51 protein-coding genes and 1 tRNA gene (1 of these 52 running past the window's edge) are annotated in these 57,671 nt (G+C 58.3%); 20 read left to right on the top strand and 32 right to left on the bottom strand.

Annotated features, from left to right (window positions below):
- The 5 genes from ACP7AL_RS25055 to ACP7AL_RS25035 all read right to left on the bottom strand — a co-directional run.
- On the bottom strand, positions 1-47 hold the 5' portion of the coding sequence (locus tag ACP7AL_RS25055; RefSeq protein ID WP_425995305.1) for a hypothetical protein. Its footprint begins 187 nt before the window's first position; the window shows 47 of its 234 coding nt (coding positions 1-47); it begins with the start codon at positions 45-47; the stop codon falls past the left edge of the window.
- Between the two features lie 51 nt (positions 48-98).
- Positions 99-1,358 carry a diguanylate cyclase gene (locus ACP7AL_RS25050; protein ID WP_425995303.1) on the bottom strand — a complete coding sequence of 420 codons (1,260 nt, stop codon included), beginning with the start codon at positions 1,356-1,358 and terminating at the stop codon, positions 99-101.
- Between the two features lie 217 nt (positions 1,359-1,575).
- The gene (rpsI, locus tag ACP7AL_RS25045; RefSeq protein ID WP_006020797.1) at positions 1,576-2,052 is read right to left on the bottom strand and encodes a 30S ribosomal protein S9; all 477 of its coding nucleotides are present in this window, start codon (positions 2,050-2,052) and stop codon (positions 1,576-1,578) included.
- Positions 2,052-2,516, bottom strand: a complete 465-nt coding sequence (rplM, locus tag ACP7AL_RS25040) for a 50S ribosomal protein L13 (RefSeq protein ID WP_006020798.1) — start codon at positions 2,514-2,516, stop codon at positions 2,052-2,054. The genes rpsI and rplM overlap by 1 nt, the downstream gene beginning before the upstream one ends.
- A gap of 152 nt (positions 2,517-2,668) precedes the next feature.
- Positions 2,669-3,097 (bottom strand): PaaI family thioesterase, encoded by a 429-nt coding sequence (locus tag ACP7AL_RS25035; protein WP_006020799.1) that lies wholly within the window; start codon positions 3,095-3,097, stop codon positions 2,669-2,671.
- Between the two features lie 112 nt (positions 3,098-3,209).
- On the opposite strand from ACP7AL_RS25035, the gene ACP7AL_RS25030 reads away from it, so the two are divergent.
- The 3 genes from ACP7AL_RS25030 (at position 3,210) to ACP7AL_RS25020 (ending at position 6,169) form a co-directional block, all read left to right on the top strand.
- Positions 3,210-4,034: an enoyl-CoA hydratase gene (locus ACP7AL_RS25030; RefSeq protein WP_425995300.1), complete on the top strand. Its 825-nt coding sequence runs from the start codon at positions 3,210-3,212 to the stop codon at positions 4,032-4,034.
- A gap of 111 nt (positions 4,035-4,145) precedes the next feature.
- Positions 4,146-4,730 (top strand): CoA-binding protein, encoded by a 585-nt coding sequence (locus ACP7AL_RS25025; protein WP_041712072.1) that lies wholly within the window; start codon positions 4,146-4,148, stop codon positions 4,728-4,730.
- Between the two features lie 158 nt (positions 4,731-4,888).
- Complete coding sequence (locus ACP7AL_RS25020) at positions 4,889-6,169, top strand: O-acetylhomoserine aminocarboxypropyltransferase (RefSeq protein ID WP_425995299.1); 1,281 nt, start codon at positions 4,889-4,891, stop codon at positions 6,167-6,169.
- 91 nt (positions 6,170-6,260) lie between these two features.
- Here the strand turns inward: ACP7AL_RS25020 and ACP7AL_RS25015 are convergent, their stop codons facing one another.
- Both ACP7AL_RS25015 and ACP7AL_RS25010 read right to left on the bottom strand, forming a co-directional pair.
- Complete coding sequence (locus tag ACP7AL_RS25015) at positions 6,261-7,079, bottom strand: FTR1 family iron permease (RefSeq protein ID WP_425995297.1); 819 nt, start codon at positions 7,077-7,079, stop codon at positions 6,261-6,263.
- A gap of 168 nt (positions 7,080-7,247) precedes the next feature.
- Positions 7,248-8,309, bottom strand: coding sequence for a COX15/CtaA family protein (locus ACP7AL_RS25010; RefSeq protein ID WP_425995295.1), 1,062 nt, complete (start codon positions 8,307-8,309; stop codon positions 7,248-7,250).
- A 143-nt stretch (positions 8,310-8,452) separates the two neighbouring features.
- On the opposite strand from ACP7AL_RS25010, the gene ACP7AL_RS25005 reads away from it, so the two are divergent.
- Complete coding sequence (locus ACP7AL_RS25005) at positions 8,453-8,665, top strand: DUF2842 domain-containing protein (RefSeq protein WP_006020805.1); 213 nt, start codon at positions 8,453-8,455, stop codon at positions 8,663-8,665.
- On the opposite strand, the gene ACP7AL_RS25000 is transcribed toward ACP7AL_RS25005, so the two are convergent.
- Positions 8,656-9,702, bottom strand: a complete 1,047-nt coding sequence (locus ACP7AL_RS25000) for a polysaccharide deacetylase family protein (protein WP_425995293.1) — start codon at positions 9,700-9,702, stop codon at positions 8,656-8,658. The two genes, ACP7AL_RS25005 and ACP7AL_RS25000, sit on opposite strands and share 10 nt — an antisense overlap.
- A gap of 302 nt (positions 9,703-10,004) precedes the next feature.
- Between ACP7AL_RS25000 and ACP7AL_RS24995 the strand changes: the two genes are divergently transcribed.
- Positions 10,005-11,201: a GNAT family N-acetyltransferase gene (locus ACP7AL_RS24995; protein WP_425995291.1), complete on the top strand. Its 1,197-nt coding sequence runs from the start codon at positions 10,005-10,007 to the stop codon at positions 11,199-11,201.
- A 19-nt stretch (positions 11,202-11,220) separates the two neighbouring features.
- Here ACP7AL_RS24995 and ACP7AL_RS24990 read toward each other — a convergent pair whose 3' ends face one another.
- Positions 11,221-13,365 carry a GumC family protein gene (locus ACP7AL_RS24990; protein ID WP_425995289.1) on the bottom strand — a complete coding sequence of 715 codons (2,145 nt, stop codon included), beginning with the start codon at positions 13,363-13,365 and terminating at the stop codon, positions 11,221-11,223.
- Between the two features lie 195 nt (positions 13,366-13,560).
- Here ACP7AL_RS24990 and ACP7AL_RS24985 point away from each other — a divergent pair, with 195 nt between their 5' ends.
- The 5 genes from ACP7AL_RS24985 (at position 13,561) to ACP7AL_RS24965 (ending at position 19,146) form a co-directional block, all read left to right on the top strand.
- Complete coding sequence (locus ACP7AL_RS24985; protein ID WP_425995287.1) at positions 13,561-14,211, top strand: polysaccharide biosynthesis/export family protein; 651 nt, start codon at positions 13,561-13,563, stop codon at positions 14,209-14,211.
- Between the two features lie 2 nt (positions 14,212-14,213).
- A complete protein-coding gene (locus ACP7AL_RS24980; protein WP_425995285.1) occupies positions 14,214-15,347 on the top strand; it encodes a glycosyltransferase family 4 protein in 1,134 nt (377 codons plus the stop codon).
- Between the two features lie 117 nt (positions 15,348-15,464).
- Complete coding sequence (locus ACP7AL_RS24975; protein ID WP_425995283.1) at positions 15,465-17,021, top strand: undecaprenyl-phosphate glucose phosphotransferase; 1,557 nt, start codon at positions 15,465-15,467, stop codon at positions 17,019-17,021.
- A 38-nt stretch (positions 17,022-17,059) separates the two neighbouring features.
- Positions 17,060-18,307, top strand: coding sequence for an O-antigen ligase family protein (locus ACP7AL_RS24970; RefSeq protein WP_425995281.1), 1,248 nt, complete (start codon positions 17,060-17,062; stop codon positions 18,305-18,307).
- A gap of 131 nt (positions 18,308-18,438) precedes the next feature.
- Positions 18,439-19,146, top strand: coding sequence for a DUF1236 domain-containing protein (locus ACP7AL_RS24965; RefSeq protein ID WP_425995279.1), 708 nt, complete (start codon positions 18,439-18,441; stop codon positions 19,144-19,146).
- 73 nt (positions 19,147-19,219) lie between these two features.
- Here the strand turns inward: ACP7AL_RS24965 and ACP7AL_RS24960 are convergent, their stop codons facing one another.
- The 6 genes from ACP7AL_RS24960 to ACP7AL_RS24935 all read right to left on the bottom strand — a co-directional run bounded on the left by ACP7AL_RS24960 (position 19,220) and on the right by ACP7AL_RS24935 (position 26,196).
- Positions 19,220-19,975 (bottom strand): hypothetical protein, encoded by a 756-nt coding sequence (locus ACP7AL_RS24960; protein WP_425995277.1) that lies wholly within the window; start codon positions 19,973-19,975, stop codon positions 19,220-19,222.
- Positions 19,976-20,165: 190 nt separating this feature from the next.
- Complete coding sequence (locus tag ACP7AL_RS24955) at positions 20,166-21,350, bottom strand: acetyl-CoA C-acyltransferase (protein ID WP_006020817.1); 1,185 nt, start codon at positions 21,348-21,350, stop codon at positions 20,166-20,168.
- Between the two features lie 139 nt (positions 21,351-21,489).
- On the bottom strand, positions 21,490-22,620 hold the full coding sequence (locus ACP7AL_RS24950; RefSeq protein ID WP_425995275.1) for an acyl-CoA dehydrogenase family protein: 1,131 nt from the start codon (positions 22,618-22,620) through the stop codon (positions 21,490-21,492).
- A 21-nt stretch (positions 22,621-22,641) separates the two neighbouring features.
- Positions 22,642-23,823 carry an acyl-CoA dehydrogenase family protein gene (locus ACP7AL_RS24945; protein ID WP_425995273.1) on the bottom strand — a complete coding sequence of 394 codons (1,182 nt, stop codon included), beginning with the start codon at positions 23,821-23,823 and terminating at the stop codon, positions 22,642-22,644.
- A gap of 12 nt (positions 23,824-23,835) precedes the next feature.
- Positions 23,836-24,579 carry an SDR family NAD(P)-dependent oxidoreductase gene (locus ACP7AL_RS24940; protein WP_425995271.1) on the bottom strand — a complete coding sequence of 248 codons (744 nt, stop codon included), beginning with the start codon at positions 24,577-24,579 and terminating at the stop codon, positions 23,836-23,838.
- A 60-nt stretch (positions 24,580-24,639) separates the two neighbouring features.
- On the bottom strand, positions 24,640-26,196 hold the full coding sequence (locus ACP7AL_RS24935) for a class I adenylate-forming enzyme family protein (RefSeq protein ID WP_425995269.1): 1,557 nt from the start codon (positions 26,194-26,196) through the stop codon (positions 24,640-24,642).
- A gap of 237 nt (positions 26,197-26,433) precedes the next feature.
- On the opposite strand from ACP7AL_RS24935, the gene ACP7AL_RS24930 reads away from it, so the two are divergent.
- The gene (locus tag ACP7AL_RS24930) at positions 26,434-27,177 is read left to right on the top strand and encodes an SDR family NAD(P)-dependent oxidoreductase (RefSeq protein WP_425995267.1); all 744 of its coding nucleotides are present in this window, start codon (positions 26,434-26,436) and stop codon (positions 27,175-27,177) included.
- A 1-nt stretch (position 27,178) separates the two neighbouring features.
- On the top strand, positions 27,179-27,856 hold the full coding sequence (locus ACP7AL_RS24925) for a glutathione S-transferase family protein (protein ID WP_425995265.1): 678 nt from the start codon (positions 27,179-27,181) through the stop codon (positions 27,854-27,856).
- A 44-nt stretch (positions 27,857-27,900) separates the two neighbouring features.
- On the opposite strand, the gene ACP7AL_RS24920 is transcribed toward ACP7AL_RS24925, so the two are convergent.
- Together ACP7AL_RS24920 and ACP7AL_RS24915 are read right to left on the bottom strand one after the other, a co-directional pair.
- Complete coding sequence (locus ACP7AL_RS24920; RefSeq protein ID WP_425995263.1) at positions 27,901-29,100, bottom strand: CaiB/BaiF CoA transferase family protein; 1,200 nt, start codon at positions 29,098-29,100, stop codon at positions 27,901-27,903.
- An 85-nt stretch (positions 29,101-29,185) separates the two neighbouring features.
- Positions 29,186-29,824: a 2-hydroxychromene-2-carboxylate isomerase gene (locus tag ACP7AL_RS24915; RefSeq protein WP_425995261.1), complete on the bottom strand. Its 639-nt coding sequence runs from the start codon at positions 29,822-29,824 to the stop codon at positions 29,186-29,188.
- 242 nt (positions 29,825-30,066) lie between these two features.
- On the opposite strand from ACP7AL_RS24915, the gene ACP7AL_RS24910 reads away from it, so the two are divergent.
- Positions 30,067-30,591 carry a winged helix-turn-helix transcriptional regulator gene (locus ACP7AL_RS24910; protein WP_006020826.1) on the top strand — a complete coding sequence of 175 codons (525 nt, stop codon included), beginning with the start codon at positions 30,067-30,069 and terminating at the stop codon, positions 30,589-30,591.
- A gap of 73 nt (positions 30,592-30,664) precedes the next feature.
- Here the strand turns inward: ACP7AL_RS24910 and ACP7AL_RS24905 are convergent, their stop codons facing one another.
- The 4 genes from ACP7AL_RS24905 to ACP7AL_RS24890 all read right to left on the bottom strand — a co-directional run bounded on the left by ACP7AL_RS24905 (position 30,665) and on the right by ACP7AL_RS24890 (position 36,820).
- Positions 30,665-32,284, bottom strand: a complete 1,620-nt coding sequence (locus ACP7AL_RS24905; RefSeq protein WP_425995323.1) for a long-chain-fatty-acid--CoA ligase — start codon at positions 32,282-32,284, stop codon at positions 30,665-30,667.
- A 100-nt stretch (positions 32,285-32,384) separates the two neighbouring features.
- Positions 32,385-33,584, bottom strand: a complete 1,200-nt coding sequence (locus tag ACP7AL_RS24900; protein ID WP_006020828.1) for an ABC transporter substrate-binding protein — start codon at positions 33,582-33,584, stop codon at positions 32,385-32,387.
- 304 nt (positions 33,585-33,888) lie between these two features.
- The gene (locus ACP7AL_RS24895; protein ID WP_425995258.1) at positions 33,889-35,205 is read right to left on the bottom strand and encodes an ArnT family glycosyltransferase; all 1,317 of its coding nucleotides are present in this window, start codon (positions 35,203-35,205) and stop codon (positions 33,889-33,891) included.
- Between the two features lie 106 nt (positions 35,206-35,311).
- Entirely contained in the window at positions 35,312-36,820 is a 1,509-nt protein-coding gene (locus tag ACP7AL_RS24890; protein ID WP_425995256.1) for a glycosyltransferase family 39 protein, read from the bottom strand.
- Between the two features lie 196 nt (positions 36,821-37,016).
- Between ACP7AL_RS24890 and ACP7AL_RS24885 the strand changes: the two genes are divergently transcribed.
- Entirely contained in the window at positions 37,017-38,507 is a 1,491-nt protein-coding gene (locus tag ACP7AL_RS24885) for a glycosyltransferase family 39 protein (RefSeq protein WP_425995254.1), read from the top strand.
- Positions 38,508-38,517: 10 nt separating this feature from the next.
- Here the strand turns inward: ACP7AL_RS24885 and ACP7AL_RS24880 are convergent, their stop codons facing one another.
- Complete coding sequence (locus ACP7AL_RS24880) at positions 38,518-39,810, bottom strand: glycosyltransferase family 4 protein (RefSeq protein WP_425995252.1); 1,293 nt, start codon at positions 39,808-39,810, stop codon at positions 38,518-38,520.
- An 11-nt stretch (positions 39,811-39,821) separates the two neighbouring features.
- Complete coding sequence (locus ACP7AL_RS24875) at positions 39,822-40,823, bottom strand: glycosyltransferase family 4 protein (RefSeq protein ID WP_425995250.1); 1,002 nt, start codon at positions 40,821-40,823, stop codon at positions 39,822-39,824.
- Between the two features lie 645 nt (positions 40,824-41,468).
- Here ACP7AL_RS24875 and ACP7AL_RS24870 point away from each other — a divergent pair.
- Positions 41,469-42,221 (top strand): FkbM family methyltransferase, encoded by a 753-nt coding sequence (locus ACP7AL_RS24870; RefSeq protein WP_425995248.1) that lies wholly within the window; start codon positions 41,469-41,471, stop codon positions 42,219-42,221.
- Between the two features lie 13 nt (positions 42,222-42,234).
- Here the strand turns inward: ACP7AL_RS24870 and ACP7AL_RS24865 are convergent, their stop codons facing one another.
- The 6 genes from ACP7AL_RS24865 to lptF form a co-directional block, all read right to left on the bottom strand.
- Entirely contained in the window at positions 42,235-43,017 is a 783-nt protein-coding gene (locus ACP7AL_RS24865; RefSeq protein ID WP_425995246.1) for an ABC transporter ATP-binding protein, read from the bottom strand.
- 3 nt (positions 43,018-43,020) lie between these two features.
- Complete coding sequence (locus tag ACP7AL_RS24860) at positions 43,021-43,794, bottom strand: ABC transporter permease (protein ID WP_425995321.1); 774 nt, start codon at positions 43,792-43,794, stop codon at positions 43,021-43,023.
- Between the two features lie 74 nt (positions 43,795-43,868).
- Positions 43,869-44,999 carry a glycosyltransferase gene (locus tag ACP7AL_RS24855; protein WP_425995244.1) on the bottom strand — a complete coding sequence of 377 codons (1,131 nt, stop codon included), beginning with the start codon at positions 44,997-44,999 and terminating at the stop codon, positions 43,869-43,871.
- The gene (locus tag ACP7AL_RS24850; RefSeq protein ID WP_425995242.1) at positions 44,999-46,048 is read right to left on the bottom strand and encodes a GDP-mannose 4,6-dehydratase; all 1,050 of its coding nucleotides are present in this window, start codon (positions 46,046-46,048) and stop codon (positions 44,999-45,001) included. The genes ACP7AL_RS24855 and ACP7AL_RS24850 overlap by 1 nt, the downstream gene beginning before the upstream one ends.
- 101 nt (positions 46,049-46,149) lie before the next feature.
- Entirely contained in the window at positions 46,150-47,238 is a 1,089-nt protein-coding gene (gene gmd, locus ACP7AL_RS24845; RefSeq protein WP_006020839.1) for a GDP-mannose 4,6-dehydratase, read from the bottom strand.
- Between the two features lie 84 nt (positions 47,239-47,322).
- Positions 47,323-48,477 carry an LPS export ABC transporter permease LptF gene (gene lptF / locus ACP7AL_RS24840; protein WP_006020840.1) on the bottom strand — a complete coding sequence of 385 codons (1,155 nt, stop codon included), beginning with the start codon at positions 48,475-48,477 and terminating at the stop codon, positions 47,323-47,325.
- Between the two features lie 142 nt (positions 48,478-48,619).
- On the opposite strand from lptF, the gene ACP7AL_RS24835 reads away from it, so the two are divergent.
- Entirely contained in the window at positions 48,620-49,882 is a 1,263-nt protein-coding gene (locus ACP7AL_RS24835; RefSeq protein ID WP_425995240.1) for an O-antigen ligase family protein, read from the top strand.
- 35 nt (positions 49,883-49,917) lie between these two features.
- Here the strand turns inward: ACP7AL_RS24835 and ACP7AL_RS24830 are convergent, their stop codons facing one another.
- Positions 49,918-50,415, bottom strand: a complete 498-nt coding sequence (locus ACP7AL_RS24830) for a hypothetical protein (protein ID WP_425995238.1) — start codon at positions 50,413-50,415, stop codon at positions 49,918-49,920.
- A 246-nt stretch (positions 50,416-50,661) separates the two neighbouring features.
- Between ACP7AL_RS24830 and ACP7AL_RS24825 the strand changes: the two genes are divergently transcribed.
- The gene (locus ACP7AL_RS24825) at positions 50,662-51,741 is read left to right on the top strand and encodes a D-TA family PLP-dependent enzyme (protein ID WP_425995236.1); all 1,080 of its coding nucleotides are present in this window, start codon (positions 50,662-50,664) and stop codon (positions 51,739-51,741) included.
- A gap of 33 nt (positions 51,742-51,774) precedes the next feature.
- Here ACP7AL_RS24825 and rfbB read toward each other — a convergent pair whose 3' ends face one another.
- On the bottom strand, positions 51,775-52,848 hold the full coding sequence (gene rfbB, locus ACP7AL_RS24820) for a dTDP-glucose 4,6-dehydratase (protein ID WP_425995234.1): 1,074 nt from the start codon (positions 52,846-52,848) through the stop codon (positions 51,775-51,777).
- A gap of 167 nt (positions 52,849-53,015) precedes the next feature.
- Positions 53,016-53,300 carry a hypothetical protein gene (locus ACP7AL_RS24815; RefSeq protein WP_425995232.1) on the bottom strand — a complete coding sequence of 95 codons (285 nt, stop codon included), beginning with the start codon at positions 53,298-53,300 and terminating at the stop codon, positions 53,016-53,018.
- 196 nt (positions 53,301-53,496) lie between these two features.
- On the opposite strand from ACP7AL_RS24815, the gene ACP7AL_RS24810 reads away from it, so the two are divergent.
- The 3 genes from ACP7AL_RS24810 to ACP7AL_RS24800 all read left to right on the top strand — a co-directional run bounded on the left by ACP7AL_RS24810 (position 53,497) and on the right by ACP7AL_RS24800 (position 57,552).
- Positions 53,497-53,574, top strand: a tRNA-Pro gene (locus ACP7AL_RS24810).
- A gap of 315 nt (positions 53,575-53,889) precedes the next feature.
- Entirely contained in the window at positions 53,890-54,651 is a 762-nt protein-coding gene (locus tag ACP7AL_RS24805; RefSeq protein ID WP_425995230.1) for a glycosyltransferase domain-containing protein, read from the top strand.
- Positions 54,652-55,275: 624 nt separating this feature from the next.
- A complete protein-coding gene (locus ACP7AL_RS24800; protein WP_425995228.1) occupies positions 55,276-57,552 on the top strand; it encodes a glycosyltransferase in 2,277 nt (758 codons plus the stop codon).
- Positions 57,553-57,671: the final 119 nt, after the last annotated feature.

The raw sequence follows: 57,671 nt of genomic DNA, 5'->3' as shown, positions 1-57,671 counted from the left end.
AGTGCGTTGATGTCGGCTTGTGAATCGTGGCTGCGTACAATGGTCATGCCGCATGGTACGGCGCGCATGGTAAACAGACGGTTAGCATCGCGGTTTCGTCAGGCGTGAGCTTCCGCCGGCGCGCTGATCATCTCCGGTTTGTCCGGCTGCGGCGCGCCGCTGCGGATCTGATTGCGGCGAGCGTTCTCGAGCGACAGCGGCTGCTCCACCGCGGCCTCGACGCGATTACGCCCGGTGCGCTTGGCCTGATAGAGCGCGGTGTCGGCGGAGGCCATCAACACTTCAAGCTCGGTATTGGCCGGGCCACCTGCGACACCGATGCTGACCGTGGTTTCCAGCGGCGCGTCATCGATAGCCACACCGGACGCCTCAAACGCTTCGCGCACGCGCTCCGCGGCGAGCAGCGCTTCATCGATCGAACACGGCAGGAGCGCGGCGAACTCCTCGCCACCGACACGGCCGACGAGATCGCTCATGCGAAGCGAAGCAACGACGATATTGGAAAAGACCTTGAGGACTTCGTCGCCCGCGGCATGGCCGAAGCGATCGTTGACCGACTTGAAATGGTCGATGTCGAAAATCATCACGGTCACAGGGCGGCCTGCCTTGGCTTCCCGCTCGATCATGCGCGATGTTGCCTCACCAAAGCCGCGCCGGTTCAGGAGACCTGTCAGCGGATCGATGGAGGCTGCGGTCTTGTGTGCGCTGACCGTCCGCTCCGACACCAGCATGACGATGATGAACACCGTACCGACCGCGTAGATCACAAGCTCGGCAGCAAAGGCCGCGACCCAGACCTGCGCCATGATCTTTGTGTCGGCGGACCGGTACAGGTCGCCAAGAAGAATCGGCAGCATCAGGACAACGCCGTGCAGCAGCGGGACGAAGATCGCGGGCCAGCGCGCGCGCAGGCTCTTGCGCCGCTCGCGCCACAACTCGCCGGCGGTCAGCGCGGCATAGATTGCAACAACGCCGGCGCCGAGCAGCATCCGGGTTTCGGGATCGATGGGATCGAGCACCACGACTGCCGCGACCCAGAGCGCAGGCCCCGCGATCACGCCGATCCAGTTAGCCGGGCGGCCATGAAAGGCTCGGGCCGCATCCCAGACGAGGCCACAGGCAATGAAGCCCACGGCGTTAACGGCGATCGACAGCTCCCAGCCAAGTTCGGAGCCGCCCACCGTCCACAGCGCGACCGATGCCGCACCGAGGATATAGGCCGCGCCCCACCAGCCAAGGGCCGCGATCTTTTCCTGACGCCAGAAGAACAGCAGCATCGCGCCGAGCAATGCAGCCGCCAGCGTCGCGACGAGATACAGCGTCGAAATGTCCAAAGACAAATGTGTGCCAGCCGGCATGTTCTATGCAGCGCTTTTTAACAACAGATGGAGCTGGAATAGCCCCTCAGCCATCGTTGAGGCTAGCAACCGTGTCTTGGCACTCCGTTTGCGGCGGTCACAAAATTTTCGGGAAAAATCGCTGCAATTCGGCGGCATCTGGAACAGAAAAAGGCGCCCGAAGGCGCCTTTTGAATCTTGTAGATTCCGGGGATTGCGGAAAATTTGAACGAAAAGATTAGCGCTTCGAGAACTGGAAGGACCGGCGGGCCTTCGCCTTGCCGTACTTCTTACGTTCAACGACACGCGAGTCGCGGGTCAGGAAGCCGCCCTTCTTGAGGACGGTGCGCAGATCCGGCTCGAAGTGAGTGAGAGCCTTCGAAATGCCGTGACGCACAGCGCCAGCCTGGCCCGACAGACCACCACCGGCGACGGTGCAGACTACATCGTACTGGCCCTGACGGGCAGCGGCGACGATCGGCTGCTGGATCATCATGCGCAGCACCGGACGAGCAAAGTAAACCTCGACCTCACGGGTGTTGACGACGATCTTGCCGTTGCCTGGCTTGATCCAGACGCGCGCAACGGCGTCCTTGCGCTTGCCGGTCGCATAAGCGCGGCCCTGCTTGTCGACCTTCTTCTCGTACTTCGGAGCTTCGGGCGCTGCGGTCTTCAGCGCCGAGAGCTGATCGAGGGACTGCATGGTGTCGGACATTATGCGGCCCTCATGTTCTTGCGATTCATCGATGCGATATCCACGACCTCAGGCTGCTGTGCTTCGTGGGGATGTTCTGCGCCGGCGTAAACGCGGAGGTTGCCGAGCTGCACACGGCCGAGCGGACCGCGCGGGATCATGCGCTCAATGGCCTTCTCGACGACGCGCTCCGGGAAGCGACCTTCGAGGATCGACTTCGCGGTACGTTCTTTGATGCCGCCGATGAAACCGGTGTGGTTGTAGTAAACCTTGTTGTCACGCTTGCGCCCGGTGAGGACGACGTGAGCCGCGTTGATGATGATGACGTTGTCACCGCAATCGACGTGGGGGGTGTAAGTCGGGAGGTGCTTGCCGCGCAGGCGCATGGCAACCAAGGTCGCGAGGCGACCGACGACCAGACCCTTGGCGTCGATCAGCACCCACTTCTTGTTGACCTCGGCTGGCTTTGCCGAAAACGTCTTCATGTGAGTTGTCCGTGAAATGGAACGTCCGGCGCAATCGCCGGACTGGACGCGGTTCTAGATAACCCGCCCTCAACCGTCAATGCCATTTGATCAGAAATAGCTCAGTAAAAACAATGAACTAAAAATATGGTGCTATATTACCCCTAAAATCATTAAATATTCGGAATGGAGTAGGTCGAGGTGACATGAGCGATCGGATCTGGCGAAGTCCCTGACAACAGGCTCACTTCTCCGACGGCGAGGCGCTTTCCGAGCTTCATCAGCTTCGCGGCAGCGAGCACATCCTGGCCGGGCTGACCTTTCCGCAAGAAATTGATGTTGAGGCTGGTCGTAACGGCGAGGCCAACGGGACCGATGGCGGACAGCAGCACCACGTACATTGCAAAGTCAGCCAGCGCCATCAGCGTCGGACCGGAGACCGTGCCGCCGGGGCGCAGCATCCGCTCGCTGTAGGGCTGCCGCAGCAGGCTCGTTGCACCGTCGGCGCTCTCGATCAGGATTTCGCCGCTGGCGAAGGCCTGCGGAAACTCCCTGTGGAGAAACGCCTCGAGTTCTGCCACCGTCATTTTCGCCTTGCTCATGGAACGTATGTCCTGCCCTGCTCTCGTATGTGACGGTTTTGTATCTTAGGGTGAGCACGATAGCGAGCCTGACGGAACCTAAAAGCGAACCCGGAATCTGAGCCTAAAGACTATGACCGCGCAAACATCACGTGCTCCATTGCAGGCCCCCTCGCCGCTTCTGCGCGAACAGATCGGCAGCATCGCCGTGCTCACGCTCGATTCACCCAAAACACGCAACGCGTTGTCGGAAGGGATGATCGCCGCTCTCCACGAAGCGATCGATTCCATCCGCGACGACAAAAGCGTCCGCGCGGTCGTCATTGCCGCGCAGGGTCCTGCGTATTCGTCCGGTCACGATCTCAAGGAACTCACCGCCCGCCGCAGCGACGCGGACAAGGGCAAGGCCTACTTTTCGCATATGATGAAATCATGCAGCGACATGATGCAGGCCATCATTCGTCTGCCCAAGCCTGTCGTAGCGGCTGTACAGGGCGTTGCGACAGCGGCGGGTTGCCAACTGGTGGCCACCTGCGATCTGGCGGTCGCGTCCGAGCAGGCCACGTTTGGCACGCCCGGAATCGATATCGGCCTGTTCTGTTCGACCCCGATGGTCGCCCTGTCCCGCAATGTGCCGCGCAAACACGCCATGCACATGCTGCTCACCGGCGAGCACGTCTCCGCACAGCGTGCGTATGAGCTTGGGCTGGTGAACAGCGTGGTCCCGGCTGGAACGGAACGCGATGCCGCAATCGATCTCGCGAACAGGATCGCTGTGAAATCCGCCTATACCCTGAAAGTGGGCAAGGAAGCGTTTTACCGGCAAGCCGAGATGAACCTCGCGGACGCGTATACATATGCGGCGCAGGTAATGGCCGAAAACATGATGGCGCGCGACGCGCAGGAAGGCATCGGCGCCTTCATCGAAAAGCGCGACCCCAATTGGGAAGACCGCTGATCCATATTGCTCGTCATTGCGAGCGAAGCGACGCGATCTATCTTTGCGATCGAGAGATGGATTGCTTCGTCGCTCCGCCCCTCGCAATGACGAAAACAGATGGAAGTTAAAGTGAACCACGACGCTTACGACGATAATTATATCCGCGCCATTCTCACTGGCGTGAAATCGATTGCCATGGTCGGCGCCTCACCGGTCAATGTGCGGCCGAGCTATTTCGCCTTCAAATATCTCGTCGAGCGCGGCTATGACATGATCCCGATCAATCCGGGTCAGGTCGGCAAGACGCTCGTCGGCAAGCCCTTCGTCGCGTCGCTGAAGGATATCGATCGTCCCGTCGATATGGTCGATATCTTCCGCAATTCTGATGCCGCCGCGGCGGTGGTCGATGATGCGCTGGCGCTGCCGGTCTTGCCGAAAGTGATCTGGATGCAACTCGGCGTTCGCAACGACGCAGCCGCCAGGAGAGCTGAAGCGGCGGGCGTCAAGGTCGTGATGAACCGCTGTCCGAAGATCGAATACGCCCGGCTAACGTCGGAAATCCAGTGGGTGGGCGTGAACTCGCGCACCATCAGCTCGAAGCGCGCCCCGATTCCAACCAGCAACATGCGGCTGTCATTGAATCGCAGCAGTGTGAGCGGCGGCGCAACCGCGGCCGCCGACCGCGCCGCAAAGGACAAGAACGACCTGCCCTAAATCCGGTGCGCAGCAGAACGATCCTTTCAGTGCGGCGGCAGAAATCGTCGGGTTCATTACCAGTTAAGGCCAGTCGTGGCGACCGGCTTGACGCCGAGCGCATCCACCCGCAGCATAATCTTCTCCATGCCCGTTCGCGGCGCTTAGAAGGACACCCTATGACAGAAAGATTGCCGGGCTTCTCCACGCTCTCCATTCACGCAGGCGCGCAACCGGACCCCACCACGGGCGCACGCGCGACGCCGATCTATCAGACCACATCGTTCGTGTTTAACGACGCCGACCACGCCGCCTCGCTGTTCGGCTTGCAGGCGTTCGGCAACATCTACACCCGCATCGGCAATCCGACGAATGCCGTGCTCGAAGAGCGCGTTGCCGCGCTGGAAGGCGGCACGGCTGCGCTGGCTGTTGCGTCGGGACATGCGGCACAACTGGTGACGTTTCACGCGCTGTTGCAGCCCGGCGATGAATTCATCGCAGCGCGGCGCCTCTACGGCGGCTCGATCAATCAATTCAATCATTCATTCAAGGCCTTCGGCTGGAACGTCGTCTGGGCGGACACCGACGATGTCTCGACCTTCGAGAAGGCGCTGACGCCGAAGACCAAGGCGATCTTCATCGAGTCGATTGCCAACCCCGGCGGCACGGTGACTGACATCGAAGCCATCGCCGCCATCGCACGCAAGGCCGGCGTGCCGCTGATCGTCGACAACACACTCGCGTCGCCCTACCTCATCAAGCCGATCGATCACGGCGCGGACATCGTCCTGCATTCGGCGACGAAGTTCCTTGGTGGCCATGGCAATTCCATTGGCGGCATCATCGTGGACGCCGGCACGTTCGACTGGTCGCGCGATGGCCGCTACCCTGTATTGAGCGAGCCGCGCCCGGAATATCACGGCATCAAGCTGCAGGAGACTTTCGGTAACTTCGCGTTCGCAATCGCCGCGCGCGTGATCGGCTTGCGCGATCTCGGCCCTGCATTGTCTCCGTTCAATGCGTTCCTGCTTCTGACCGGCATCGAAACGCTGAGCCTGCGCGTCCAGCGGCATTGCGATAACGCCAAGGCTGTCGCGGAATGGCTGTCGCCGCATCCCGCGGTGGCATGGGTGAACTATGCGGGCCTTCCCGGCGACCGCTATCATAACCTCGCCCGGAAATATTCGCCGAAAGGCGCAGGCGCGGTGTTCACCTTCGGTCTCAAGGGCGGCTATGACGCAGGCATCAATCTGGTGTCGAACGTCAAACTGTTCTCTCACCTGGCCAATGTCGGCGATACGCGATCGCTGATCATCCACCCGGCTTCGACCACCCACAGCCAGCTCAGCGATGCACAAAAGGCGCAGGCCGGCGCAGGCGTCGATGTGGTGCGGCTTTCGGTCGGCCTCGAGGACAAGGAAGACCTGATTGCCGATCTCGATCAGGCGCTGAAGGCCTAAATCTTAAGGCGGCTTCTGAAATGCAAGAACGCGGCGCCGGGCATGGCGCCGCGTTTTTCAATATGCAGAGAGCAAAAGTGCTTTCAGAAATTCAGGTCTTCACGGCTCCAGACGCTTTGGCCTTGTCCTCACGGCTCAGGCGTGCGTTGCGCTGGACGATTGAAAATGTCGCAAGAGCGAACAGAATGACGAGAAGCTGAGCCGATAGAGCTTCAAGCGTTGCATTCAGCCCGAGTGACTGGAGCCAGCCAAAGCTCTTCAATTCGGTGACGGGCAACAGGCTCTGCTCCTGGAATTCCTGAATCGCTTCGCCGATAAACTTGATGCCCATCGCGAACAGGAATGCCGACGTAATGATGAACAGCGGGCGCAGCGGGATTTTCCGCGCAATCAGATTGATGAAGTAGAACAACACGACGAGACCGGCCGTCGCGGCGGCGAGACCGGCGAAAAGTCCGAGGCTCCAGCCGCCTTCAGTGACGGCGAGCGCATTGATGAAAAGCACGGTTTCGGCGCCTTCACGGAACACCGCGAAAAATGCAAGCGCGCCAACTGCCCAAGCCGTCTCCTGCGCAAGCGCACTATCCGCTTTGTGGGCAAGATAATCCTGCCAGCCGCGCGGGTCCTGCTTCACCATCAGCCAGCCGCTGACGTAGAGCATCAGCGCGGCGGCAAAGAGAATCACGATTGCTTCGAAAACATCGTTATGCTGACCGGAATTGAGGACCGCGAACAGCCATGCCGCGATGATGCTGCAACCGACTGCGGCGAGCGCGCCGCCATAGAGCGCTGTGACGCGGTGGCCGCCGCCGACCTTGCGGAGATAACCCGCAAGCGCTGCGATCACGAGCATGGCCTCGAGGCCCTCACGCAACAGAATGACGGCTGCCTGGACGAATGCGTTGGACATGGAGGCCTTGTAACAAAATCCGCGTTTTGAGGATTTCGTTCTATCGCGGTGCAAATCGAAGTTAAAGCGGGTATGGGCCGCACCAAATCGTGACCCGGGTCCGAAATTGAAGAAATCCCTGAGACTCAGCGCCTTCCGGAATTTCCGCCACTTTAGAATAGTTCGATTTCAACCACCCTCGCCGACCACGAGACGAAGTTTGGCGGGCGTTCGGTCGGGCAGCGCTCGGCCCAGCCGCTCGACGTGAAACAGCGTCATCGTGAGAATGACGATCGCGACAGCCTGATGAGCCAAACCGAGATCGATCGGCACCTGGTTAAGCAGCGTCAGGATGCCGATGGCCACCTGAACAAGCATCGCCGCCACGATCCAGAGTGCGCCGGACACGATAGCGGGACTTGTCCGGGAGCGGACCGCGTCGATCGCATGAGCGATGGCAACGACCACAAGCGTATAAGCGATCATGCGATGGCTGAACTGAACGGTCAGCGTGTTGTCGAAGAAATTTCGCCACCAGGGCTGTTCGAAAAACAGCCGCGCGGATGACGGGATGAATGCGCCATCGATCAGCGGCCAGGTGTTGAACACCCGGCCGGCCCGAAGGCCCGCGACCAGCGCACCGAAATAGAGTTGGAGAAACACCAGCACCAGCAGGATTCTGCCCACGATCTTCACGCGCAGCGGGGCAACCGATGGTACGCCGCCTTGAATATGACGCCGCAGCAGCCAGACGACTGCCGAGAAAATGAAAAGCGCCAGCATGAAGTGAATGGCGAGCCTGTACTGCGAAACGGAAACCCGTTCGGTGAGGCCCGAACTCACCATCCACCATCCGACCGCGCCCTGCAGGCCGCCAAGCACGAAGATGATCCACAGTCTGCGCTGAAGCCCGGGTGACAGAAAACCGCGCCACAGGAACCAGAGGAACGGCAGCAGAAATACCGCGCCGATCAGCCGTCCCAGCAGACGATGTCCCCATTCCCACCAGAAGATGGTCTTGAATTCGGACAGGCTCATACCGCGATTCATTTCGCGATACTGCGGAATGGTCTTGTAGGCTTCGAACTGCCGGCTCCATTCGGCGTCCGTCAGCGGCGGAATGGTGCCGGTGACCGGCTTCCACTCGACAATGGAGAGGCCGGATTCTGTCAACCGCGTCGCGCCGCCGACCATCAGCGTGCAGACAACAAGGGCGGCCACAATAATGAGCCACGCGCGGACGCCGCGCATACCAGCGGTCCCTGCCTGTCGAACGATTGGGATGGGAGCGGTCATGATCCGAAATGCAGCCTTGAATGAATTCGCGCGGTCCTTATAGTCGCCGCACTTTTCCACGCAAGACGCGTGTTTGCAGCCACCAGCACAATTATGTCATGACGATTCGCACGCGAAAACTGATCGGAACTTTCGGCCTTTTGGGGCTCGTGGTTGTGTGGTCGCTGGCCGGCATGGCGATTGCCCAAACCCCTTGGCTTGCGGCATCGAAGCTTGCTCAGGCGATCTTCTACGTGGTGGCCGGCCTCGGCTGGGTCCTGCCCGCAATGCCGCTGATCGCATGGATGTCGCGGCCGGATCCTCAGCCGTAGTTGGTGGCCGGTTCCGGCGAATGCGCCTTCGCCTTTCGTATGGTGATACCCGACAAAATCACGCGTAGCGCGCGGAGCGAATTCCGCCGCCCGTCCCACGCGATCCGTGGCAACGCCATCAGGTCAGACCGGCCGTCGGATCTGATGACCCCGGGCCCGGCGGACACCGCAGTGGTAAACCCCGCCTCCCGCGCCAGCATTATCTCCCGGGGGCCAAAACAATCCTGCCCACCAAACGGGTAGGCAAAATGCAGGCATGGGCCGCCCAGCGCGGTTTCCAATACCGTTCGCCCCATCGACATTTCCCGCGAAGCGCTCGTGCCCTTTGTGCGCGCCAGGTTGGGATAATTGACAGTAGCGCTTCCAATCGTCGCCTGCGGATCGCGCGCCAGTTTGGCGAGGTCTTGCCAGTTCATTGCGATGTCACGCGAGACCTCGTTGATATCGACGCCGTAACGGCCGCACAGGTCGCCGATCGCGATCGCAAGGTCGTCTGGCGATAACGTCATCATCCACGCATGCAAGACTTCGTAAAGCTGATACTTGTCCGCAAAACTGGCTGCGAAGAAATGCCTTTCAATGCGGTTCATCACGAGGCCAATGCGGGCATGGCGCGCGACGACCCGTTCAAGCGCAAGCCACCACGCCTTGCCGATGCCGTCGACAAAGCCCGTCGGAATGTACAGGGCGAACGGTACACGATGGCGAGACAACACCGGGTACGCATGCGTCATGAAATCGCGATGGCCGCCGTCGAACGTCAGGCAGACAAACCGGCGTGCGAGGGCCGCCTGTTGCGCGCGTTCTGCAACCTCGCCGATGGAGACAAAATCAAAGTCCCACTGCTTCAGGGCGGAAATCGCCTTGTCGAGGAATTCGGGGGTGACGTCATGAGATCGCAGCGGCTGGAACGGATCGTCACGCCGCGGCCGGACGTGTTCGAACTTGAGAATGGCTCCCGAGCCGCCTGTTCGCCGTTCGAGAGCGCGCGCCATGCCGCTGAAATAGCCGAGCTCCAGCCCCACATCCGCCAGCATGCTCTTCCGAAACCGCACTTAGCCATCCCTCCGCGCGCTAATATCCTGAATCCGAAGTTCGCCTTATCTTACAGCACCTTCCGGTGCGAACTTCGGATTCAAAGAGGACACTAGCAATTTATAGATTCTCGTGTGGCTTTGGTTCGCAAGCCCGAACGGAACGCGCGGCGAAGGGAGCGCGGACTTGCGACCCCCCACACGATGCCTGCCGCGCGCCCATTCTCATTACTCTTTGTTGACATTTCTTTGAATAAGGTCGCTTAAGCCGAAATCTCAAAATGCCCAGGAATTCAGGTCCTCCGATGACCATGGCTGCAGCACTTCACGGCTCCGACACAAACACGCAGGCGCATTCGGCCTCAAACCGCATCGCGCGCGTCGATGTCGTTCGCACAATGTCGGAGGCCGAGCCTCGCTGGCGGGCCTTCGAGGGGCCCGATTACCTCTCAACGCCTTATCAGCGCTTTGTACTGCTGGACGCGTGGCAACAGACCCTCGGCAAGCATGAAGGCGCATCACCGTTTATCGTGATTGCCAGCGACGCTCATGATCAGCCGCTGCTGTTGCTGCCACTGGTGATCTGCCGCGAGAATGGCGCGAAGGTCGCGCGCTTCATGGGCGGCAAGCACCCGACGTTCAATATGGCGCTATGGCGTCGTGATTTCGCGGAGACTGTGACACGGGCGGAACTCGATGCGCTGGTCTCTGCGATCCGCGGCCAACCCGATGGCGTCGATGTCCTGGCCTTCGCGCAACAGCCGCAACGCTGGCAGAACATCCTCAATCCGCTGGCGCTGCTCGCTGGACAGCCCTCGACCAATGCCTGCCCCATGATGACGATGACTCCCGGTTGCAAGGCCGAAGACCGCATCAGCACATCGACGCGGCGGCGATTGCGCAACAAGGAGCGCAAGCTGCAATCTCTCCCCGGCTATCGCTATTCGGTGGCGGCGACCGACGCCGATATCAACCGCGTCCTGGATGCGTTTTTCATCATCAAGCCGCAGCGCATGGCGCTTTCGAAATTGCCGGATATCTTTTCTGACGAAGCGACCAAGGCCTTTGTCCGCGATGCCTGCCTGGCAAAGCTGCCAAACGGCGACCGCGCCATCGAGCTTCACACGCTCGAGTGCGACAGCGAACTGATCTCGGTCTTTTCCTGCGTCGCTGATGGCGAACGCTTCTCCACCATGTTCAACACCTACACGATTTCAGATAACGCGCGTTACAGCCCGGGCCTGATCCTGCTGCGCTACATGATCGATCACTTCGGCGATCGCGGCTATCGCTCGGTCGATTTCGGCGTAGGATCGGACGAATACAAGCTGACATTCTGCAAGGAAGACGAGCCTCTGCTCGATGCCTTTATTCCCTTGACCGCGCGAGGAAAATTCGCAGCGCTGGGCATGTCGTCGCTGACTCATGCCAAGCGGCTGGTCAAACATAACCCGGCGCTGATGCACATGGCGCAATTGCTGCGCAACGCCATCTCTCGCTAAGCAAGATATTGCGAACGGTTCAGGCCGCCGCGACCCGCTGACCCGGTGCGCCGAGATCCATTGCGTTCAGTGATGTGGTCAGAATGGTCACGCCGCCGAAGCCCGATTCAAGAAGCTGGGTCTTCATCATCTCACGTGCAGCCGCGGTGATCGCAGGATCGGGAATGATAACCGCATGCGCCTGCGCGGCGATGACGGTCGCCGGCAGATCCGACGCGGTGCCCGCATCGAGCACGACATAGTCATAGGCCCGCGACAGAGCATCGATCGCCAGATTGATCCGCGGGAGTTGCAGCAGCTGCCGCTGCGCAGCGTCTCGCCCCGCCCCGACGATATGAACCGCCGACAGGCGATCCTTGGTGATGATGTCGCTGAATGACGCCGAGCCCTGCATCAGTTCTGTCAGCCCCGGCGATGACGGGTCCGTCGAGACAGCCGCCAGTGTCGGAGACGCCATCGCGAGATCGACAAGGACAACCTTGGAGTTTAGCGACAGAAGCCGGGCAAGCGTCAGCGCGACCAGCGTGACACGTTCATCCTGATGGGCACCAATAACGGTGATCTTGCGAGCCGCGCCCCCGCGCAGCATTGCTGCAAGCCGTTCGATTTCCACGATACCGGTAGGCACTTGCGGTGGCGTGTCGCGTGGAGCGGCAACCGGAGCGCGCACGGTCACGCCGGGACGCGGCGCGGTCATGCGCAGCAATTCTCCCGTCGTAATGTAGCCGGCGCTCAGCATCAGCATCGCCAGGGTGGCGATCAACACCGTCGGGAGTTTCTTCGGGAACGCTGGCGTGTTCGACACGATCGCGCGGGAAATGATCCTGCCGTCCGCTGGAGCCGTATCGATATTCTCGCGGGTGGTCGCCTCGCGATACTTGGCGAGATAGGATTCCAGCAGGTCGCGCTGCGCCTTCGCCTCGCGCTCCAATGCACGCAACTGAACGTCCTGGCCATTGGTGGAGGATGCCTGACGCTTCAATTGATCGAGACTGCCGTTGAGCCCGTCAGCTCGGGCGCTCGCGATACGGGCGTCGTTTTCAAGCGAGCGGGATATCTTGCTCGCCTCCTCGCGGATCTGGCGATCGATATCCAGTATCTGCGCCTTCAGCTCCTTGATGCGCGGATGCCCGCCGAGCAGCGTTGACGATTGCTCGGCAAGCTGCGCACGAAGCGTGACGCGTTGCTCGGACAGGCGGCGAACAAGCTCGGAATTCAGGACTTCCGACGCCTCGATCGGCTTGCCGCTCTGAAGCATTTCGCGGATCAGCCGCGACTTCGATTCCGCATCGGACTTCAGCGCCCGCGCGTTGTTGAGTTGCGTGTTCAGCTCGCCAAGCTGCTGATTGGACAGCGTGGTGTTGTTGGTGCCGACGAAGAGATTGGACTTCGAGCGAAACTCCTCGACCTTCGCCTCGGCATCCGCAACCTTCTTGCGCAGGCTCTCGATCTCCACGAGCAACCATTGCGAGGCCGATTTCGCCTGATTTTGCCGTGCAGCCTGTTGAAGCACCAGATAGCCATCGGCGATCGAATTGGTGACACGCGCCGCCAGTTCCGGATTCTGCGACTGGAATTCGATCACCATGACGCGCGACTTGTCGACCGCGTAGGCCGTCAGCCGCTCATAATAAGCCTCGAGGACGCGCTCCTCCGGGGTCATCTTGAAGGGATCCCGGACAATCCCGAACAGGGCCAGCAGCGTTCGCAGCGGCGATACGCCACGCAGAACCGGGTCAAACTCTGGCAACTCGGAGAGTTTGTTCGCCTTGATGACGTCGCGAGCAAGCTCGCGTGACAGCAGCAGTTGGACCTGACTGGTCACCGCTTCCGCATCGAGACTGCCACGCTCCTCGGCGCGATCCCCGTTCGGACGCAAGAAGATGTTCTCCCGGCCGTCGATCAGGATGCGGGCTTCGGATTTATACCGCGGCGTAATGATATTGACGACGAGGAGTGAGAGCACGAACGCCAGCACTGTTGGCCCAATGACCCACATCCGCTTGCGAACCAGCGTGTCCCAGATCGCACGAAGATCGACGTCGCCAAGCTCGGGGGATACGACAGGCACCGCCGGCGCATGGGCTGCGGCTATCGGAACCGCATCAACTTTGGCCCGGAACGGCACCTTGTCCATCCAGTCACGCCAGAACGAAAAACGCATCGAATACTCTCCACCCGGACGCTACTGCACTGGCGCGAATCCAGATCTCCTACGCGCCGATTACAGTCCATTAAGGTTGCTGCGGGGTTAATCGGAGGGTGCGCGCGCCGTTTGGCGGCAAGCCAGTCACCTGAGGTCATATTTTATTAACCATGAAAGTTCTTAATCAGAATCAATACTTATTTGGATTCTCCCATGCAGCGCAGCCGCGCGCGTTTCACCTGCCTCATCCTCGCGCTCGCGGTGTCGGGCTGCATGCGGACGGCTGCACAGGTGGCGGTCATAGACAACGGCAGCCTCGATGCGATTGCCTACGGTCCGGTTCAGCCCGTGCGCGCCGTCAGCGTCGCGACAACCCCTGTCCCTCCCGGCGATAGCGCGCACGATGAGCCTTATCGCCTGAATGCCGGCGACCGGCTGCGCATTGTCGTCTACGGCCAGGAAGGCCTCACCAACACTTACATGGTGGACGCGAGCGGCTCGATCACCATGCCGCTGATCGGCGCGGTGCGCGCGCGAGGCCTGACGCCAGCAGGATTGGCTGCGGCTGTCACGGCCCGGCTGAAGAACGGCTATCTTCGCGAGCCCTATGTTGCAGCGGAGGTCGAAACCTACCGGCCTTTCTTCATCCTCGGCGAAGTGACCGCTCCTGGCCAATATCCCTATGTGCCGAACATGACGGCGGAGAGCGCCGTTGCCATTGCCGGCGGCTTCACCCCCCGCGCGCAGCGAAGCAGCATCAAATTAACCCGAATGGGCGAAGCTGGCACCGTTCAGGCTGCCGTGCCGCCTGGTACGCTTCTGAAACCCGGGGACACCGTCGTAGTCGCCGAACGCTGGTTCTGACGATGCCCGAGACTTCGACTTCTCCGCTGCGAATTCTCCACGCTGTTCGTGCGCCGGTCGGCGGGATTTTCCGTCATATTCTCGATCTTGCTGTAGGACAGGCCGAACGCGGGCATGAGGTCGGCATTCTTGCGGACAGCCTGACCGGCGGCGAGCGGGCGGAAACGGCGCTCAGGGAGATCGCCCCGAAGCTCAAGCTCGGGGTTTATCGCCTCGCCATTCGCCGGGAGCCCCACCCTGTCGATAGCGTGACGGCCCTGCATTTCTTGCGTCTGGCGCGATCCCTGAAGCCTGACGTTCTGCACGGACACGGCGCGAAGGCCGGCGCCTTCGTTCGCCTGAAAGGCAAATCGAAGAAATCGATCCGGGTCTACACCCCGCATGGCGGCTCCCTGCACTATCCACCGGGCACGCTGAAAGGCGGCGCGTATGCGCGGATGGAACGCACCCTGATGAACCGCACCGACCTGTTTCTGTTCGAGAGCGCATTCGCACGCGATACCTATTTGCGCGTGGTCGGCAAGCCTGCCGGTCTGGTTCGCTGCGTTTTCAACGGCGTCACCGCATCCGAGTTCGATCCGGTACCCGTGGCCGAAGACGCGACCGACGTTGTTTATGTCGGCGAGTTTCGTGAGATCAAAGGCGCTGATCTGCTGATCCAGGCGGTGGCGCGACTGCGGGCCGACGGCAAACCGGTCACGCTGACCCTCGCCGGCGACGGTGAAGAGACCGAGGCCCTGAAGGCCCTGGTCAGCCGCCTGAACCTCGGCGACGCTGTGCGGTTCATCGGTCATGTGAGGGCCCGGTTTGGCTTTTCGAAAGGCAGGCTGCTCGTCGTCCCTTCACGCGGCGACTCGATGCCCTACGTTGTTATCGAGGCCGCCGCTGCCGGTATCCCGATGGTCGCGGCCAGCGTCGGTGGCATTCCCGAAATCCTCGGCCCGCACACCAGCGGACTTTTTGTCGCAAACAGCGTCGGCGCCATGGCGGATGCGATCGAAATGGCGCTTGCCGACATGGATGCAACCCGCGAGCGTGCCCGGAATCTCCGCGAGCGCATCTTCGTTCACTTCTCCCAGAAGGCGATGGTCGACGGCGTCATCAGCGGCTATCGCGACGCATTTAACGAACGTTAACCTACCTTTATCGACGATAACTAATTCTTCCGATTTGTTGTCTAGGCATGAGGCTGGGGGACTTTGGTTCCCCTTGGCCTATCGCCACATGACGGTACAACAACGGAAATTTTGGCCGTGGAACCGATCGACGTCAGAACGATGATGAATGCCGCTGCGGCGGGATCAGCCGCCATGGGCGCCGTTGACGGCGCTCCGAGGGTGGAACGCCGCAAGCGTCTGACTCCTGCCGCGCTTGCAGTCGCAAATGAGAAAGTCCGAAAGGCCTACTCGACAGTCGTTATCAGCGGCGTTGTCCGCATCGTGGATTTCCTGCTTCTGACCGCAGTCGGGCTTGCGCTCTATCTCGCGTATGTGCTGCCGGGCACGAGCGGTTTCTCCTGGCAGTACGCCGCGGCGATCATCGGTGTGGCCGCTTGCGCGGTCGTCAGTTTTCAGGCCGCTGAAATCTATGATGTGCAGATCTTCCGTGGTCAGCTTCGCCAGATGACGCGCATGGCGTCGTCATGGGCTTTCGTTTTTCTGCTGTTTATCGGCGCATCCTTCTTCGCCAAGCTCGGCGATACGATCTCCCGCGTCTGGCTTTCGGCATTTTTCTTCGTCGGACTGGCATCGTTGTTTGCTGAGCGAGTTGTTCTGCGCGCGCTGGTCCGCCGCTGGGCGCGCGAAGGCCGTCTTGACCGCCGCACGATCATCGTTGGCTCCGACCAGAACGGCGAAAACCTGATCCGGGCACTCAAAGCGCAGGATGACTCCGATATTCAGATTCTCGGCGTGTTCGACGACCGCAACGACTCCCGCGCACTGGACACCTGTGCCGGCCAACCGAAGCTCGGAAAGATCGACGACATCGTTGAATTTGCCCGCCGCACCCGGATCGATCTGGTGCTGTTTGCGCTGCCGATCTCCGCGGAGACGCGCATTCTCGATATGCTGAAAAAACTGTGGGTGCTGCCGGTCGACATCCGGTTATCGGCACACACCAACAAGCTTCGCTTCCGCCCCCGCTCCTACTCGTATCTCGGCAAGGTTCCGACACTCGATGTGTTCGAGCAGCCGATCACCGACTGGGACATGGTGCTGAAGTCGGCGTTCGACCGCATCGTCGGCGCGATCATCCTCATCCTGCTCGCGCCCGTGATGGCGATCGTCGCCCTCGCCATCAAGCTCGACAGCCCCGGCCCGGTGCTGTTCCTGCAAAAGCGCTATGGCTTCAACAACGAGCGGATTGACGTCTTCAAGTTCCGCTCACTGTTTCACGATCAGGCCGACCCGCTGGCCTCTAAAGTTGTGACCAAGGGTGACAAGCGCGTCACCCGCGTCGGCCGTTTCATTCGCAAGAGCAGCCTCGACGAACTGCCGCAGCTCTTCAATGTCGTTTTCAAGGGCAATCTCTCGCTGGTCGGCCCTCGTCCCCATGCGGTGCAGGGCAAGCTGCAAAGCCGCCTGTTTGATGAAGCCGTCGACGGATACTTTGCGCGCCATCGCGTCAAACCCGGCATCACGGGATGGGCGCAAATCAACGGCTGGCGCGGTGAAGTCGATACCGACGAGAAAATTCAGAAGCGCGTCGAATTCGACCTGTACTACATCGAGAACTGGTCGGTCCTGTTCGATCTCTACATCCTCTTCAAAACACCGTTCGCGCTGATCAAGGGTGAGAACGCCTACTGAGCTGACGCGCAGAACGCGCGGAGAGGATTTCGGTTCGCATGGCTTCACTCGCAGCCGCAGACTACGCCCTTCCCGCGACTGCGACGCCGCCCGGCATCGCGGCGATCCAGCGGGCGTTGATGTGGGCCGTCGGGGCAGGCGGCGCGATCGTCTTTATCGAGCCGAGCCCCTATGAGCTGATGACGCTGGCGTCGGTGGTCTTCTTCTTCGCGACCGGCCTGCGCATGCGTCCGGTGTTTATCCCGCTGCTGATCCTGCTCTTCCTGCTGAATATCGGCTACACCATCTGCTCGATCTACCTGATGGACAAATCCGAGATCCTGAACTGGATCCTGACCTCATGGTACATGGCCATCACGTGCCTGTTCTTCGCGATGGTACTGGCTGAAGATACGGCCACGCGGCTTGAATTTCTCCGGCGCGGTTTGATATTCGGAGCGCTGATTGCGTCCATTGCCGGCATCGCCGGCTACTTCAATCTCGTGGGCTACGACACTTTCACGCTGTACAGCCGCGCACGCGGGACGTTCAAGGACCCGAACGTGCTGGGCGCCTATCTCATCCTGCCCGCGTTGTTCCTGCTACAGACCGTCGTGACACAATCGTTCGGGAAGTCCTTCCGCAGCGCGATTGCGCTCGGGATCGTCAGCCTTGCTGTGTTGCTTGCGTTCTCCCGCGCGTCCTGGGGGCAATTGATAGGCTGCTCGGCCCTCATGCTGATGCTGATGTACGTGACGACGCCGTCACAGGCGCAGCGCACGCGCATCGTAACCGTGGCGATCTCGGCGGCGATCTGTTCGGCATTGCTCCTGATCGCGCTGCTATCGATTGATTCCATCGGCGATCTCTTCAAGGAGCGGGCAAGCCTGAACCAAACCTACGACAGCGGACGGTTCGGACGCTTCGGACGGCACGCGCTCGGCTTCCAGATGGCCCTTGAGCTCCCGTTCGGTATAGGCCCGCTTCAGTTCACAAAGTTCTTTCCTGAAGACACCCACAACTCATTCCTGAATGCCTTCATGTCGGGCGGCTGGATCGCCGGGGTTTGCTTCCCGGCGCTTGTGTTCATCACTGTCATCATGGGATTCAAGCTGATTTTCGTGCGCGTGCCGTGGCAGCGGATGTATCTTGCGGTTTTTTCCGCCTTCTTCGGAACGGTCTGCGAAGCCTTCATCATCGACGTCGATCACTGGCGTCATTTCTGGATGATGCTGGGCGCGATGTGGGCGATGTTTGCAGCGGCCCATGCCTATGGCTACCGCGCCCAGTCCGACACCGTTTCGTAAACTGAAAATATTCCGCAGCCGTTACGGACCAATGTTCCGGATGAACGACTATTCACGCAACATAACATTTTTACACGGAACCGAGCCGAGGGCTTCTCGTTGAGGATTGGGCAGACAACGAGGAGGATAATATGAAGACCAAGCTTTTGATGACGGTCGCGACGGCCGCCCTGATCGGCAGTGCGGGACTGGTTTCGGCGCAGGCTCCGGGCAATGCTCCAAACGCACCTGCCGCGTCGCAGACAGCGCCATCTGCAGGCGCGCCTGCTGACAAGGCCGCGCCATCCAACGAGATGAAGGGCGGCCAGGCCCAGATGCCTCGCGAGGGCGGGAATGCCCAGCGTGCTCAGGACAGCACCAAGGATGGAATGAAGTCGAAGGGCGCTGAAACCGCCCCGGATACGAAGAGCGGCAAGGCTGCGTCCGAAACGAATATGGACAGGTCGAAAGACGGCATGAAGGCCGATCGGAAGAACGCCGCCGAGAAGGACGGAATGAAGGGCGATCAGAAGAATGCCGCCGAAAGGGACGGCATGAAGGGCGATCAGAAGACCGGGGCAACAACCGGTCAGGCTGGCGCCAGCGCAAAGCTCACAACCGAGCAGCGCACGACGATCCGCACCTCGATCACCAAGCAGAACATCAAGCCTGTGACGAACGTGAACTTCTCGATCTCCGTCGGCACGCGTGTTCCGCGAACGGTGAGCTTCCACCCGCTTCCGGCGGAAGTCGTCACGATTTACCCCGATTGGCGTGGATATGAGTTCTTCCTCGTCAATGGCGAGATCGTGGTCGTGAATCCGCGCACGCTCGAAATTGTCGCCGTGCTCGAAGCATAAGCTGAGCACCAGCAAAACGATCAGAGGCCGGTCCGATCGACCGGCCTCTTTCTGCTTGCAGATTGAGAACGATTTAGCGAAGCCGCCCTCGTGCCACGTCATATGTCCAGGAGCGGCGGCCACTGCTGAAGACCACCCGCCTGAACTGCAAGGCTCTCGCCTGCTCCGGAATCTTCGCGGTCTCGACCAGTTGCATGGCCATCTGCCGCGTCATCTGGGACGACACAAACCGGACCGTGCTGTTCCCGCGCCCTGACGCCTCGACCTTCATTCCGTCGTCCCGCATCCGCTGTCCCATCTCATGGGCATAAAGTTCACGGTTGGCGACGGCCGCGATCTGAACTGACGGCTGAAGAATTCCGTATTGGATCATGCGCATGGCATTGGCCATATCCAGCGCCGAGGCATTTGCCGGGTCTGCCGCGGCGGCCATCTGAAGACGCAACTCCATGCTGCGGAAAGCGGACAACGATACCGGCGCCCTGGTCCTGCCGCGCCTGGAGTTTTCATAGCTTGTCTTCAGCGCAGTCGCCTCGGCAAGCAGCGCATCGAGAGCGGCCTTGTTGTCGGCGGCTTTCTGTTCTGCCGGCGACAACGGAGCCGGTACCGGAGCGGGGGTTGCCTCCGCCGGCTGCGCCGGCGCAACGGTAACGGGCTCCGATTGCGCGGGAATCGCGCCTGTCGCCGCGGTGGCTGCGTCCTGCGGCTTGTCGGTCTGGGTTGTTTGTGGGCTGGGCGTCGTCGCTTGCGTGGTTTGACCCAAAACGAGTCCGCCGGAAACCATGGTGAGCGAGATCAGCGATAAAGCAATGCTCTTGCGTCGCAACACGTCCGCACCCAATCGTTCGGGATCGATGCCAAATATTGATCGACACCTTGCAACGCATCAAGCGGAGTTTTGTTCGGGTTGAACGCAAAATATTTGGTCGTTGGACAGCTCTCGAAAAAGAGGCCCGGCGACCTTTCGGAAGCCGGGCCAGTTTAAGACGCAAGTCAGGGAGACCAACGCCGTAGTGTGTTCAGTGCAGGATTTCGAAAAGTCCCGCCGCGCCCATGCCGCCACCGATGCACATGGTCACAACGCCGTACTTGGCCTTGCGGCGGCGGCCTTCGATCAGGATGTGGCCGGTCAGACGCGCACCGGTCATGCCATACGGATGGCCCACGGCGATCGAGCCACCGTTGACATTGAGTTTGTTCGGGTCGATCCCCAGCTTGTCGCGGCAATAGATGACCTGGACGGCATAGGCTTCATTCAGTTCCCAGAGGTCGATGTCATCGATCTTGAGGCCATGACGCTTCAACAGACGCGGGATAGCAACCACGGGGCCAACCCCCATTTCATCTGGCTCGACGCCCGCGGCGACGAAGCCACGGAAAATGCCGAGCGGCTTCAAGCCCTTCTTGGCGGCGAGCTTGTCGCTCATGATCACCGAGGCCGACGCGCCATCCGAGAGCTGGCTGGCATTGCCGGCGCTGATGGTCTTGCCTTCAAAGACCGGCTTGATGCTGGCAATACCTTCGAGGGTCGAGTCCGGACGAGGGCCCTCGTCCTTCGTCAGCGTCACTTCCTTATAGGAAACTTGCTTGGTTTCCTTGTCCACAACCGCCATCTTGGTGGTGATCGGAACGATCTCGTCGTTGAAGCGCCCGCCCTGAATGGCGGCGCCGGTGCGACGCTGAGATTCCAGACCGTACTCATCCTGCTTGTCGCGCGGAATGTTGTAACGCGCTGCGACCACTTCGGCGGTCTCCAGCATCGACATGTACATTTCGGACTTCATCGCCATCAGTTCAGGATCGACGGCATGAAACTTGTTCATGTGGTCGTTCTGCACGAGGCTGATCGATTCAATACCGCCGCCGATCGCGACCTCCACGCCATCGAGCATCACCGAACGAGCGGCGACAGCAATTGCCTGCAAACCGGATGCACACTGGCGATCGATAGTCGTGCCGGCAACCGTGATCGGGAGTCCGGCTCGGATCGCACCCTTGCGCGCGACGTTCATCACCATGGTGCCCTGCTGCATCGCGCAGCCCATCACCACATCCTCGACCTCTCCCGGCTCGATCCCGGCGCGCTTCACCGCCTCTGCCATGACATGACCCGCCATCGTCGGGCCTTCGGTGTTGTTGAGCGCACCGCGATAGGCCTTGCCGATGCCGGTACGGGCTGTGGAAACGATAACTGCATCTACCATCCGATGACCTCCGGAACGTGAGTCCGGTCAATCAGACGGACTCGGGTTTGAATACGGCTTTATATGACAATCATAATTCAATAAGAAGCGTCGCGACCGCTCAGCAGGGCTGCCATGCTGGTCCGTCGGGATGCCGTGGTCAAGCTGCGCGGGCGTAGCGCAGCAGGTGGTACGTCGGGTCGCCGAACTGAATGTTGATCGACAGGATGCGTTTGAAGTAGTGACCGATGTTGAGTTCGTCGCTCATTCCCATGCCGCCATGAAGCTGAATCGCCTGCTCGCCGACAAAGCGCGCAGCTTCACCAATCTTGGACTTCGCACCCGAGGCAAGTTTCGACACACGCTGATCGCCCTCAGCCACGGTCAGGTTCAAATGCTGCGAGAGCGACGTCGCCTCCTGGAGCGCAATGAACATGTCCACCATCCGGTGCTGCAGCACCTGGAACGTGCCCAGCGCCACGCCAAACTGCTTGCGCGTCTTGGTGTATTCCAGCGTCGCACTATTCAGGACATCCATCGCCCCGGTTGCTTCAGCACACAGGGCCGCGATGGCGCGATCCCGGCACGCCTCGAGAACAGCAACACCCTTGCCTTCGGCGCCGAGCAAGCTGCCGGCGGGAACGGTGACATCCTTGAGCGTGATTTCAGCGGCGCGCCGGCCGTCGATCGTCTTAAAGCTTTGCAGATGAAGCCCGGCCGACTGACGGTCCACAATGAACAGGCTGACACCGGCATTATCACGCGGACCGCCCAAGGTTCGCGCCGATACAATCAACTTGTCGGCCCATGGCGCTCCGATCACTGCGGCCTTTGCGCCGTTCAGAACATAAGTATCACCAGTACGCTTCGCGGTCGTCGCGACATTGTTGAGATCGTATCGCGACTTGCTTTCCGTCCAGGCCAGCGCCCAGATCGCTTCGCCTCCCATTATGGCGGGCAGCAATTCTTCACGCTGCGCGTCGGTGCCGACGCTTTCAATCAGGCCACCGGCAAGAACAACCGTCTCGAAGAACGGCTCGACCACGAGATGACGGCCGAATTCATGCATGACGATCATAGTGGAAAGCGGACCGCCGCCGAGTCCGCCGGACGCTTCCGAGAACGGGGCCGCGAGCAGTCCCATCTCCGCGAAAGCACTCCAGTGCTTTCTGCTCCAGCCCTCTTCCGTCGCAACGATCTTGCGGCGCGTCTCGAAATCGTACTGATCGCGTAACAGACGCTGAACGCTGCTGCGCAGGAGTTCCTGTTCTTCCGTAAATTGAATATCCACCGGATGCCTCGTGGGACGCGATTAAAGACCGAGCACCGCTTTCGCGATGATGTTGCGCTGAATTTCGTTTGATCCACCGAAAATGCTGAGCTTGCGCATATTCAGATATTTCTCGGAGACCGTGTGCATGTAGTCCGGTCCGGGTACGAAGATGTTTTCGCTGGCTGGAATTTCCCGAACCGCAAGACCATAATTACCGATGGCGCGATGCGTCAGATCGGTAATTCGCTGCAATATTTCGGTGCCCCGGATCTTGAACAGCGAAGCTGCCGGCCCCGGATCAATACCGCGCGACATCTGCGCCACGACACGCAATTCGGTGGCTTCGAGCGCAAGCAGATCGAGTTCCACACGTGCGATATCCTTGGCAAACTCGCCAGATACCGGATCGTCTTCGGCGATCTCTGCCTTCACGATCTTCTTGAGGCGCTCTATGTAACGCGTGGAACGGCCGATGCCGGCCATGCTCGTGCGCTCGTTGCCGAGCAGAAACTTGGCGTAGGTCCAGCCTTTGTTTTCCTCGCCGACGAGGTTCTCGACCGGAACGCGAACGTTCTCGAGGAACACATCGTTGATTTCATGCGAGCCGTCGATGGTGATGATCGGCCGCACCGTCACGCCCGGCGATTTCATGTCGATCAGCAGAAATGAAATGCCAGATTGCGGCTTGGCTGCCGGGTCGGTCCGCACCAGACAGAAAATCCAGTCCGCGTGCTGGGCAAGCGTGGTCCAGGTCTTGTGACCGTTGACGATATAATGATCGCCGTCACGCACGGCCCTGGTGCGGACAGTGGCCAGATCCGATCCTGAACCCGGCTCCGAATATCCCTGGCACCACCAGTCCTCGCCCGACAGAATCCGCGGCAAAAACTTCTTCTTTTGCGCGTCGTTGCCGTACGTATAGATAACCGGCCCCACCATCGTCACGCTGAACGCCAGCGGCGGCAGCGTCCCGGCGCGCGAGGTTTCCTGCTCCCAGATGAAGCGCTGCGTGATCGACCAGCCGGGTCCGCCGTATTCCTTCGGCCACAGCGGGGCGATCCATCCCTTCTTATGCAGGATCTTATGCCAGAGCATCGACTGCTCCTTGGTCAGATCCGTTTCCGGATTGGGCACACGCATTTCCTGCGGATAGTTCTCCGCGATGAAAGCTCTTACTTCATCCCGGAACGCCGCGTCTTCACTGGAAAGCTTCAGCTCCATCGGAAAGCTCCGTTACCACTTCTCGCCGAACGGGCGGATTTCGGTCTCGAACGTCCAGGCATCGCGCGGCTGCTGATAAAGCTGCCAATAGGTCTCCGCGACCGCAGCCGGACGCATCAGGCGGTTCGGATCGAGATTCGCGATCGCTTCCTTGCCTTCGCGATTGGCGATCAGCTGCCGTACCCATTCGGTGTCGACACTCGAATCGATGATGAGGTGGGCGACATGGATGTTCTTGGGGCCCAATTCGCGCGCGATCGCCTGAGCGACGGCTCGAAGGCCGAACTTGGCGCTGGCGAAGGCCGCAAAACCCGACCCACCGCGCAAGCTTGCGGTTGCGCCGGTGAAGAAGATGGCGCCCTTGCCACGCGGCAACATCACGCGTGCCGCTTCGCGTCCCGCGAGGAAACCTGAGTAGCAGGCCATTTCCCAAACCTTGCGGAAGACCCGTTCGGTGGTCTCGACGATTGGAAAATTGACGTTGGCACCGATGTTGAAGATGCAAACTTCCAGCGGCGCATGCTTGTCGGCGTCGGAAATGAACGAAACCATTTCCTCTTCCTTGCGCGCATCGAGCGAGCGGCCAAACACCGTGCCGCCGGCGTCCCGGATCTCCTTCATCAGCGGCTCAAGCTTCTCGCCCTGACGCCGTCCCACAAAGACCGTGAAACCTTCGGCTGCGAATTTCTTGGCGATCTCGCCGCCGATGAAATCACCGGCGCCAACGACGGCCACGGTTGCGTTTCGCTTCTGCAAGATCATTCTCCTAAAAGTCCGAGTGAGATTTAAGTTTCGAGCTGCGCCGAATGTCGAACGTCACGTTCCCCGCAAGGACTCGGCTAGCTTGTGTTTCAATATCTTTCCAGTAGATGTCGCCGGCAGCGCATCAAGCACAATGATCTGCGACGGACGCTTGTAGGATGTCAGTTGCTTGCTTGCGAAGGCCATCAGTTCGGAAGGCGTCACGTTCGACCCCTTCAGCAGTTGAACGAACGCAACAACTTCTTCGTTGCCATCGGCAGCGCGGCCCACCACTGCGGACTGCACAACAGCATCGTGCGAACTAAGCACCGCTTCCACCTCGGCTGGATAAACATTGAATCCCGAACGAATGATCATTTCCTTGGTGCGCCCGACGATGAACATGCAGTCGCCGTCGAGGTACGCCAGATCGCCGGTATTGAACCATCCATCGCGATCGATGACCTTCTCTGTCAAATCAGGCGCGCGGTAGTATCCGAGCATCACGTTCTTGCCGCGAACATGAAGTTCGCCCACCGCTCCGTTCGTGGCCAGCTTGCCGTCGCGATCGATGATGCGCCCTTCTACGCCCGGCACAATCTGGCCGACCGCACTGTCAGGGCGCGGTGCTTCGATCCGAACGCCGGAAATCCCGGGCGCGCATTCGGTGATGCCGTATCCGTTCAGCAGAGGCAGACCAAGCTCTGCCTCGACACGGGACTTCAAATCTGGATCGAGCGGCGCGCCAGCAACGCCAATATATCGCAGCGAACCCTTGTTCAGCTTCGGGACACCGGAAAGCCTCTTGTACTCAAGCAGGCGCTGATAGGTTGCGGGCACACCATTGAGGATGGTGATCCCCTCTTCTGCGATGGCCCTTGCAAGCGCTGCGGGATCGTACTTGCTGACCAGCCGGACGGTACCGCCTGTCATCAGCGTCATCAGCGTCAGCGAAACACCGACGATATGAGAGATGGGAAGAACGACGTAGAGCTTGTCCCGATTGTCCATCTGCCTGAGCAGCGCTGTGGTCCTGGCGCTAAACAGCAGATTCTCGTGAGTCAGCATGACGCCTTTTGGCGTCCCTGTGGTCCCGGACGTATAGATCAGGACAGCCACCTGCTTGGCCGGACTGGTTTCCACAGGCTCCGGCGTCGTTGCCTCGTTCAACGCACTGACGCCGATATTGTCGAGCGGACCGACCTTCGCGATCTCCGCGCCCACGCGCTGCGCATGGCTCGCAGCCTCGCCGGAGATATCAGCCGTGAAGAACATGCGGCGCGAGCCGCTATGATCGCGAATCTGATCCAACTCGCGTGGCGATAGCCGCGGATTCACAACAATGGCCCAAGCGTTGATCTTGCTGGCAGCCAGCAGAAGCGCCACCAGCGCGATGCTATTCTCGCTGACGATCATCATCCGGTCGCCCGGACGAACGCCCAATGCGGTCAGCGATGCAGCGGTTTGGTCAACATTGCCGGCCAGTTGCCGATAGGACCAGGCTCGGCCATCCTCGATCAGCGCTGGATGATCCGGGGTTTCCGCGACGGCGCGTGCCATCGTGTCGTGTAGCCGCTCTGGCAATCCATCCAGAATGTCGGAAACATCGAATTCGGGTTGAGCACGGGCCAATTTATCCTCCGGCAATATTCTTCGACCGCTTCGGCGGCGGTCTTGACGTGGACCCACGTTAGCGTTCTTTTTTAGAACTAGTCAATCTGAATTGATGCAGCGCCAGAAGGCCACGGTTTGGCGAGCGACTGCCCATAGGCCATAGGTTGCGACGGATTGCGATGATAATCATTTACAACAGCCGGCATGGCCGCTATGAAAGAAAGTACCAAATAAGAACTATATGGGAGAGAAGACTTGGCTCAGGGCAACGGCGTAGTTTTGCTGGTCGGCGCGGGTGACGCCATCGGTGCGGCGGTCGCACGGCGATTCGCCAAGGGCGGATACAAGGTCTGCGTGGCGCGCCGCGAAGCCTTGAAATCTCAATCACTTGTCGACGAGTTGAAGGCTGAAGGATGCGAAGTCCACGCCATCAGCGTGGACGCCCGTCAGGAAGCCGAGGTGCAGGCCATGTTTGCGCGCATCGAAAAGGAAATCGGCCCGATTGAGGTCTGCCTCTACAACGCCGGTTCCAACGTCAACAAGCCGCTTCTGGAAACAACCGAAAAGCTGTTCTTCAAGGCATGGGAACTGGCGTGTTACGGCGGCTTTCTTGTCGGACGCGAAGCCGCCAAATACATGCTGCCCCGCGGCCGCGGCACCATTCTGTTCACCGGCGCGACGGCGAGCGTGCGCGGCGGAAAAGGTTTCGCTGCCTTCTCGTCAGCCAAATTTGGCCTCCGTGCCGTGGCCCAGGCAATGGCGCGCGAACTTGGGCCCAAGAACATCCATGTCGTTCATCTGCTGATCGACGCCGCTGTGGACAGCGAGGCGATCCATCTGCGCATGAAGGCGGCAAAGGGCATCGAAGCGAGCGATATTCCCGCTGACAGCCTGACCAAAACGGACTCCATTGCCGACGCGTACTGGTTCACGCATCATCAGACGCGCGACGGCTGGACCCACGAACTCGATCTGCGCCCCTCTGTGGAGACATGGTGACATGGTGGTCGCTCCGAACCTCACCCTGTGGGGCGTCGGAACCAGCCGAACCGTTCGGCCGCACTGGGCGCTGGCAGAACTGGGGCTGAAGTACGAGACCTACGCCATCGGTCCCCGCACCGGCGAAACCAAGACGGCGGAATACACAAAACTGAACCCGCGCCAGAAAATCCCCCTGCTCCAGGACGGCGATTTCTCAATCGGCGAAAGCGCTGCCATCGTCGCCTATCTTTCAAGGACCTATGGCAGTCCGGACAAGGCGTTAATTCCCGACGACAAGCAGGCCTATGCCAAATGGCTGGAATGGTGCTTCTTCATCGTCACCGAGCTGGATTCCACCAGCCTGTACGTGATGCGACGTCACAGCGCGAATGCACTTGGGCCGATTTACGGGGTCGCGCCCGACGTCGTCGCCAAGGCCGGAGAGTACTTTCGCGAACAGTTGCGTCATGTCGAAGTCGCGCTCGGCGACGGACGGACGTTCTTGATGGGTGAGCAGTTCACCAGCGCAGACATTCTGCTGACGACCTGCCTCGAATGGGCGATCGCTTACGGCGTCGGCATCTGCGACAATGCCCATCCCTACCTCGCGCGCATCCAGCAACGGCCGGGCTACCAGCGCGGCAACGCCGCGAATATTCCGCCGGCTCCCGGCGAACCGGTCAAACGACCAGCTTGATCTCACATGAATCATAAGGCCGATATTCCGTCGGCCTTATTTGTTCAGCCCACGGCCCTGACGGCCTTGCCGGCTATCATTGTGTCGATGGCGCTGTCGCTGTAGCCGAGTTCGCGCAGCACGGCGCGGGAGTGCTCGCCGACGCGCGGCGCCGGACCGCCGATTGCAGCCTTGTTGACCTCGAAGATCGCCGCGGGCTTCGGCTGCCGCACCCGGCCCACCGTCGGCTGGTCGAACTCCTCGATCAGGCCGCGCGCCACCACCTGGTCGTTGCCGATGATCTCATTGCGCCGCAGGATCGGCGCACACGGCACATCGGCCGCATCCAGACGCTCCAGCCATTCGGCCGTGGTGCGCTGGCTGATGTACTCCTGCATCTTGTTGATACGCGCGGTGGCATTGATGAAGCGTGCGCTCGGCGTCGCGAACCGCTCGTCCTTCGCAAGCTCCGGATCGCCCGAGGCCTTGCAGAAGCCCTGCCATTCCGAATCCGAGATGGTGCCGGCGGTGATGTAACCGTCGAGCGTCTGGAACACGAGGTCCGGCCGGTCATTGGGGTCAGCCGCGGCCGCCTCGGAGCCGACCACGGTGTACTGCATCATGCCTTCCGGCCACAGATACGAGATCATGGTGTCGAGCATCGCAACCTGGATGTGATCGCCCTTGCCGGTCTTCTCGCGTGCGTACAGCGCCGACGACACCGCCTGCGCGGTGAACACCGACGTTGTCTTGTCGCAGACGATGGTGCGGATCATCTGCGGCCGGTTGGTCACCGGCTGCGACTGGATGTCGGCAAAGCCGGACAAGGCCTGGACAATCGGATCGTAGACCCGCTTCTTGACATAAGGCCCGCTGTCGCCGACCCCGCTGATGGAAACGTAGATCAGGCGCGGGTACTTCTCGCGCAGTTCCTTCTGCCCGAGGCCGAGGCGTTCCATCGTGCCGGGGCGGAAGTTCTGCACCAGCACGTCCGCCTGCGATGCCAGCTTGGCCAGCACCTCGCGTCCCGCGTCGCTCTTCATATCGATCGACAGCGAACGCTTGCCGCGGTTGCACGACACAAACAGGGCGGAGAACTCTCCGGCCGCATCGATCAGGGTGCGGCTGCGCCGCGTGCCGTCGCCGCCGATCGGCTCGATCTTCAGCACGTCCGCGCCCTGATCCGCCAGGAACATCGTCGCGTAAGGACCCGACACCACCGCCGTCAAATCCAGAACGCGAACTCCACTCAAAGGACCAGGCATATGCTTCTTCCCTGATTTCGTTGGCGCGACAGCCTGCCGGCCTTACCGCTGGATCTGAACCGTTATTTGAGACCTTCAGCCGCGATCAGGCGGATTTGGCCTTCGCCCCGCCGAGTTGCTCGACGATGGACTCTTCCACATCCCGAAGCTGGTCCTTGCCGAAGAACATTTCCTTGCCGACGAAGAAGGTCGGTGAGCCGAACGCGCCGCGGTTCACTGCATCGGTCGTGACCTCGATCAGCCTCTTCTTCACGTCGTCCTGCTGCGCGCGCGCATAGAGCCGGTCGATATCGACACCGGAAGACAGAAATGCGTTCCGGAACACTTCCGGATCGTCCATTTTCTTCGGCTCTTCCCACATGTGATGATAGGCAGCGCGGAAATAGGGTTCGAACATGTTTTCGAACTGCGCCGCAGTGCCGACCCGCATCAGCGTCAATGTATTGACCGGAAAAAACGGATTCTGCTTGAACTTCGTGATGCCGTACTTTTTGAGGAAACGCTGCGTTTCCAGCGCCTGGTATTCCGGCTTGTTCTTGATGCCGCGAAGCGAGTCTGACGGCGACATGTTGTTGGTCGCCTTATAGATCCCCCCCAGAAGCACCGGGACGTATTCAAATTTGACGCCGGTGCGCTTCTCGATGCCCGGAATCGCGTATTCTGCCAGATAGGCATTGGGGCTACCGAAATCGAACTGAAACTCGACCTTCAAGGGACTGGCCACCGCGCTTCTCCTCCTCTGTCACACGTCGTCCGACGTGGCTTTTTCTCTGCATTCGCCCTTGCCCGGAGCGTCGACCCATTCATAGAGTTCTAAAATTGAACTGTCAATTTCGATCAGGCCTCCCGTGCATATTTTACACCCGGGCCAGCCAAAATAGGACTTTTGTCCAACTCAGTGCCTATTTAGAATGGTGCACATGCAGGGTATAAACGATCAGCACTGCGCACGAACCGGAGACGACTATGAGATGGGATGAACTTGAAGAAGAGCCGTGTTCCATGGCCCGCACCATCGGCGTGATCGGTGACCGCTGGAGCCTGCTGATTCTGCGGGAATGCTTCCTGCGGACCCGCCGGTTCGAGGCTTTCCAGTCCGCCCTCGGGATTACCCGGCATCTCCTCGCCGAGCGCCTCAAGAAGCTGGTCCGTCTCGGCGTCCTGCGGCGGGTCGCCTATCAGGAATCGCCCAAGCGGCACGAATACATTCTGACCCAGAAGGGTCTCGACCTTTACCCGATCATGATGGCGATCGTTCATTGGGGCGATATCCACATGGTCGACGAGCGCGGCCGCCCGCTGCTTCACGAACATCAGAAGTGCGGCCACCAGTTCAACCCCGTCATGATCTGCTCGGAATGCCACGAGCCGTTGCTGGCGAAGGAAGTTCACGTCCACCCCGGACCGGGGGCGCGACCGAAGACTATTCCGCCGAAGCCGGCGAAGGTAGCCAAGGCGAAAGCATCACGCGCAAAGGCTCGTGCGGCTTGAACCTCGCAATCTGACAGACAGTCACGTCCACCCATAAAAACAAAGGCGCCAGATATTTCTGGCGCCTTTGGCGTTAAGCACTCTTTTTTGAGGTGTAGTGGCCAGCGAAGCGCTGGCGCAGTTCCATCTTCTGCACCTTGCCGGTCGCGCCGTAGGTCAGCGCATCGACGAAAATGACATCGTCCGGCATCCACCACTTGGCGATCTTCCCTTCCAGAAATGCGATGATCGACTTTGCGGTCGCCGGTTCGGAGGCAGCCGGCACCACGATGAGCAGCGGACGCTCCTCCCATTGCGGATGAGGAATACCGATAACAGCCGCCTCGGCCACGCCGGGACAGCCGATCGCCAGATTTTCGACATCGATCGAGCTGATCCACTCGCCGCCGGATTTGATGACGTCCTTGGCACGATCGGTGAGCTGAATGTAATTGTCATCGTCCATTACGGCGAGGTCGCCGGTATTGAACCATCCGTCTTCCAGCAACGGCTTTTCTTCGCGGTAGTAACCGCTGAGAACCCAGGGACCGCGAACCATCAGGCGGCCGCTCGATTTGCCGTCTCGCGGCATCTCGTTTCCGTTTTCGTCGGCGATCTTCACATCAACACCGAACAGCGGCCGGCCCTGCATGGTTTTGCGGTGAAGCTGCTCCTGCGCGGACAATTTCGCGACCTTCCGCGACGGCTGCGGCGTGGTGCCGGTTGGGCTTGTTTCCGTCATTCCCCAGATGTGATTGACCGAAACGCCGAGACGCTCAAAGCCTTCCATCATGCTGGGTGCCGGAGCGGACCCCGCAACCGCGATCCGCTTCAATGTTCCGGCGCCACGCCCCTGCTCCGTAAAATGCTGGAGAAGTTTGGTGTAAAGCGTCGGGACACCGGCGGTCAGCGTCACGCCTTCGGTCTCGATCAATTCAGCGACGCTTGCGGCATCGAGCTTCGGTCCCGGCAATACCAGCTTGGCGCCCACCATCGGTGGTGCATAGGTGAAGCCCCACGCACCGTTGGCGTGAAACATCGGCGTCATCGGCAAAATGGTGTCTTGCGTTGTGAAGCCGAAGCTGTGTGCTCCGCATTCCGTGATAACATGCAACAGATCAGACCGGTGGGAATAAAGCACACCCTTGGGATTACCCGTGGTTCCTGAGGTATAAAACAGCGACGACGCCGATAGCTCGTCGAACTCCGGCCAGACAAAATTCTCGTCACCGGTTTTGATGAAATCCTCGTAGCATTGCAGGTTTGGAATTGTCGTCGCTTCGGGCATCGACACCCGATCCACCATCAGGACAAACAGCCTGACGGTCTTCAGCTCAGGTGCGAGCTTTTCCACCAGCGGCAGGAACGAACTCTCGAAGAACAGCACTTTATCTTCGGCGTGATTGGCAATGTAGATGATCTGCGCCGGGATCAGTCTTGGATTGATCGCATGCCACACCGCGCCCATGCCGGTCACGCCGTGCTCGAGCTCGAAATGGCGATAGTTGTTCCAGGCCATGGTGGCGACCCGGTCGCTGTATTGAACGCCCCAGCGCTGCAATGCGCTGGCGAGCTGGCGCGTGCGCCGCGCGGCATCGCGATAGGTGTAGCGGTGAATGGGCCCCTCGACCGTCCGCGACACGATTTCCGTGTTGGCATGAAACCGGTCCGCATGCCGCAACAGCGACGATAACAGCAACGGCTGATTTTGCATTAAGCCCTTCACGGCCACTCTCCTTGAATTTCACGCAGCATGTCAGCGAAGAGGCCGGCACCTCCCCCGAAGAGTGCCGGCCTCGGCCTTCTCCCTCAGGTTATTCTGACTTCGCGTCGAGCACGTCGCTGAACTGGTCCCAGTTCTCGCCCGTCCAGCGCTGCAAACGCATCTGGGTGAAGTCCTGATTGACTGTAGCGCTGGTGTTGACCAGAACACCCGGCAACGCGGTTGGAAGAGCAACATCCTTTAGGCTTTTTGCTTGTTTGAGAATGTTCTCGCGAGACAGATCGTTTCCGCACTGCTTGATGATCTGCTCGAGGATCATTCCCTGAGTGTAGCCGAAAATGTAGTTCGTATCGGAGATGTCGACACCGGGCATGTACTTGTCGACGAACGCACGATAGTCCTTCATGCCCTTGTCGTTATCCCACTTCGAATCCGTCGGATCCTTGGTCATCGTTCCGGCGATCACGCCGATCGACTTGTCGAGGCCCGCGGGCTTGAGCGTGGCGCCGACCGAACTCGACGGATAGTTCAGCAGCAAGGTCGGCTTCCATCCGATTTCCGAAGCCTTGCGGATGGCTTGCGCGGCAAACTTGGGCGTCCCCGCAACAAGCAGGGCTTCCGCGCCTGAACTCTTCAGATTGACGATCTGCGAATCCACGGTCGGATCGGCGATTTCATAGGCAGCGGTGACAACGCGCTTGTCGAACTCGTCCTTCATCAACGCCTTGAAGGCATTGACGTAGTCCTTTCCAAGATCATCGTTCTGATAGAGGATCGCGTATTTCTTTCCCGGCAGGGTTTTGTTCAAATACTTCGCGTAGATTTTTCCTTCGGTATCGAAGCTGACAAGACTCGTCGTGGTGATCGGAAAATCCGTCACGTTTGTGAACTTGTTCGAGCCGCTCACGATGCCGAGCGCCGGAACTTTCTTGCCAGTTAAATATTTTGCCGTTGCCGTGTTGCCAGGCGTGCCAAGCTGGCCAAACATGAAGGCGACTTCATCGCTCTCAACCAGCTTGCGGACATGTTCGACCGCCTTCGGAGGGCTATAGGCGTCATCATAAGCGATGTAATTGATTTTCCGGCCGTTGATGCCGCCGCGATCGTTGATCGACTGCACGTAGGCAAGCACGCCCCTGCCGACAAGACCGATCGACGATGCGGGCCCGCTGAATGGGAACACACCACCGACCTTGATTTCGGTCGCCGTAACACCGGGCATTTCGCTGGCGGAAGCAGACGCGGACAATGCCAGTAACAAGGCTGACGCGAGTTTCAATCCCTTGATCATCGTTTCTCCTCCCGTGTGAAAAACGCCTGCGCCTCGCCGCTTGAGCGGGCGGGCTCGTTTCAAGTGCTGCCGTTTTCGGTCGCTGTTATTAAGTAAGATGTTACAGTTCTTTTTTAGAACTAGTCAAGCACCGTCGCGTGCGGTGCGAAAAAAGAAGCGCGCGATAAGAATTACTCTGAATATTGGGCAATTTGAATTGCTGGACCAGGCTAGAGGCGTTCAGGCACGGGCTGGCAAGCCGACCCGCCCGTACAATTCAATTTTTGAACTTTAGATCAAAGCGGCTCGGTGGGCGCCTGCCGCCTCACCGTTCGTCGAGCCTTACGGCTGACAGCCGGGAGCCGGAGTCGGTTTCCACAGCGACGCGCGTGCTGCGGTCGGGATTCAATTGCACCAACAGCGGCACTTGTTCGCGAGGCACGATCAGCCACGCCGGTGCAGCAATCGAACCCAAGTCCGCTGGGTCGACGCAGCGGATCGGCACTGCCCTCATATAGAATAGCTGGTTCGTCGCGAGGTCCGTGCAAAACGCGGGAGCCGGATTGGCGCGGATCGCGCGTTCGATACTCTGACCAGCGATCCTCGAACCACCAAACCTGTCGGCGAACAAGGGCATGACCAGATTCGCGAGCACAATCTGAATAGCGGTCAAACCGCATGCGATCGCCACAGCGATACGCCGCAGCCACGCATACTTTGTTCCTGCAATTGCATCCCACGCAAAGCCGGCAAGCACCGCAATTGCGGGCACGTATGGCATGGCGTAGCGGCTGTTCGAGCCCGGCCAGAACACCACCGCGATGGTGCAAAGGCCGGCATAGAGCGCGAGTGGAAGCGCCACGGGCGGGATACTCCACTCAGTGACCCTTGCACGCCAGAGCAAGGGCGCTAACAGGATCGCCGGCATCGATTCCACAACGAGTCTCAGGAAGACGTCCGTATTTCGAAAGATGTAGTCGGAGAAACTTGGGGCTGAACGCAGCCGCGCGTAGCTGATCCATGTCGCTTCATCGCCGGGCCGGTACATCGCTGCGGCCCAAGCAATCGTCACAGCGGCCGGGATCAGCAAACAAACCAACAACCCGGGAACATCTCGCCATCGACGCGTTAGGACGAGATAGGCCGAAACACCGAGCGCAAAATAACCCACCGGCTGCGGTCCTTTCGCCATGGCAAGGACCGCGAGTAACAACCCGCATCCGATCCAGCGCTGCCAGCCGACGCGACCGGCCTCAACGCCATTCCACCAGACGACGAATGTGGCGAACGAAAACAGCGTCACCAGCGTATCCGGCTCAGCGATCGCGAGTTTCTGCAAAAGCATCGGCGAAAACATGAACAGCACCGCCGCAAGCAGCGATGCGTTCAAGCTCGCGTAGCGACGCGTCAGTGACTGAACCAGCAGCGCCGTCAGCACCACCGCGATCATCGCAGGCAACCGCGCGGAAAATTCGTTGATTTCGCCTGTGATTTTCGCAACTCCGGCGATCAGCCACGGCAGCAGCGACGGCTTCTCGTTCCAGCGAACTCCATAGACCTCGGGCTGAAGCAGGTTGCCGTTCGACAGGATGTCCCGCGCGATCTCGGCATTCGTCCCTTCCTCCCAAATGAACGATCGCACCGACAGGTTCGGAAATGCCGCAATCGCCCATAGGCAGATAATCAAAAGCGGGACGGCTCCTCGCCTTGTCATCAGCGAGCGGAGTTGGGCGGCGACGGTTTGCATCTCAGCGGACCGTGCGGGGCGGAACAATGAGACCGGTAATCCGCGCCGGGACGCCTGCCGAGCCCCACCACTGCGGCTGAACCACGAAATCGAAGCTGATGGCCCCTGGCGCGGCCGGCGCGACCTGATGCTTCAACCAGACCTGACAGGTTTCCTCGTCCGGAAGGCATATCGTCGCCCAGCCCTCCCGCAACGCCGCCTCGGACGGCGTTTGCCAGACATACTGCTGATTGAAAGGAATTGTGAAGGCTGGATGGTCCGGAGAGTAAAAGGCCAGCGCCATCGCCAGTTTGTCGCCGCTGACGGTCTTCAGCGGACTTGACGAGATCTCGCGCCAGCGCTTCATCACCTCGGCCGCCGCGAGGCTATAGTAGTTTCGCCCCTCCCTGAACGGGTGCAGGTTGCGGTAATAGGCATGCGCAGGCGCCAACAGGACCGCGACCACGGTCAGCGCAAGGACGCCCAAGGCCAGCCGCCGCGTCTCGGTCCGATTGATGGGAAATCGCGCAGCACAGACCGCGACGAGAACGAATACAAACAGCCCCGGCGAGGCCCAGACCGGGCTGAGCGAGCTTCCGAGGACCAGGCTTACCGCAGGCGGGGAAATGATCGCGCCGATTGCCACCAAAACCAGTAACAGCAGGCCTGAATCCAGCGGCTTGAACTCCCGGAGATACTCCCCCGCGCGTGTACGGATCATGGCGGCCCAGACCAGCCCCGGCAGGGCCAGGGTGGCAGCGAGCCCCAACAGAAAGCTCAGGCCGGACAGGAAGGCGCGGCCTGCCGGGAGGCCGCCATGGGTCGCCAGCGCGTAGCCAAAAGGACTGATCCCGGAAGTGAACATCCAGTGGACGTGAGGGGCAAGCAGCAGCAGGCCCGCGCCCGCGGAGGTCCACGGGGCCAGCGACGTAAAATAGGCCCTGCGTGCCGGATGACAGATGGCGGCGAAGACGAACCCGAAGACCAGGAACGCGGAATAGTACTTTCCGAGGATCGCGAGAGCACCGGCCAGCCCGGCGGCCACGGCCCACCCCACCTGCCGGGTCTCGAACGACCGCAGGAAGCAATAGATCGCAAGCGGCCAGACGGCGAACAACACCGAGTTCGCATTGAAGCGCTGGGCCTGAAATTGATAGATCGGCAGCAGCATGAGCAGCAGCAGAACAACCGCGCGCTTGTCGCCTTTCGCGAAGCGGCGGGTCGTAAGGTCGATGATCCAGAGCGCCACGGCCGAATTGGTCATCGCCAGAAGGTGAAACGACCAGTCGCGGACCGGAAAAACCACCGTCCATGCGTGGGTCACCCAGCCCATCAAGGGCGGATGCTTGGCGCCGCCCCAATCCAGCGTCCGCCCGATGACCCAGGCTTCGATCACGTCCGGATGCAGATCGGCGTTCAGGTAGGCAATGCCCAGAAACGCAGTCCATAAAAGTACAAACAGCGCGAGGAGAGCCGGAATCCCCCAGCCTTCCTCCATACCCTCGAGCCACGTATCGAGAAACGAGGCCATCGCGGCGTCATCTCACCTGCTGCGGCGGCGTTCAGCCGCGATCCCTAGGCGTATCGGACGATCCCCGTGAGGGTCAATACGCGCAGCACTCCCGCGCCCGCCCCCGCGCTCGCGGGGCCCGACACGCGACCTCGATTGCTATATTTATCTCTGCGAAGACACGCGAATCTACAAGGCATCGAGGCACATCAACGTCATGCCCAGTGAGCATCGTTCAGGCCTGAGGCGCGGTCCTGCGCTTGCCGTTCTTGGGCTTGCGCTTCTGTTGCCGGTGCTGCTCGCCGTCGTCGTCTTTCCGACCGCGATGTACGATACCCGTGAGTTGATCGCCTGGGGCCGGGAGTTTCCAATCGTCACCCCATTCCATCCCCCGATGATGGTCTGGATCGGCGGGGTCGTCGACAGGCTGTTCGGAACCTCCGCCGCGGTCACTATCCTGACCGGACAACTGCTGATCGCGATCGGATTGGTTTACTTCTATCGCACGCTTCGGCTGACCACGACTCGAGACAACGCCCTGCTCTTTACCTTTCTGTACGGTACATCGTCGTACACGATCTTCGCGCCTCTCTCCTTTGCGCTCAACGCCGATATCCTTCAGCTCACCTCCTGGCCTGCGGTCATCTTTCATTTTCTTCGCGCGGTCCAATCCGATCGCATGCGTGACTGGATCGCGTTCGGCTTCTGGTCGGCCGTGGCCTTGCTGACAAAGTACAATGCGGTGGTGCTGTTCTTCGGAATGGCAAGCGCGATTCTTCTTTTGCCATCCTGCCGTCAGGTGCTGAAACGTCCCGGTTTCTACGTCGCGATCGCCACAGGTATGGCGCTGATCCTTCCTCACGTCGTAGCCGTTCTGAGACATAGCGCGGCTTTCGAATATGGCCTCGACCATTTCGACTTTCAGAATCCGCTCTCGCAACGGCTGGCCGGCGTCGCCGAGCTTCTGGCGGGTTATCTGACCTTCGCACTTCCGGGTTATGTAATCGTCGCTATCAGCCTCTGGAAGGGTTTCCTGAAAATCCGCGTTCCGGCGTCTGACCCGCTACCGGTGTCCCGCTTTCTGCTCCTTACGGCTGCGTCTGCACACATCGCCCTCATGGTCCTGGTGATGATCGCCGGACTCAACTTTCTGGCGCGATTTGCTGCGCCCTACATCGTGCTGGCCTTCCTCGCCGTCGCACCTTTTATGAACTGGAGCGAATGTTGCAAAAGCTGGGTGGAGCACACAGTGGTGCCTTCCATCGCCGGACTTTACCTCGTCGCCGGCATCGGCGTTGCCGTGGTCTTTACGGCATTCGCAAGCCATAGCGCGATGCAGGAGCCCACCGCAGAAGCAGCGCGGCTGATCCTCAGGGATTGGGATAGTAAATATAGCTGCGGACCCGCCTACTTCATTGGCGGCCGGCAAGCCACTTACGGCGTCGGTATCGAGGCCGGGCGCAACGTGACCAGCCTCGCCTATCGGGAAATCGCCGGAGCGACCTGGTACAATGACGACAAGCTCCGCGGGGGCGGCGCCGTCGTGATGGATACCGATCCCGAGTTCAAAGAGCGAATGGCAAGATTCCTGCCTGGAAAGGCCTACTCGGCCGAGAGCAAAGTCTCGATTCCGCTCAAACGAACATGGACTGGAAAGCAGTTCGTGTTTCCATACCGCTTCATTCCACCCCAGGGCTGTTCGCGCTGATCGAGTAGCATCAGTTCAAAATACGCCGATAGGCATCGATGACCAAGCTGGCGCTCCGCCGCCAGTCAAACTCGTGTGCGCGAGCGATCCGTGCGGCCCGGCCCGTGGGATCTGTATGATCGGTCGTGTTGATCGAAGCCTTGAGCAAGTCAGTCCAGCCGTCCACATCGAGGGCTCCAACTCGCTTACCTATGCTTCCGGAAATTTCATCCATCGCCGTATCCGCGCTATGCGCCACGGGCGCCCCACATGCCAGTCCCTCTACAACCGGCATTCCGAACCCCTCATAGAGCGATGGCGCCAACAGCAACCGCGCACCCTCGTATAGATTTCGCAGTTGCGGATCGGTCATGTCATGAACAAATCGAACCGATCCATTCCTGACCATTGCCTCTGTCGGCTCGGGCAGATCGAGTTTGCCCCAGCCTCTTCCACCCGCCAGTACAAGCGGGAATCGCGCTCGCTCCGGCGACGTCAATTGCGAATAGGCCTGGATCACAGTTCGAATGTTTTTACGCGGCTCATGAGTCCCCACGACGAGGAAGAACTCCCCGTATGTCAGACCGAGCAAGTCGAGCCCCGGCTGCGTTCTCACTTCACCGAGCGGTGCAAATAGCGGCGCCGCGGCCGGCGGCGCAACGAGTATCTGCGCGAGGGGATAGGCGAACAGCTCAGCAATTTCCCGCCTGCTGAAGTTCGAGATGGTTTGCACCAGGGGCGCGCGTTCGATCGTCTGCCGCAGCGGTTCAAGCCATCTGACACGATCGGCCGGATGAAACTCCGGATGCCGAAACGTCGAGAGGTCATAGATCACGGGAAGTATGGGCACCCCCGGATCGGTCAGAGGGCGAAAGTTGAACGCATGAAACAAGTCAAGGGATTGCTTTTGCACCGACCAGGCAAATCTGCCCTTGCGTATTTCGCGATAAACTGCGGCAGCTTTGCGTGAGCCTGGCAATCCCGCGACGTCGTCAAGCAGACGCCTCCTCACACGGGTCAGTGAACTTGCGCTTGATGTCTCGCCATCATCGCGCTTACGTTCGGAGAACGCAATTTTTTCCGCTTCAGCAAGGTCAAATCTGCGCCAGTCGAAATCTCGAAACCCCGCAAAACGCAGGTTTGGCTCGAGCTCAAGTACGCTACGAACGATGTTGAATGTGTAGTTCGCCACGCCCGTCATCGAGCGATTCAGAATACTGGATTCGAATCCTACAAGCATCTGCGCGACAGAACTTTCTTGATGACTGAGCATCCACTCAGACGACGAATGTGTAGTGGCTACAAACCCGTCGAACTCGGACACATGGCGAGGCACTATCCGACGGCCGACTGCCTATCCAAGCCACCGATCCGATCCACAATCCCAGAAATATGCGCCGCCGTCATGGCCCATGTATGAGGCACGTAGTTCGTCCGTATCCGCTCCTCACACTGCCTGATGTAATCCGGATCTGTCACGGCCCTGTAAACGAGCTTGTAACAGCCGGCAAAATCGAAGGGATCAAAGTAGTCGACAAGATCTCCACCCGCCTCCGGCAGCGACGTTCTGTTGCCGGCAATGCAGTATCGTCCGAGAGACAGGCTTTCCGAAATAGGAAGCCCCCAGCCCTCATAGATCGAAGGGTAGATAGTGAAGGCGCAATGCCGATAGTACCACGCAAGCTCTTCATCGGCGACGTCGTGTAGATGGACGATGAGTCTGTTGACTAGCCGATCGTTACGGATCTGATGCAAGAAGTCGGACACATGCAGATGGATTGTGCCGACCAGCACAAGTTGAGGACAATCCGGTCCAAGCTCTTCAGTCAGGCGACGCCAGACTTGATACAGCAAACTATGGTTTTTTCTTACATCTATCGTCGCGACGCAAATCACGAACTTCCGCTCTGGAACGTAGCGCGGCAGGGGCAAGGAGGCACTCGCCGTAGCTGGTGTTACGAATTTCGGATTATCTCCAAGATGAATGACTTCAACAGGCCGAACGGGAAGTTTATCGGCCGCGATGAATTTGGAAATTTCCTCTTTTTGAAACTTCGATATGGTGAGGACCACGTCCGCATTCTGAATCTGCTGACGAACCCAAAGCGTTATCATTTGAGAATGGCCCGGCAACACCCAGTGCGGGAAAAGTGTCGGGATCAGATCGTAAAGCATGTTGATACACTTTGCCCCGCTCGCACGATTATTCGCCGCTATGACGTCGCCATAGTGCGGGAATCCCCATGTAGCTGACAGCGAGAGGCAAACATCGCCCGGCTGAAACAGAATCGTTTTCGGGAGAACCGCTCCTAGCGCAGCCGGCACCATCGATGCCATTGATCGCTCTCTGCCGAGAACATTTCTCCAAATCAGATCTAAAAGTCTTCGGGTGCTCCGCCGGAAGTCTTTGACAATCTCAACTGCTTCGGGACCGGCCCATCGGCCTTTCTGACGCTGGATGCCTGACCTCAGGCGTCGCACAGCCGGCCTCAGAAACCAAAGCCTGGGTCTCAGATACTGCTTCACCCGAGCAAGACCTCCGCGCATGCTAAGCGAGGGTATGGCTGCAGAGGCCGCAGGCTCCGCCAGATTGCCAGATACCCTGCCAGCCTCGGTTCGGGCGCCAATATAGCGACGAACAACGGCTGGAAGCGCGTGAGCGTCTATTTTACGAAGGACTTTCGCGGCCGGATCGTACGCGAATAGCTGAACATCTCCCCGCACCGCCATCAATTCCGATAATACGCTGGCAGATGTGCGCTGAATTCCAGTCAAATGACCCAGACCCCAATGATAGAGATCCGTCACGTCAATCCAAAGGGTCATCGAACGAACTCAAACATTTCTGGAAAATTCAATGCCAAATGATAGCATAGGGCCATTCATAACGTCCAACGAGGCCTAGTGACCAGTCCCGCCTTAGTCACGCCGGGCTACGTCAGGACGCCACCTCTCCAACCAAGCCGGCAGCGAGGATGCGCGATGCCCGAACCGATGATCTCTTACGCCCAGAATGCCGAGGATGTGATCCTCAACCGGGCGTTTTCCAGGCAGCGGATTGGATTCTACATAGATGTCGGCGCATGGGATCCGGACTTCGATTCCGTAACCAAGCATTTCTATCTGAACGGCTGGCGCGGGATAAATATCGAACCAACGGATCTATATCATGCACGCTTGATGGAAAGGCGCCCTGCGGACATCAACTTGAAGGTTGCAGTTGGGCCTACAGGTGGAAGAGCTCAATTCCTGCAGCATGGCGACTCGGGACTTTCCGGTCTCGTCGACACCACTGAAAGACTGGCTTCATTCAATGCCATTTCAGATTTCGATACGAAGCAGATCGAAGTCGAAGTCATGCCGCTCTCGGAAATTACAAGCCGATACGCCGCGCCAACCGTTGATTTTCTCAAAATCGATGTTGAGGGGGGCGAGCGTGGCGTTATCGAGAGCGCCGAATGGCGTGCTTTCCGTCCACGCGTGGTAATCGTCGAATCTATAAAGCCTCTTACAAATGAACCATCATGGTTCGACTGGGAGGGATTGCTGTTCGACGCCGGCTACTGCTTCGCGCTGTTTGACGGTCTAAACCGGTACTACTATCGCGCAGAAGAACCGGCTTTGAGACTCGATTTGTCGACGCCTGCCAATGTCCTTGATGCCTACGTCACTGCATCTTTCAAAAGCCTTCAGGATCGGATCCACGAGCTGGAATCGAGACTGGTCAGGAGCTAGCGAGCTTGATCACTTATCGCTGGGCGGTCAGATACGCAGCGACGATATCTTCAACCGGCCCGAAAGCCTTAAGACTTCCGCGATCCATCCAAAGCCCCTTGTTGCACCAGCGACAACAGACTTCAAGATTGTGGGACGCCAGCACGAGAACGCTGGCCTTCCGGACGAAAGTATCTATGCGCGCCCGCGCCTTCGCCATGAAATGAGCATCACCCGCTAAAATCCATTCATCCATGAGCAGGACTTCCGGTTCGTAGCAGGTCGCGACCGCAAAAGTAAGGCGCAACATCATTCCGGAAGAGTAAGTTCGCACGGGCATATCAAGGTAATCGCCAAGTTCCGTAAAGTCGACGATCTGCGGTAGTAGAGACTCTATCTGTTTAGACGAAAGACCCAGCAAAAGTCCGCGCAACCGAATGTTGTCGTAGCCGCTCAAGTCGCTATCTATGCCTAGAGATATGTCGAACATTGGCGAAATACGCCCGTTAATTCGCACCGTTCCGGCAACCGGTTCATAGATTCCAGCCATCACTCGCAACAGCGTCGTCTTGCCCGCGCCATTCGCACCAATCAAGGCCAGCCTGTCTCCGCGATCCAACGAAAATGAAATGTCGCGCAATGCATCGACGGTGATGCGATCGTTAGCGTCTCGAGCAATGCGACCCGCTGAACTTCGCGACAATATCGCCTTCTTCAGTGAGCGCGACCCGCCATGATAAATAGGAAAAGACACATTCACGTTGTCGAGGCGAAGAATGGTGTCTCGCTCCGTACCAATACCGTCCGACTGCAACATAACTTACACCCAGTATGAAATACGAGCACGAAAACGGACGAAGAATGAGGCCGCGAACATCAAATTTAACGCCGTAATCGAAGCGCTGGCAGCATAATTTTCAGTAGACGGAAGCTGACCCAGCAGGGGCGCCCGCACAATTTCGACAAGATGAAAGAACGGATTGAACGTCATCAAAGCTTGATGGTCTCCAAGCAATTCAGGCTTCCAAATGATGGGCGTAATAAAAAATGCAATCTGGATAAAGCTCGCGACAACTTGCGGAATATCACGGAAACGCGCAGACATCATGCCGAGGCAGATGCTAGCGAGGGCACCGTTCACCGTCATCAGCAAAAACCCTGGGATCGCCAAGAGCGCAACGGTCCCCGGCCAGATATGAAAATATAAGAGAACGCCGAAATAAATTACGAAGTTGTGCGCAAAAACAATGACCTTACTCCACATGAAGCGCAGCACGTAGACAGAGTATGGCAAGCGAATTTGCTTGATGTAGGATTCAGCACCTGTGAAAAGCGTGCCCGCGTCTAAAAGGATGGTACTGATGTAACCCCAGATCAACAATCCCACGCAGAGAAACGGCATAAAGTCGTGTAAATCGGACTTGAAAATTTTTGAATAAACGAGACCCAGCGCGACTACCATGATCGCCATGCTTGCCGTCAACCAAAGCGGGCCCAGCAGCGAGCGCCGATAACGCTGCAAAATATCATTCCAGCCCAGCTTTCCCCAAAGTGTCCACAATGATAGACCATCTATGACATCCTGCAACGCCATCTCCGCCGAACCTCGCTTCTGCCGTTGCTGTGCCGTCAAAACTCACCCAATCGCTAGTAACAGTCTGCTATCGCTCACCGTACCGGACGGCGGCGTTGATAGACGTCCTTATAGACCTCCTGCATGCGCGAGAGGAACAGGGTCCGACTGAATTCGCTTCGAACGCGTTCTTTCGCCGCTTGCCCCAATTGGGCAGCAAAGTCAGGCTGGTCCAGCAATCGACGTAGGGCCTCAGCCAACGCAACTGGCTCACTTGGTGGTACGGTAAGCCCCTCCTTACCGTCACGCGCGACATATGGGACGGCTGTTGCAAGAGCCGTATTGACGATCGGCTTGCCTGCGGACATCGCCTCCAGTTGCACGAGCCCAAAAGCTTCGGCTTCCGTGACAGAAGGAAATGCAAGCACCCTGGCTGCGTGGATGTACTGTTTGACCTCGTGCGGCTGCAGCGCCCCCAGAAACTTCACACGACCAGCAACACCAAGCTCTTCAGCCAATCTGATAAGATCGGCCTTGAGCGCTCCCTCGCCGATAATGACGGCGTCAGCATCAACGTTCTGCATGGCGCGAAGAAAAATCTCGTGGCCTTTGTAACTCACAAGCCGGCCGACAGCGAGCACGAGTTTCGGATGTTTTTTTTGAATGCCGTCAGCAGCCAGTTGTTCTGCCTGACTGAGCTCGCCCCAATAAGCGTCGTCACACCCATAAGGTACGACAGCGCATTTCGCCTCAAATTCTTTGAGAAACGGAGAATTCTCGATGATGACGCGATTGGACACAACAATCTTGTCAGCTCGCTTAAGCGAATTCCGGATGAGTGGCCCTAAAACCCTCATCAGCCATGGCCGACCGATGATCTCCGCATGCCAATGCACAATCAGGATTGAATCCTTCGGTATCAGAAGAACCGCCAGATCCGTCAGCGGAAATGGTGCGTGGTGAACGACGATGTCCGAGGATTTCACCCGTTCGAGGAACTTGAACGGATAGGTCGGCGCCAGCGGCGTCGACATAACCATTCCGACCGACGAAACCGCCTCGACGTTCACGCCCTGGAATTCGTAGTTGCATCCAATGCCGCGCTCACAGGCGACAAGTATCCTGGTCTCGAAGCCCTTCGGAAGCGCCGCCAGCATTGCTATGACCGACGGAATGCCGCCGTAGACAATGGGCAAATAAACTTTGTAAGCGTGAAGAATTCGCATCAGCATTCAGCGCTGTAGTAGTCACTGCCCGGATTCCGATTCAACGACATGCTATTCTTGATGAAAGCAATTTGCGCGTTCACCATCATCGAAACCAGTGATTGAAAATCGACCTTTGGCCGCCAGTTCAATACGGTCTGGATCTTCGTCGCGTCGGCGCGCGTATAGCGGCTATCGATCTTTCGCATCAACCCGGCATCGAAAACGACGTGGTCGGTCCATTTCCGGCCGACCAGCCTGAATGCCTGATTGCAAAAATCTTCTATCGAATGATCTTCGCCCGTGCCAATGACATAATCATCCGCGACGGAATGCCGAACGATCAACCGCATGGCTTCCACATAGTCACCAGCAAAACCGAAGTCTCTCCGCACGCTCAGATCGCCGAGGGCTATCTTTCCGTCCTGCAGGATCGGCAGCCCCCGCTCATCGGCTTCTGAAGTTTCGTTCAATCCGAGCGATACAGCGGCCGCAGCAAAAGCGATTTTTTGTGACACAAAGGAAAGCGGACGCCTTGGACTTTCATGATTGAAAAGAATGCCGCACGAAACATGCAGGCCGTATTTCGCCCGATACGCACCTATGATGCGGTGAGCATAGAGCTTCGCGGCGCCGTAAGGCGATTTTGGAATGCACAATGTTTGCTCGTTCTGAGCATGACCCGGGGCGTCGCCAAAAATTTCGGACGACGACGCCTGGAACAGGCGGCAGTCCGGCTTGTGCTTGAGCAGGAGCTCGCAAATATCCTGCGGGACCAGAGCATTGAGATCGGCTGTCTCCCCGGGCGCATCCCAGCTCTGTATAGGGCGTGAAATAGCGGCGAGATTATAAATCTCGTCCGGCATTATGTTGGAGATCAAGCCGCCGAGAAAGTCGCGGTCCGTGAGGTCGCCAGCATGCCACTTCGCGCCATCCAGGTGCGCATTTGAATGCACCTCACGGCGCGACTGAGCGTGCACAACACACCCATGCTGGCGTAGCAGGTTGATGAGGTAATAGCCGTCCTGCCCCGACGCTCCAGTAACTAAAACCTTACGCTTCAATACCACCCTCTATTCCGTTCAATCATCGCCGCGCCGCCCCAATCAGCTAATAAAACTATCAACAAACCGCGGTCTGTGACGATTCGGCGGCGCTCAAATTCCTGAAATCATTCGTTATAATTGAAATGCTTAAAACCATGCTGCTTCACGAGTTCGTCCCGTTGTGCAGTCTGCATATCCTCTCTCATCATCTCCGTGACCAGTTCAACGAACGATGTCGTCGGTGACCAACCGAGCTTCTCGTATGCCTTTGTCGGATCGCCCAAAAGAGTCTCTACTTCTGTGGGACGGAAATAGCGCGGATCGACTTCGACGATACATCGTCCCGTGGAAACATCGTACCCTTTTTCATCAACACCCTCACCTTCCCAGCGAATGGCGATGTCGACTTCCCTTGCGGCGACTTCCAGAAATTCGCGAACCGAATGCTGTTCGCCGGTCGCAATGACATAATCTTCAGCGACATCCTGCTGCAGCATCCGCCATTGCATCTCAACATAGTCACGCGCGTGCCCCCAATCGCGCCGGGCATTCAGGTTACCTAGATAGACCTTCTCCTGAAGACCGAGCTTGATGCGGGCCAACGCACGCGTGATTTTTCGCGTGACGAAGGTTTCTCCGCGAATTGGCGACTCATGATTGAAGAGAATCCCGTTGCAAGCGAACAGGCCGTATGCCTCCCGATAGTTCACGGTGATCCAGTACGCGTACAATTTCGCAACCGCATAAGGCGACCGGGGGTAAAAGGGCGTCGTTTCCTTTTGAGGTACTTCCTGAACGAGTCCGTACAGTTCTGAAGTTGAGGCCTGATAAAATCGCGTCTTCTTCTCGAGTCCGAGAATGCGGATCGCTTCGAGAATTCGCAGCGGACCGAGCGCATCCGAGTTAGCCGTGTATTCAGGCTCCTCGAACGACACCGCGACATGGCTCTGTGCGGCGAGATTGTAGATCTCATCCGGCTGGACTTCCTGCACGATCCGGATGAGGCTCGACGAATCCGTCAGATCGCCGTGATGAAGCGTGAGGTCATAACCCTTGTCATGCGGATCGTGATAAAGATGGTCAATGCGATCGGTGTTGAAAAGCGATGTACGCCGTTTGATCCCGTGGACAGAATATCCCTTGGATAACAGTAGCTCCGCCAGGTATGCGCCGTCCTGGCCGGTGATCCCTGTAATAAGCGCAGTTTTTTTCATCTAGTTTGCAGACCTTCATTTTCGCCGAAGCGTCACTTGTAACATCATCCGCGGCTAAATCATCCGGATTTGGCTTCCGTAATGTTACTGCGGCTTGAGTGACACTCCACGGCTGAACAAATTATCAATACGTCGCAACAGGTTCGCCGGCGCATCGATAATCACACCCCGCATGATCATCCATAAACTTCCTGCGCTTACGATCGCCAGCAGCAGGTATTGAGCGGGAATCGCGAACGGTTTGGACGTAGATGCCGTCGAAAGACCGAACCCAGCGATCCGCACGACGAGTATGCCAACAATAAGAACCGCGATGGCGAAGTTACGATTTTGACGCGTGGTACGTGGTGCACCAAGGATGGCGAATGCCATCAAAATGAAGACAAAGGGATAGATCGGCGCAAAAATACGGTCGTGCAATTCGGCCCTGAATTCACCGGGGACGCGCTTGAAGATCGGATCGTCAGGCGGCGGCGACATCAGATCTCCGATCGACCTCTCGCGCGGACCGTAGGTGACGCTCTGAACGACATTCGAGAACTGCGACAGATCGAAAGCATAGCTATTGAATGCAACCAGCGCCGGATCCTTCTTGCCGGTTTCGAAGCGTTGGAGATTTCCGTCCTGAAGGATCAGGAACGAGCCGCGTTCGTTCTTCTGAACCGTGCCGCGATCCGCAAGAATATCGATGCGCTCTGCCGGATTGCGCTGATCGTCGATAAATATCCCGACGAGGAGTCCTCCCGGTTGCCGGCCCTGAATTCGGATCGTCAGCGGGCCGAGTTTCTGAAATTCACCGGGACGCAGAATGTTGGTGAGCACGTCAGCGCCAATTTCGGTCTGCCATCGCCGCAGAGCGCGCAAGCACTCCGGCGCAAAATAAATCGAGAGAAAGGCGACGAGCAGACTGACCACACAGGTCGCATACATAAACGGGCGGAGAAACCTGCCTGGCGAGAGCCCGGCCGCGTTCATCACGATGATTTCGGAATCAGTCGCGAGCCTGTTGAGTGTGTGCATCACCGCGATCAGCAAAGCGATCGGCGCAATGATCATCGCCAGCAGCGGAATGGCCAACCCCGTGACACCGAGAAAGACCAATATCGACTGGCCCTGCCCTGTCATCAAATCGATGCCGCGCAACGCCTGCGTGATCCAGATGACCCCCGTCAACGAGACGAGAATCAACAGGAACGCCACCAACGTCGTTCGCACGATATAGCCGTCGATTGCGCTCATCCAGCTTCCGGGTACAGTCCGATTCGAAAGCGGCCGCAGCCACTCGATGGGTTATCATCTTGACCTATATCGCATATTTTCCGCTGTCCGCACCTAAAAACAGCGCCGCCGAGGGCTAATGTACGCTGCAATAAAGCGAGAATTGGCCGATGTCTGGCTCGGCTTCTTCGTTTGGACCGGCCCCAATCGTTCAGCCGCACAGGCCGCACGGCAAAAAGGCACGGAAAACTTCGCAATTATTGCAGCCGCCGGATTGCCCTGGTCGACATCCCTTGCATCGTCCTGCGGGCTGGCCTTTCTGCTGGGCTTTCTCAGCACCGTAAGACCTGGTGCATTCGTTCAGTCATTGAAACACCCCGCGAGCTCGGCGGCATTGGCCCTGTGCCTTATGGCCGTGCTTGGCGTTTTTTGGGCGGACGGCATTTCCTGGGCTGAGAGGTTTCGCGGGCTGACGCCCGTGGCGAAACTCCTGGGAATTCCGATCCTGATCTATTACTTCAGTCAATCCGATCGTGGCTGCTACGTCCTCTATGCGTTTGTCGCGTCCTGCGTCATTTTGATGCTGTACTCCTGGGTTGTTCTGTACTGGCCGGGTCTGTCCATCCACTACAAGTCCGACCAGCCGGGCGTCCCCGTGAAAAACTATATCGACCAGAGCCAGGGCTTTGCGTTTTGCGCGTTTGCCCTCGCTGCTGTGGCCTTTGATGGCTCGCGGCGACATCGGCGGGCACTCGCAATTTCGGCTGCGATAATCGCTGCCGCGTTGCTGGCCAATCTTGCCTTCGTCAACGTCTCGCGGACCGCGCTGGTGTATTGTCCCGTCCTCGCGGTGTTTTTTGCCTACCGCTATCTTGGTCGCACACATTTCTGGATCGCATGCCTCGCCCTCGTTGTGACGATTGCCGGCCTCTGGATTAGCTCTTCGAACCTGCAGCACAAAGTTTCCGCAGCATTCAGCGAATATCGCGCGGCTCAAAAGGAGGCAGGAACCACGTCTGTGGGGCAGCGGCTGGAGCTATGGAATAAGTCGATCGAACTCTTCAAAACGGCTCCCGTGATCGGCCACGGGACCGGATCAGCCAAACCCTTGCTGACCCGCGATATTCCAAAGCAGGCCGACTCAACCGCGAATACGAGCGGCAACCCTCACAATCAAACGCTGCTGTTTGCGATTCAGTGGGGACTGCTTGGCGTATTGGCGCTTTACGCAATGTGGGGAGTTCATCTGCTGACGTTTCGCGGCGAAGGCGTCGTCGCATGGATCGGCTTGGTGGCTGTTGTGCAGAACATCCTGAGTTCGCTCTTCAATTCGCATCTGAGCGATTTTTATCAGGGCTGGCTCTATGTCCTTGCCGTCGGGATTGCGGCGGGAACGATAACGAGAACAGCAGCTCCTCAACAGTGAGCTGCTGTTCTCGGCCTGAATCGTTCGTGATCGATTTAAGTGCGCGTCAGCGTGATGTTGGCGCCCTTGAATTCCCCTCCGGTCGAGCGAATGACGACGGATTGAGAGTTGCCGCGCGTGGTCAACAAGAGGTCTGCAGAAAACGTACCGGCACTTACCACGACCTGAAAGCGTCCCCCGGATGTCGTCCCCTGCACATCGCCACTGACGTTACGGGTCGCCTCACTCCATGTCCCGGTCAACTTGCCGCCATCGGCGACGACATTGCTGGTGAGTTCGATCTTGTAGCTGTCACTTGCACAACGCAATGTCTGCTGGAGGGCATTGCCGTCGTTTCTGACCGCGTAGGTCGCCCGGCACCGGATATTCTCCTTTGCCCCGCCTTCGAGGGAGATAGAGCCCTTCCCGGACCACACACCGGACATGCCGGCGAACGGCTGTGCCGACTGGGCCATCGATTCTACGGAGACAAACGACAATCCCAAAACGGCAGCCACGGTCAGCCGCCGGCTGATTGATTCAAACGAAAACATTGCACCTCACATTTGGTTAGGCCAGCGCAGAAGCAGAGCGGAAACGGAAATCCGGGTCGCCTGCCTAACTTCGCAGGAGCAGCAGCAGTTCCCTATCATCGAGCCGGAATAAGGGTGAATTTTGGACAATCAAGGTTTTTGAGCCGGATCAATCTCTTGTGAAACGGCTTCCGATACGGGCAAAGTTGACGTCATCGGGGTCAGGATAAAAGCGTTTGGTTCACGCGTCGCTAGAAAGGAAACCCATTGGCTAGCCCGCTTGCCGCAAAAATCGCGCGAGAATATGGAACGCCGGCTCTGGTCGTCGATATGGACCGCGTGGAGCGCAACATCGCGCGCGTTCAGAAGATCTGCGACGATGCAGGCGTCGCCAACAGGCCTCATATCAAAACTCATAAAAGCCCTCTCCTGGCCCGGCTCCAGATCGAAGCCGGAGCGAAAGGCATTACCTGCCAGAAGCTGGGGGAAGCAGAAGTGATGGCCGACGGCGGGATCAACGACATCCTCATCAGCTATAACTTGATCGGCGATGAAAAGATGGCGCGCCTTGGTGCCCTGCTGGCAAGAACGAGCGTCACGGTGGCCGCAGACAACCCGGTCGTCATCACCGGACTACGGGTCGCCGCTGCGGCCGCCGGCCGTGCTCTGCCGGTCGTGATCGAGTGCGATACCGGCCGCAAGCGCGCCGGTGTCGAGACACCAGCGGAAGCCATCGCTCTCGCTGGCCAGATTGTGAGCACCCCGGGACTCTCGTTCGCGGGGCTCCTGATGTATCCAACCGAGACAGGCTGGAGCGAGGCCCAGCGCTTCTACGACGAGGCCCTGGCCGGCCTGCGCGAGCTAGGCCTCGATCCCGCGATTGTATCGACCGGTGGATCACCGAACCTGAAGAACGTCGGAAAACTCAAGGGCGCCACCGAACACCGGCCGGGGACCTACATCTACAACGATCGCATGCAGGTCGCCGCCGGTGTGGCAACGTGGGATGACTGCGCCCTGCACGTCTACTCCACCGTTGTCAGCCGCGCTGCGCCGGGTCGCGGCATTCTCGACGCGGGTTCAAAAACCCTGACCGCCGATACCGGCGGCCTCGACGGCTACGGCCTGATCCTAGAGCATCCTGAAGCCCGGATCGCGCGCTTCGCAGAAGAGCATGGCTTTCTCGACCTGACTAAAAGCAATACGCGTCCGGCGGTGGGCGATGTGGTCCGCATCGTGCCCAACCACGTCTGCGTGGTGGTCAACATGGCCGATGAAGCCGTGATGGTTCGCGGTGATGAAATCGTGGGCATCCTTCCCGTGGCAGCGCGAGGCAAGTTGCGATAACGACGCCTTTTTCCGTGAGATCACACGCGCATCTCATTCCCGATGGGAACGAGACGTGGTCCTGGCCAGCCAGTCGCGATTGGAAAGATACCAGCGCACGGTTTTGCGCAGACCGGATTCAAAAACCTCCTGCGGCAACCACCCCAGTTCGCTCTCGATCTTGGAAGAATCGATCGCATAGCGGCGATCATGCCCTGGCCGATCCTGAACCGAACGTATCTGCTCGCAATAAGATTTTTCGTCCACCCGTGGAATTTCCGCGTCGAGCATAGCGCAAACCGCGAGAACGATACTCCGGTTGGTTTTCTCATTCCGGCCTCCGATATTGTAGATTTCACCCAACCTGCCCGCCCGCAACACCGTCCGGACCGCGGCGCAGTGATCGGCAACGTAAAGCCAGTCGCGGCTGTGCATCCCGTCGCCATAAATCGGCAATTGCTCGCCGCTCAACGCCCGGATGATCATCAGCGGAATGAGTTTCTCTGGAAATTGGTATGGCCCGTAGTTGTTGGAGCAGTTGGTGGTCAGGACCGGCAGTCCATAGGTTTTATGCCAGGCTCGCACGAGATGATCCGCGGCAGCCTTCGAGGCCGCGTAAGGACTGCTTGGGAGGAATGCATTTTCTTCCGTGAACGGATGATGTGAAGGCTCCAGTGATCCGTATACCTCGTCCGTCGATATTTGAAGGAAGCGGAACACCCGCCCCTCTTCACCTCTTAACCGCTCCCAATAATCTCTCGCACATTCAAGCAGTTTGAACGTGCCGACAATGTTTGTATCTATAAAGTCACTAGGATCACGTATTGAACGATCGACGTGAGACTCCGCCGCAAAGTTCAATATTGCCTGCGGTCTCGCCCGCTTAAGAATCGCCCGGACCAGTTCGGTGTCGTCAATATCGCCGCGGATGAACTCGATCCTCGAGTCTGGAGAAACCGAGCTGAAATTCTCGAGGTTGCCGGCGTAGGTCAGCTTATCTAGATTGATGATCGGCGCTTTTTCAGTTTTCAGCCAATCGAGAATGAAATTCGTTCCGATAAATCCCGCGCCCCCGGTCACCAGGATCGGGCGCTCCTTGTCGTGAGAATAGATCGACGGCACCCTCATTCAGAATTTTCGAGCAATTGCTGCGGGCCAAGCATGTACGCCGTCGGCAATTAACAGACAACGCTGCACATGTATATCTCGCGCCAACGCATCTATGGATGAACGGCGGCTCATCTAGTCCGGCGTCTTCTGAGCGGCGGCGGCTCCGTAGCCGGCCTAATGTCGGATTAGCGTCCGCTATGTCCGCGCGAGAACATGTTCTTTAGCTGAATAAGGAACGTAAACATCCAAGCGAGTGCGTAGAGACCCGCCAGCCCCAAGGCCGTCCGTCGGTCCATCAGCGACAAACCAGTCCAGTACCAGACGCGGTAAGTCCATAGCCCTGCTGTCGCAAGGCCCAGGAAGCAAACCAGCAGCTTGATTCCCTGGCTGTTCGCCACGCCGACCGCGGCGAATAGGAGTGTCGCCGGAATAAGGAACATCTGGCAGGCCGAAATCAGCGTCTCGTTCATAAAAACCCCGGCGAATCGCCCAGAGATTTTAGCTCATTCGCGGGCCACGGCGCGAATACCGGAGGCCCATATCAAAAGCTTCGCAGGCGTATGTAGAAGGCCTAAAATCCGGCCCTCGGGGGCCCTATCGCGGACACCCCTTCTTGCGCAGTGGCCCGAAGGAGGCTACAGGATCGGGAGCCTCCTTGGCACGGTTCGGAGCGTAGCGCAGCCCGGTTAGCGCACTAGTCTGGGGGACTAGGGGTCGGAGGTTCGAATCCTCTCGCTCCGACCAACTTATCTAAGCAAAATAAGCACTTTTCGATTGCCCAGCTCAGTCGTGGTTTGACAATGAAAGGGCATCTAAGTGCGCGATTGGGCGCGAAAGTCCCGAACGAACCTCAGGCGATGTTCCCCATCCGTTCACGGACGACATCGACCGCTCGTATCCGTATCGCCTCGCCTTTCGGCGTCGACTGCGTTGCGAACGAACGACTTTCATGGCGTATTATCAATTCCCCAATTCCCGCTCGGAAAGCAGATCAGGCTCGCAATGTTTCGTTTTCCATTCGTGTTGCGTCCTCGAGTGAAACGCGTGGTGTACACATGCATGTTTGGCTACTCCGAGATTTTTAATGATTTTAGCTACGAGCCAGACCGTACCGTCGATTACATCTGTTTCACCGACGATCCAGATCTGCAGTCGGAAAACTGGCAGATTCGACAAGTGCCAAAAGGTCTCTTGGACCCGACCCGCGCCGCAAAACGTATTAAGATCTTGGCCCACCAATATTTGGGAGAGTATGGCTCGAGCCTATATGTCGATAATACGATCAGATTGAAACGGCGTCCGGAGGAAATTTTCGAGAACTTCCTTGATGCTTCAGCTTCACCACTCGTTTGCTTTCGTCATCCATGGCGCGAATGTGTTTTTCAAGAGGCTGTCGCGGTACTTGAGGCTGGATACGATGATCCAGGTCGCGTGCAAGAGCAAATGGCGTGGTATCGATTTCTAGGGTATCCTTGCGAAAACGGCTTGACTCAGTCTGGCTTCATGTTGCGGCGACACAATGATCCAAAGTTAATTAACGTAATGGAAACGTGGGCAGAACAGCTGCTGCGTTTCTCACTTCGCGACCAGCTGTCATTTAAAGTTGCTGCTTGGTTTCATGGATTTGAACCAGCAGTCAAAGATCTAGACTGGATGTCAAATAATGTTCTGGAATGGCCTGTAGTCAAAGGACATCGTTTGCCCCGAGATTTTAACGATGCCAGGTATCTGGAACTGCATCCCGACGTGCGGGTTAATCGAATAAACCCTCGAAAACATTTTTTACTGCACGGACTGAACGAGGGGCGTTTATACAAGTAGTCCAACGATGGAATTGAGCGGACGAACTCGTATCAGCTTCCGCTTAACGCCACGGACGCTAATCGGAACGAGATGTTCGCAAAAGTTAACGGATACCAACTGCTCCAAGACTTAAAAAAATTCCCTCAGAACGACGTTTGCATGATCTCTGAAGCCGGCGGGATTAGTGCGATGTTCTGGGGGTTATCGCGGTGCGGTGACTAGCGATCGAAAACGTACGCCGTTAAGATTTTTCTCATTGTCAGAGGGAAATGCGAGCACTGGTTGGACGACGGAATAGGCTAGAACGAGAGCAACGTTGGAATGCAAGCGCCTCTTGTAGGAAGGTCAGTTGGCGACCTCCTCTAGGCTGCGCGCTGGACATGTCGAGGAAATATCCGTCGACGATGCGCGGCGAATATCTTGACACCCACCGCTGGGTGTTCACTCCACCGTCATTCTGCTAGTAATGGCGGGGTTAGCTGGAGACGATTTTGTGAAATTTCGTTACAGACAATTCTACCCGACTACCCTTTCTTTATGCGTTCACGCTGGCTTCAGCTTTGCCGCCATCCTTGAGCTTGTAGGCCCGATAGCTCCGCCACGAGGTCAGGCGCTCATACCTACCCTGTAGGCGAATAAAATATGTCAGACACCGCCGTGTTTTATCTGGCTCGCCTGCAAGAGGGGTTCGCGCAGTTTCAAATATTCGCGGACTCATACCGCAAACACCCGCCGGGAATCGCACACGACCTGATCCTGATCTGCAAAGGCTTTAATAAGCGAACCGAATTCGCTGTGATTTCTTCTATTTTCAAAGGCATCCCACATAAGATCACAACGCTACCCGAGGAGATCGGGCAGGACTTGCATTCCTACAAGGCCGCCGCTGCGCGGTTCGACCACCCCTATATGTGCTTCCTCAACACCCATAGCGAGATCCTTTCCGACAATTGGCTAGCCAACCTTCGCGGCGCGATTGAGGATCAAGGTGTCGGTTTGGTTGGCGCGACCGCATCATTCGAAAGCCTCAACAATAGCTGGGAGGTTCTTGATACGTTCCGATGGCTGCTCACGACAGCAGCCTATGATGCCAGAATCAATCGATCGTTCAAATGGATGATAAATTCATTCCATCCATCGACGGGTCGCGCCCTTCATTCGTTGTACCGGCGGTTGCGTCGTGTAGTTGGTGACCAGATCAGGCGGCGCCCCCGCATCAAGACGGCGCTCAAATCCTACCCTGCCCAATGGGCAGCGGTTTCTGGCAAGGGTGGATACCTTCACTTTGCGTCTAAATTTCCGCACTTCCCGAATCCGCATGTGCGATCGAACGCATTCTTGGTTCGGCGCGAGGACATGTTGCGAACCCCGATGCAGCGCGGCGACCCCAAGATTGCCTGCTGCAACTTCGAGAGCGGGTTCAACGGCCTCTCCGCCCGAATCCTCCGATCTGGTCGTAGGCTCATCATGGTCGGAGCAGATGGGCGGAATTTCGAAGTCCCAGAATGGATGAACGCTGGCTGCTTCCGATCCAAAGGCCAGTCGAATCTTATGGTCGCCGATAATCAAACAAAGCTGTTCGACAGCTATTTGCCTTTCGAGCGAGAGGCCCACCTCGTAATGACGTGGGGAGGATATCTAAAGGGTAACAAGACGTCCCTGCTCAATGTAAGCTTTGATAATAACCGTCCACTCTCTGACTTCACGACGCCGCCCAAACCGCAGACAGCGCCTCTGCTGTCGATTGTAGTTCCGACACACGATCGACCAGCCCTCACTTTGGATGCCATTAAGACGATCATTGCCCAGAAGTATGAGAACTGGGAAATATCGATTTTCGACAACGCTTCAGAAGAACCGCTGCGAGCGAAGATTGCATCTCTCCGCGATCCGCGCATCAAGTACGAAAGATCGGATGAATTCCTGCCGGTTACGGAAAGCTGGAATCGCGCGTTGAACATGGCTACGGGAGAGTACGTGACGCTGATCGGTGACGATGATGGACTAGCTCCTGGCTTTTTCCAAAGGATCGCAAAGCTCGTTAGCGATTTCGACAGGCCCGATGTAATCTTCTCATCGCTGTATCAATTCTTTCATCCAGGCGTCTTGCGAAGCCAGCCGCTAGGGTTTGTGAAGACACTTCCTATGGCCGATTTTATGGCGAGGCGTGACTACCCGTTCGTCCTGGACAAGGAAACAGCGCGCAGATCGGTAGACAATTCTCTAAGGTTGCGCCGCTCATTCATGTTCAACATGCCAGCATTCACGGTCAAAAGAACGTTTCTAGATTCGATGCGCGCCGGCGGCAACGTTCTCAAGGGACCGTTTCCAGACTATTACTTTGCAAATATGGTGCTTGAACGCGCTGGAAAGATCGTCGTCGAACCTAGGCCCATAGCCTTTCAAGGCGTTTCGACATCATCCTTTGGCTTCACAATGTTCAACAAGAGGATGGATGACGGGTTTAAGGTTCTCGGACAGGACAACACGAATGCGGATATTTTAGCAGAAATGAGCCGACATCTATTGCCCGGCAATGGCTACAACACGCAGTACGTTATGACGATGGCCCGAATCTCAAAGGAGATCAGAGACGAACTTCGTGCTCCCGATTTTGCGAGGTACAGATATCTCCAAATTTATGACAGCCTCCGGGAGGGAAAATTTCCGAAATCAATACGTCCGGTCCGGCACGATATTTGGGAGAAAATGACCGCCAAAGAGAAGGTGTTCGCCTACGCGGTAGTTTCTATCAACACCTTGACGAGACTCCAGTTTTTCCAGCGAGCTAACGGCTATATCGAGAGGCACTTATCAATGCACGCCGTTAGCTATCCGCAAAAGCTATTGAACGAAGGTGATTACACCGTAGGCTCGGAAGTGTTCCGTGCTATTGAAAATGGACACCTGAAAGGTTGAGGGGATGTCCCGGTCAATGTTGAAATTGGAGGGCAGGCGTTGCTCACCTTGAGCCTGTAGGCTCGGGGTGTCGAATCCGCAAAGGAGAGCAACGCCATGAAGAAATCTACCACATCTCC

Source organism: Afipia sp. DC4300-2b1 (genome assembly GCF_049895725.1).
Classification (GTDB): domain Bacteria; phylum Pseudomonadota; class Alphaproteobacteria; order Rhizobiales; family Xanthobacteraceae; genus Afipia; species Afipia broomeae.
This window is presented reverse-complemented; position numbering and strand designations above follow the sequence as displayed.

What these genes read in the sequence shown, in the direction of transcription:
- ACP7AL_RS24910 (WP_006020826.1), top strand. Translation starts at nt 30,067, where the DNA reads ATGAGATGGGATGAACTTGAAGAAGAGCCGTGTTCCATGGCCCGCACC.
- ACP7AL_RS24925 (WP_425995265.1), top strand. Translation starts at nt 27,179, where the DNA reads ATGGTGGTCGCTCCGAACCTCACCCTGTGGGGCGTCGGAACCAGCCGA.
- ACP7AL_RS24980 (WP_425995285.1), top strand. Translation starts at nt 14,214, where the DNA reads ATGCCCGAGACTTCGACTTCTCCGCTGCGAATTCTCCACGCTGTTCGT.
- ACP7AL_RS24860 (WP_425995321.1), bottom strand. Translation starts at nt 43,794, where the DNA reads ATGGCGTTGCAGGATGTCATAGATGGTCTATCATTGTGGACACTTTGG.
- ACP7AL_RS25050 (WP_425995303.1), bottom strand. Translation starts at nt 1,358, where the DNA reads ATGCCGGCTGGCACACATTTGTCTTTGGACATTTCGACGCTGTATCTC.
- ACP7AL_RS24990 (WP_425995289.1), bottom strand. Translation starts at nt 13,365, where the DNA reads ATGCGTTTTTCGTTCTGGCGTGACTGGATGGACAAGGTGCCGTTCCGG.
- ACP7AL_RS24855 (WP_425995244.1), bottom strand. Translation starts at nt 44,999, where the DNA reads ATGCGAATTCTTCACGCTTACAAAGTTTATTTGCCCATTGTCTACGGC.
- ACP7AL_RS24995 (WP_425995291.1), top strand. Translation starts at nt 10,005, where the DNA reads ATGACCATGGCTGCAGCACTTCACGGCTCCGACACAAACACGCAGGCG.
- ACP7AL_RS24970 (WP_425995281.1), top strand. Translation starts at nt 17,060, where the DNA reads ATGGCTTCACTCGCAGCCGCAGACTACGCCCTTCCCGCGACTGCGACG.
- ACP7AL_RS24830 (WP_425995238.1), bottom strand. Translation starts at nt 50,415, where the DNA reads ATGTTTTCGTTTGAATCAATCAGCCGGCGGCTGACCGTGGCTGCCGTT.
- ACP7AL_RS25005 (WP_006020805.1), top strand. Translation starts at nt 8,453, where the DNA reads ATGACGATTCGCACGCGAAAACTGATCGGAACTTTCGGCCTTTTGGGG.
- ACP7AL_RS25020 (WP_425995299.1), top strand. Translation starts at nt 4,889, where the DNA reads ATGACAGAAAGATTGCCGGGCTTCTCCACGCTCTCCATTCACGCAGGC.
- ACP7AL_RS24985 (WP_425995287.1), top strand. Translation starts at nt 13,561, where the DNA reads ATGCAGCGCAGCCGCGCGCGTTTCACCTGCCTCATCCTCGCGCTCGCG.
- ACP7AL_RS24800 (WP_425995228.1), top strand. Translation starts at nt 55,276, where the DNA reads ATGTCAGACACCGCCGTGTTTTATCTGGCTCGCCTGCAAGAGGGGTTC.
- ACP7AL_RS24885 (WP_425995254.1), top strand. Translation starts at nt 37,017, where the DNA reads ATGCCCAGTGAGCATCGTTCAGGCCTGAGGCGCGGTCCTGCGCTTGCC.
- ACP7AL_RS25010 (WP_425995295.1), bottom strand. Translation starts at nt 8,309, where the DNA reads ATGCGCGGCGTCCGCGCGTGGCTCATTATTGTGGCCGCCCTTGTTGTC.
- ACP7AL_RS24920 (WP_425995263.1), bottom strand. Translation starts at nt 29,100, where the DNA reads ATGCCTGGTCCTTTGAGTGGAGTTCGCGTTCTGGATTTGACGGCGGTG.
- ACP7AL_RS24805 (WP_425995230.1), top strand. Translation starts at nt 53,890, where the DNA reads ATGTTTGGCTACTCCGAGATTTTTAATGATTTTAGCTACGAGCCAGAC.
- ACP7AL_RS24870 (WP_425995248.1), top strand. Translation starts at nt 41,469, where the DNA reads ATGCCCGAACCGATGATCTCTTACGCCCAGAATGCCGAGGATGTGATC.
- ACP7AL_RS25035 (WP_006020799.1), bottom strand. Translation starts at nt 3,097, where the DNA reads ATGAGCAAGGCGAAAATGACGGTGGCAGAACTCGAGGCGTTTCTCCAC.
- ACP7AL_RS25030 (WP_425995300.1), top strand. Translation starts at nt 3,210, where the DNA reads ATGACCGCGCAAACATCACGTGCTCCATTGCAGGCCCCCTCGCCGCTT.
- rpsI (WP_006020797.1), bottom strand. Translation starts at nt 2,052, where the DNA reads ATGTCCGACACCATGCAGTCCCTCGATCAGCTCTCGGCGCTGAAGACC.
- ACP7AL_RS25000 (WP_425995293.1), bottom strand. Translation starts at nt 9,702, where the DNA reads ATGCTGGCGGATGTGGGGCTGGAGCTCGGCTATTTCAGCGGCATGGCG.
- gmd (WP_006020839.1), bottom strand. Translation starts at nt 47,238, where the DNA reads ATGAAAAAAACTGCGCTTATTACAGGGATCACCGGCCAGGACGGCGCA.
- rplM (WP_006020798.1), bottom strand. Translation starts at nt 2,516, where the DNA reads ATGAAGACGTTTTCGGCAAAGCCAGCCGAGGTCAACAAGAAGTGGGTG.
- ACP7AL_RS24905 (WP_425995323.1), bottom strand. Translation starts at nt 32,284, where the DNA reads ATGCAAAATCAGCCGTTGCTGTTATCGTCGCTGTTGCGGCATGCGGAC.
- ACP7AL_RS24815 (WP_425995232.1), bottom strand. Translation starts at nt 53,300, where the DNA reads ATGAACGAGACGCTGATTTCGGCCTGCCAGATGTTCCTTATTCCGGCG.
- ACP7AL_RS25015 (WP_425995297.1), bottom strand. Translation starts at nt 7,079, where the DNA reads ATGTCCAACGCATTCGTCCAGGCAGCCGTCATTCTGTTGCGTGAGGGC.
- ACP7AL_RS24965 (WP_425995279.1), top strand. Translation starts at nt 18,439, where the DNA reads ATGAAGACCAAGCTTTTGATGACGGTCGCGACGGCCGCCCTGATCGGC.
- ACP7AL_RS24865 (WP_425995246.1), bottom strand. Translation starts at nt 43,017, where the DNA reads ATGTTGCAGTCGGACGGTATTGGTACGGAGCGAGACACCATTCTTCGC.
- ACP7AL_RS24955 (WP_006020817.1), bottom strand. Translation starts at nt 21,350, where the DNA reads ATGGTAGATGCAGTTATCGTTTCCACAGCCCGTACCGGCATCGGCAAG.
- rfbB (WP_425995234.1), bottom strand. Translation starts at nt 52,848, where the DNA reads ATGAGGGTGCCGTCGATCTATTCTCACGACAAGGAGCGCCCGATCCTG.
- lptF (WP_006020840.1), bottom strand. Translation starts at nt 48,477, where the DNA reads ATGAGCGCAATCGACGGCTATATCGTGCGAACGACGTTGGTGGCGTTC.
- ACP7AL_RS24945 (WP_425995273.1), bottom strand. Translation starts at nt 23,823, where the DNA reads ATGGAGCTGAAGCTTTCCAGTGAAGACGCGGCGTTCCGGGATGAAGTA.
- ACP7AL_RS24875 (WP_425995250.1), bottom strand. Translation starts at nt 40,823, where the DNA reads ATGGCATCGATGGTGCCGGCTGCGCTAGGAGCGGTTCTCCCGAAAACG.
- ACP7AL_RS24900 (WP_006020828.1), bottom strand. Translation starts at nt 33,584, where the DNA reads ATGATCAAGGGATTGAAACTCGCGTCAGCCTTGTTACTGGCATTGTCC.
- ACP7AL_RS24890 (WP_425995256.1), bottom strand. Translation starts at nt 36,820, where the DNA reads ATGGCCTCGTTTCTCGATACGTGGCTCGAGGGTATGGAGGAAGGCTGG.